We start from the raw sequence: 47347 nt of genomic DNA on the forward strand, positions 1-47347 counted from the left end.
CTCCGGGACCATTTCATCAAGTGAGATCATTTCCAGTTGATCGCGATTGGTTCCATTCGATTTCGACAGCATATTCATCACCCGTTTTGTAGTCTGTTCATTCGATTATATAAACAGGTACGGTTTGCCTCAATAAGCCATATGGCGGATTGAAGCGGAGGGCCCGAGACACCTGCGGGAAAAGCGTTAGCCGAAGACCCCGCAGAGCGAAGCTCGAGGAGGCTAAGGCAACGCCCGCGGTAAGCGAGGGCCCGCAGCGGAAATCCGGAGGATTTTATGGAAAAGAAAAAACTGCAGACAACGGAGTAATATACTCACTTTGTCTACAGTCTGAAGCAACCTTTACGGTTGCTTTTTTAATTAACAAGGGTTTTACGCTTGATATACTATTGAAATCAAGCCTTTTATGCTTTTCGGGTTGGTAAATACTAGGCTTAGATTCGGAATTCGTTGCAAATGAAACATTATATTATTATTGTGATCAGTAGTCAGAAGAAATGAAATAGATTGACGCTTATGCCCCCATAAGCTACCCTTTTTCTAAAACGTCGTTCAAACAAAAGGGGGAAACATCATGAATGCTAGCAAGGGGTTTCTTACACCGCCTTCCATCGTCTATCTGCAGGGGGCGTTTCAGCAGATCGGCAAGCAGGCGCTGAACTTAAAGGGGAGCAAGGCGCTGATCAGCAGCGATGCCATCATGGACAAGCTCGGGTATGTAGATGAGTGCCGGAAGCTGCTTCAAGATGACGGAATTGAAAGCGCTATCTATATTGGGGTGGCATCAGAACCGACCGATGAGTTTGTAGCCGAGGCGCTGTACATTTTCGGGGAGGAGCGCTGCGACCTGATTATCTCGCTGGGGGGCGGGAGCTGCATCGATACGGCGAAGGCGGTGTCGATCTTGGCGACGAACGGGGGCTATATCGGGGACTACATGGGCGGCCGGAAGCTGGCTGATCAGCGTCCGGTGTCACATATCGCCATTCCGACAACAGCCGGGACCGGAGCGGAAGCGACGGACGTCACCGTGATCACCAACTCCACGACACAGGTGAAGATGATGATCAAGCAGCCCGCGTTCATGCCGGACGCCGCGATTGTCGACCCAATGCTGACACTGTCCACGCCGGATAAAGTAACCGCCGCGACAGGTGTCGACGCGCTCAGCCACGCAGTCGAGGCATACATCTCCAGGAAGGCGCACCCGATGACGGACATGCTGGCTCTCTCCGCCATCCGGCTGATTGCGGCCAATCTCCAGCGGGCTTACGACAATGTATAAGATCTTGAAGCGAAAGAAGCGATGTCGCTGGCGGCACTGCAGGCGGGCATGGCCTTCTCGAACGCTTCCGTCTGCCTGGTCCACGGCATGTCCCGGCCGATCGGCGGTCCCGCACGGCTTCTCCAATGCGATGCTGCTGCCGGCAGTCCTGGAATACAGCAAAGATGCCTGCGTGGAACGGCTGGCGGATATCGGCCGGATCTTCTCTCCGGATGAAGAGATGACCGATGAAGAGGCCGCAGAACGGACCGTTCAAGCAGTGAAGGAACTCTGCCATTCCCTGAACATCCCGAACCTGAAGGAATGGGGCATCGATGAACAGGAATTCATGAACGCCAGAGAAAAAAAGGCCAAAGACGCCCTGGACAGCGGCAGCCCGGCGAACAACCCGAAGGTGCCGACGAGTGAGGAGATTATGGGGCTTTATCAAGTCTGTTATGACTATCTAACGCAGGGGAAAGTGGGCCAAAAGGTGTGGAAAATCGAGTAGCAACGGTGAATCATAATCAATTCACGCTGAATTCTTACGAGCAGGTCCGAAATCCAACCAACGATGGAGGAATCACTCCAAAACAACATGACCCCAACTTTTTCAGCGAACTATCTAGATAAGAGTAAAAAGTATTTGAAAGCCGATTGTTTTTATTGTTTACTACTATAAGTAATTAAATTTTCATCAAATTCAAAAAAGTCGTTGACAGGTATTTGGTTATCTGCGATAGTATTAATCAACTGAGGGATGCGCTTTCATTTTTGGGAAAATAAAATGAAAGCGCGTCTTGCATTTTATCATTAAAGGACATTAAAGGATTTTTCCTTTAAGAGGAGGGGGTGAGGAGTTGAATGTGAAGATTGGGTTTATTGGAAACGATATTTTGTTGCCAACTTTAAATAAAGTGGCAAAGTCTTTAAATGATGTGAAGCTTAGTTATTATTTCTACAACGATGATCAAGAAGCCATAGACAAAGTTAAAGAGGCAGAAAGCAGAGAAGATATTCTGTTATTTGGAGGACCAGTCCCTTATTTTAGAGTGAAAAATTCTTATCAGAGTTCTCTCCCGATGATCTACCTCTCTTATGATGGATCTGCATTTTACAAAGGATTGATGCAGGTTGCCTTTATGGGTGGATGTCATTTGGAACGAATAAGTATTGATGGTATTCAAGAGGCAGCTGTTAGGGATATTTATAAAGAATTAGGCTTATCAAGTCAGGCGATTCATTGTTATGGCAATCCAAGTGAGGAACAAAAAAAACTACGTGAGTTTCACGAAAAGCTTTATAACAAAGGCGTTTCCACTTGCGCAGTCACTTCCGTAAAATCCGTTCATGAGTACTTGGTAATGAATGATATCCCATCAGTCCTTATTTTAGCCACGGAATCTTCAATTAAGGTTGGCATACAGCATTCTGTGCTTGAAAGCCGCTCGCACTACTTTAAGAAATCTCAAATTGCTGTGGGGCATATTCGTTTTTTTGACGAGGTAGACCTATCCGGGTATAGGAGACAACAATTGCATTTGGAGAGGCATCAAAAATTGTTGGAGTATGCCAAGCTGCTAAGTGCGGACTTATTTGCACTTAGTGAAGGGGAATTTGTCTTTTACACCACGAGGGGGATGATCGAGAAAAGGAATATTGATTTTATTGAACGGCTGTATAGAGAGATGGACACTAGCCACGAAAACAGAGTCATCCATGTGGGGCTGGGGTTTGGTACATCTGCTCAGGTGGCAGGTGACCGTGCCAGAAAGTCGCTCGCCTATTCTGCGACTAAGAGAGGCAATCAGTGTTACCTGATACAAGATGAGGAACAAGTAGTCAATATACTTAGTAATCAACAAAAAGAATACCGGACAAGTGATCGGAATGTCTTTGAACTTGCAAAAAAATATGAGGTATCGGCAATGGTCATTCGCCGTGTACTCGAGGCAATGCAGGCGCTCGGGAAGAACCGCCTTACCGCTGAAGAATTGTCAAAGGAACTCAACCAGACCATCAGGAACAGTCGGAGAACTTTGAATGAATTTGTTGAGAAGGGTCTTGCAGTCCAAGCGGGAGAGGAGCATTTTGGGGGCAAAGGAAGGCCTAAGTTTGTGTATCAATTATTAATGAACGAAGTGGGGGAAGAGAATTATGAAGAAAATAAAGTTGGTCAATAACACGGTTAGAGGCACTGGACATCATGCTGATCTGCTGAATTTCTTACAAAAGGACAGCATTGAACCAATCACCCGATTTCATAAAAGCTACGAGGGTTATAACGAGACACCGCTCGTAAGGCTGGAAGAATTGTCCAAGGTTATAGGTGTGAAAGATATTTATGTAAAAGACGAGTCGAAACGTTTTGGGTTAAATGCATTTAAAGTGTTGGGAGGTCTTTATGCAATAGGCCGATATCTTAGTGAAAAAGCCGATATTCCTTTAGAAGAACTCACATTCGAAAGGTTGAATTCAAAAGAACTAAAGAAAAAAGTGGGAAATGTGGTATTTGCCTCAGCCACTGACGGGAATCACGGACGGGGGGTTGCCTGGGCGGCAAAAAAGCTGGGATTTCATGCTGTGATTTACATGCCAAAGGGCTCTTCCTTACGAAGATTAAAGCATATTACCGACACTGGGGCGGAGGGGTTCATCACAGAGTGGAATTATGATGATACCGTCCGATACGTGGCAGAGCAAGCTGAAAAGAATAACTGGGTGGTCGTGCAGGACACTGCATGGGAGGGATATGAAAAGATTCCAGAATGGATCATGCAAGGGTATTCCATGATCGGCGCGGAGTTAGAAGAGCAATTGAAGGAACAAAGACCGACACATCTTTTCCTCCAGGCTGGCGTTGGGTCGTTTGCAGCGGCAGTGTTAGGATATATGGCTCTACTGTATGGAGAGGAATTGCCTAAAACGTATATTGTGGAGCCGGATGTGGCCGATTGCTATTACCAGTCATTTAAGGCTAATAGCAGCCATGCAGTGAACGTCGGAGGGGCCATGCAGACAATCATGGCTGGACTTGCTTGCGGAGAACCGAATGAAACAGCTTGGAACATAATTTCGGAGTATGCTCATGGTGGTTTCTCGTGTGACGACTGGATTGCAGAATTGGGAATGCGGGTGTTGGGGAACCCGTTGGGCGAAGACGACCGGGTAATATCGGGGGAATCGGGAGCAGCTCCAGTGGGGCTCGTGTATGATCTCATGACTGCGGAGGATTCCATTGGAATCGCTAAAGAAATTGGGTTGGATGAAAAGTCTGTGATTCTTGTAATTAGTACGGAAGGCGATACAGATCCAAATCACTACCGAAAAGTGGTTTGGGGTCATATAACTAGCGAAGTGGGGGTTGGACAAATATGACGAACCAGCACAAGCAAGAGCTGCTTCTTAAGATGTGCCAAACTTTAATCCAGAATAAGAGCTATTCCGGAGAAGAAGGTGGTGTAGCAGAAGCAGTAAAAGAAATGTTTCAGTCTCTCGGATACGATGATGTAAAAACTGATGAATATGGAAATGTAATCGGCAGGATCATTGGTGAAAAGCCAGGGCCGGTTGTGCTATTTGACGGTCATATCGATACGGTGCCTGTTAATCAAGAAAACTGGACAGTTCCTCCTTTTGAAGGACTAGTGAAAGATGGAAAGTTATATGGCCGTGGAGCAACAGATATGAAAGGAGCCGTTGCTTGTGCAATCGCAGCAGGAGCATCATTTGCTGAAGCAAATGGGAGAGCATTTGCAGGGGAAATTGCCGTTTCATGCAGCGTGCATGAAGAATGTTTTGAGGGAGTGGCCACCAGAAAAGTCAGTGAAGCAATAAAGCCTGATGTTGTGATCATAGGAGAAGCATCTGGTCTCACCATAAAACATGGGCAGAGGGGCCGTGCGGAAATCGTAGTTGAGACATTTGGTAAGCCTGCTCATTCTTCGAATCCTGATGAGGGGATCAATGCGGTTAATCAGATGATGAAATTAACAGGGAAAATTAGTGAACTCCCAAAGCCCACCCATTCTGTTCTTGGAGAAGGAATCTTGGAGCTTACGGATATCAAATCAGCTCCGTATCCTGGAGCTTCGGTTGTTCCTCACTATTGCAAAGTCACATATGACCGAAGAACATTGGTGAATGAAACGAAAGAAAGCATTTTAGCCCCGATTCAGCAGATAATTGATGAATTTTCTGCAAAGGATCCGAACTTTAAAGCAAAAGTCTCATTTGCTACGGGGGAAGCGAAATGTTATACCGGGAATTTGATAAAGGCTGAGCGCTACTTCCCAGCTTGGTTGCTGGATCCTGAGGATCCCTTGATTCAAGCGTTGCGTGATAGCCTAAAATCAAAAGGGTTTTCAGAAAATCTCTCTCATTATGCTTTCTGTACCAATGGAAGCCATTTTGCCGGAGAGGCTGGTATTAAGACAATCGGATTTGGACCATCAATTGAGACTCTAGCTCATACAGACGACGAGTATATCGAACTAGAAGCGCTATATAGTGCCTTTGAGGGATATATTGCGATATTCGAAACCCTATGCTTGCAAGAAATTGCGACACTGAAAGGTGGACAACTTTATGTATGATCTCCTACTTAAGAACGCAAAAATTATTGATGGAACGGGCTCACCATGGTATTACGGGGACATTGCAATTGGAGGTGGACAGATAAAGAAAATTGGAAAGCTCGATGTAGCCGCAAATCGAACCATTGATGTGGGAAAGAAGGTAGTAAGTCCAGGATTTATTGATATGCATACTCACTCTGACTTGGTGATCTTGGATCGCCCTATGATTGAAGAGAAAATACGTCAGGGAATCACAACAGACCTGTTAGGGCAGGATGGCATTGCTGCAGCTCCGTTACCAGTTGAATACTTAACAGACTGGCAGAATAATCTGGCCGGTCTTGATGGAACACCACCAATCCAATGGAACTTCACTACAATAGCAGAGTATTTGGAGCAAATTGAATTAAAACAGCCAAGCTATAATCTCGCGACACTTGCACCGCATGGAAATATTCGAATGGAAGTCATGGGACTTGCTAACCGTCCTGCAACAGACGAAGAGATTTCCCAAATGCAAGAGGTTCTGCGCCGATCTTTGGATGAGGGAGCGGTTGGTCTTTCTACAGGCCTCATCTATCCTCCCTGCTGTTTCGCAGAAATGAAAGAATTGGAGGCGCTCTGTCAAGTAATTGCAGAATATGGTGCCCCTTTGGTTATTCATCAGCGTAGTGAAGGTGATGAAATTCTTGAGTCGATGGATGAACTTATTACAATGATGAAACGTTGCGGTGCTCATCTCCATTTCTCACACTTAAAGAACTGTGGAAAAGATAACTGGTACAAGACCCCGGATGTCCTGAGAAAAATTGATGAGGCTAGAAATGAGGGGTTGGAGGTAACGTTTGACCAATATCCTTATACAGCGGGAAGCACGATGCTAAGTGCTATTCTCCCTCCGTGGGCACATGATGGCGGATCGGAAGCCATGCTAGAACGCCTGCAAGACCGCGCCCTTAGAGACCGGATGGTAGCGGAGATGGAAACTGCAGGAAAGGGTTGGGACAGTATGTCTAAATGGGCAGGCTGGGATGGAATTGTCATTACTTCTGTAGCTTCTACTAACAGGCAGTCCTGTGTCGGCAAAACAATTAGAGAAATTGCTATGGAAGAGGGAAGGAAGGATTATGCGTATGTAGCGCTCGATCTAATTTTGAGTGAGCGAAACGCTGTTGGGATGATTGATTTTGTAATGAATGAAGAATCTGTAAAACAAATCTTGGCACACCCGGCTGGTACAATCGGCAGTGATGGTCTTCTCGGCGGTGAACCCCACCCGAGAGCCTATGGATCCTTCCCGCGTGTTCTAGGTAAGTATGTAAGAGAGGAGAACATCACCAGCCTGGAAGAGATGATTCGTCGGATGACCTCCCAACCTGCTCGGATCATCGGTCTTCAAGATCGGGGAATTGTCAGAGAGGGGTTAAGGGCGGACCTAGTTGTCTTTAATCCGGAGACGGTTTCTGATCGGGCAACATACGATAATCCTAAACAATTTAATGAAGGTATCTTGTTTGTTATTGTAGGAGGCCATGTTGTGATAGATGGGCCAAAAGCGATAGACCAAGGTTCAGGAGAGGTTATCCGACGAGCATACAATAAAGATAGAGAATCTATTCTGGAGCAAATCCAATAAGGACACCCAAAATGGAGGAGATCTGAGTGGGGACGAATATGGTGGTTATTTCCGTAGTTGTAGTCTACCTTGCGGTCATGGTCCTAATTGGTTATTTAGCATCCAGAAAGATACAAAACAACGAAGATTTCTTAGTAGCTGGCCGGAAAATGGGACCATGGTTGCTTGCTGGAAGTCTTGCTGCCACAGAAGTAGGTGGAGGCTCAACAATGGGTGTTGTGGAAAAAGCTTATGGAGATTGGGGCTTCTCAGCATTTTGGTATGTTAGTGCTATGGCAGTATCATTTATCGTTCTTGCCTTCATCGCTCCTATGCTTCGCAGAGCGATGGTTAAGACGGTACCGGAGTATTTTACGAAGCGCTATGGGAAGAAAAATGGATTGGTTACAGCGATTATCATGATGTTGCCGATGGTGGGTCTGACAGCAGTTCAGATTATCGCTTCGTCTACGATTCTTTCAGTAATGACGGGTTGGGATTATACCCTATCTGCTTTCATCGTCACTGCAGTCGTAGCTGTATACAGTGTAATGGGCGGGATGTACAGTGTAGTCTATACAGATGTTGTACAATGGCTGCTCATCTTGGTTGGTATGGCATTAATCATCCCATTTGCACTGGATGCAGGCGGTGGCTTTACAGCGTTGACTGCCGATGTCCCTGAAGCCAAATGGAGCATGACTGACGGTACTGGAATAGGGACAATTACTGCACTGGTGATTATGTATATCGCTTCATTTACTGTCGGCCAGGAAGCCGTCCAGCGCTACTATTCTGCAAAAGATGAGAAGGCGGCGCGAAACGCTTCAATTATTACCTCGATTGTTTATGCGATCTTTGCTTTTATTCCGGCATTCATTGGGATCCTTATGTACGGCATGGTGCAAAATGGTCTCATTGACGGTAGCGTTATGGCTGAACAGGGTGCTAACTACGCATTACCTTTAATGGCAGTGGAAGTCCTCCCATCTTTTGTCGTTGGAATGCTATTTGCAGCTTTAATATCGGCCACAATGTCTAGTGCATCTAGTAACTTGCTTGCGGCAGGGTCCATCTTTACCAATGACATCTACAGCCAATACTTCAATAAGAATGCTGATGATAAACAACTACTTAAAATGATCCGTTGGACAATGTTCATCGTGTGTGGACTAAGTCTGATCATAGCTGTAGCTAACTTCACAGATATCATTACACTGCTTGTCTTCTCGTTCACCTTACGAGCAGGGGGTGCGTTTATCCCTTATGTAGTGGGACATTTTTGGGAGCGTGCAACAGCTGCTGGTAGTATGGCCTCGTTGATATTAGGCAGTATTACTGTTGCTCTAGCCGAAAATGGTATTGTGGGCTTCGGCGGATTGGATCCTATTTTTCCGGCATTGGCGGTCAGCATCATTACATTCTTTGGGGTGTCACTGTTAACTAAAAATAAGCCATCAGAAATGATAGATGGTGAAGAGGCGGACATCCCAGAAGCGCGATTGTCAAAGACATTCGAATGAATTGAAAGCGGTTTCAGGTAGTTTGATATTGATCTGGGAACAAAAAAGCAGCTATCCCCGGCTGCTTTTTCTCATTCTCCAATAATTCCACGGTTTCCCGGAAGACGTGAGCTTTAGTTCAGGTTCTTGCAGATCACCAAGTACCGCATGCTTCTCGCACTGCGTAATCGTCCCGGGTGTCCGGCGATCATAAACTCACTGATCAGATATCCAGCCTAAGATGCCGGCTGTCGGTGAGAAAAATAGTGATCCTTACGAGCGGATATTGGCTCATCTGGACAAACATAATACAAAAACTCATATGTGGCGTTTCCGCTTTAACATGAAGACCGGAAAGACGACCGAGCAATGCATTGATGACGAAGTGACTGAGTTCCCAGTGGTCAATAACCACTATGTGGGCTATCAGTACCGCTACAGCTACAACACCCTTTTCGAGAAAGGAAACTGGCTGTTCATCGGTATCAAGAAATATGATTTACTGACCGGAAACGCAACCCGCTATGAATATGGAGAAGGACGGTATGGAGATGAACCGCAGATTGCCCTAAGACCAAACCCGAAGGCGGAAGATGATGGTTATGTGATTACGATGGTGCTCGACATGAAGAATAATCAGTCCGAAGTTCTGATTTTGGGCGCTGCGGAAATTGAGCGCGGACCCATTGCCCGAATCATTCTTCCTCATGTTGTACAAACCGGAACACATGCATGTTGGGTAGAGGGAGAGCGTCTTTACCGAGAAAATCCGGTTAGATGACAAAGGAGGGGATGACAATGAGCCAGCTTATGCTCGTGCCCGGACTAAATAATACCCGAGATATTTGGAGCTAAGTTGAAGCCGGGCTTCCGGAATGTTTGAGCATTCTCTCTGTTGATGTACCGGACGTTGATTCTTTGGGTATCATTGCTGACCGACTCCTTGAAAAGGTTGATCAACCGTCGTATCTATGCGGGTTTTCGTTCGGTGGGTATGTCGTACTGGAGATGTATCGGAAGGCGCCTGAACTTGTGAAAGGCCTTATACTGATGGGTTCCACTACCGAAGCAGACACGACGGCGCAATTCGAAGGACGGAAAAATTCCATCGGCCGCGCCCGAAGAGGAGAATACTTCGACATGGTTGAAGCAAACGCTTCACTTACCTTTTCACCCGCCGGGTTGGAAGACACACAGTTGATGGAGAAGAGAAAGAAAATTGTCCGGGATTATGGGCCGGAGCGATTTATCAGCCATGTTACGGCTGCCATGCACCGTCAGGATTATACGGAACTGCTCTCTCATGCAAATCTCCCTGTTCTTATTGTGGCAGGCGGAGAGGACCGGCTGTTTTCTCCGGAGCGGCTGAAGGAACTGGCCGGCCGAATCCCGGGTGCAGACTTCGAAATTATTGAAAAAACTGGACACATGATGCCAATGGAACAGCCGCAACAGATTGTCCAAGTTTTGGGGCAGTGGATTCAAAATCAAGAAGGAAAGAAGGGGTGAACCGTGGAAAAACTGGTGATTACACTAGCGCCAAACGGTGGTCTTCATATGAAAGGAAACAACCCGAATATCCCGCTGACAACCGATGAAATTGCCGAAGACGTCTCAAAGGCTTGCGAGGCAGGTGCTTCCATCCTGCATCTTCATGTCCGGGGAAATGATGGCACACCGACCGCAGAATTGGATGTTCTCAAAGAAGCCGTCCAAAAGATTCAAGAGAAGTGTGACATTCTGATCGGATTGACGACTGCCTCCAAGCTGAATGGCACCGAAGAAGAACGTCTTGGCATTTGTCGGCTATCTCCCCAGCTTGCCTCGCTTAATGTGGGTTCTCTAAATTTTGGAGAGGTGGCTTTCATTAACACGCCTGAATATTTAAGGAAAGCAGCGAAGACGATGCAGGAAGCGAAAATCAAGCCCGAGCTGGAAGTGTTTGATCTGGGGATGATGGAAAATGCCAAAAAACTGATTGCAGAAGGACTCATCTCCCCGCCCTATCACTTCCAATTCATCCTTGGTGCTCCAGGGGGAGCGCCTGCAACACCGAGAGCACTGCTCAGCTATATTGATCATCTTCCCGAGAACTCCACTTGGGGTGTAATCGCACTTCAAAACCAATTGCTTCTCCATACAATGGCCATCGGAATGGGCGGACATGTAAGGGTCGGCATGGAAGATTCCATTCATTACAAGCCGGGTGAATTGGCCGAATCCAACGCTCAGCTTGTCAGCCGCCTTGTACAAATTGCCAAAGAACTTGGACGCGAAGTTGCCACTCCTGATGAAACGGAAGAAATTTACCAGCTCCCGCGTCGCCGTATCAAATCCAATACAGCTATTAAAAGCTAAGCGTGAAAGGCAGGCTGCAATCGCCTGCTTTTTCGTCTGTTTTCCTCCTCATGTTAGGCGTAATGGGAAGTGTGGTAAAATGATGACGATTGATATAGTGGACTCGAATGGCGCCGCAAAGATCAGGAGGGAGTTCGTGAATTCACTCGCATATGCTATTTTAGGGATCTTATCCAGGATGAATGCATCAGGAAATGAAATTGGAAAAAACTTGAACTGCTTTGGGCGGCGAACCTTAGTCAAATCTATCCTTTGCTCTCCAAGTTGGAAAAAAAGGGATACGTTCAGCACGGAGTGATCGAACAGCAAGGTAAGCCAAACAAAAAGGAGTACTACATTACAGACAATGGCCGTTCCAAGTTAAAAGAGTGGATAGAAGACGAAAAACCTTCGGAGCCTATTTTCAGAGATGAATTCATCATCAAGATTTATTCATCATGGCTGTCAGGACCCGAAACTACGATTACACTTCTCAAGGAACGGCAACACTTCACTGAAGAACTGGAAAAACTCAAAAATGATCAGGATGCCGATTTTACTGACTACCAAAAAGGCTATTCAAGCAGATACTATTTGTTGTCAAGAAGGCTTGCCATTATTAACATTGAACTGGAATGGACAGACCGTCTGCTTAAGAGTCTGCTGGCGCAGATGACCGGATCTGCCAACAAATAAAATCATGATACCCTTGTTTGCCGCGAGTGTGATGTGGTGGACGAGGGTATTGCTTTGTCGGCTTTCAGAAAATGTCACTCTTGACGATCAGCTTGATAAGCAGGATTCGACATCAATCGAATCGAAGAAAAGGAAAGATAATTTTGTATGCAACGTGGAGGGGAGGGGGCATCGTGGCCATCGGTCTTGTGTATCATTCCATCGCGGTTATCACGATGATGATCATGATCGGCGCTCAATTGACGCGGACGTTCCATTTTAATGAAGACACAAGGAATGTGTTCATCAGCCTGATAGTAAATGTGGGAATGCCCTGCATTATCTTATCGAGTATTTTTCAGGTGGAGATTGACGGGAGCCTGCTGAAGAAAATTTTGTTTGTGTGTCCTTTCGGTATTTGTTAATGTGGCGGGAATTGGAATTGGCTACCTGTTTGCCGTGCTATTCCACAAGAAAGTCAACCGGACAAAAGAACTTGCGCTGTTGTCGGGTCTCGGCAATACCGGGTTTATCGGCATTCCGCTGTGCGCCGTCCTGCTCGGTCCGGAGGGCGCCCTGTATGCGGCGATGTTCGATGCGGGTGTGGATGTGACGCTCTGGACGCTCGGCGCCTTTATGCTCCAGAAGGACCGGCGGATCGGCCTCGGGATGCTCAGGACCATGATCAACACACCAATCATCGCCATCGTGGCAGGGCTGGGAATGGCCGCTGCCCGGTTCCGGCCGCCCGAAGTGCTGGTCGACCTGATTGACCGGCTGGCCGCCATCGCCGCTCCGCTCGCCATGTTCTACATCGGCATCCTCGTCATGACCCTCTTCAGAAAAAGGGCGGAAGGCAGTCTCGGACAGAAAAAGGCCACCCTCTGGTTGCCCGTCTCCGTCAAGCTGATCATTCTTCCGGTGTTTGCAGCGATGCTTGGCAAAGGGCTGGCGCTGGACGCGACCATGCTGCAGACGGTCATGATCCAATCGATGATGCCGACGCTGACGCTCGCTTCCATGCTCTTCGCCAAGTACTCGGCAGACGAGGAGATGGGCGCCATCACGACCGTCTGCTCGACACTCGTGGCTTTGCTGACAATTCCACTCATGATTTACGCACTGAATGCGTGGGTGGTTGGAGGATGACAGACTGCCTCGGGAGGAGCTGGGGGAGCGCATGGACAAAGGCTGCAGGTTATTATAGTAGGAATAAGAAATGCTGGGTTCTTGAAGCTGGCGAAGCTTCCGATGCTTTTGCCGCGCTTACTGTCAATCGGATAGGATTTCTGATAGTAGATAACAACTTGGATATAATACAAATCAAAAGAAAAGCAGCCACCCCGGCTGCTTTTCCTCATTCCTCAATAATTCAACTGTTTCCCGGAAGGCGTGATCTTCATTTCGGGTTCTCCTAGATCCCCAAGTTCCGCATGCTCCTCGTACTGCGTCACCGTCCGGGTATCCGGCGAGAAGATGGACAGAATCAGGGAGATCAGGAGTCCGCCGATCATGAAGCCGCCGAACAGGTACGGGGCGGCGCCGAACCGGTCGCCCATGGTGGCCCAGAGCATCGGGCCGAAGCCGACGATGGCGGCGGCGACCTGGTAGCCGAGCGAGAGTCCGGTGTAGCGGACGTTGGCCGGGAACAGTTCGGAGAAGAACGTTCCCTGTGTGGCGAAGATCGATGCCCATACGACGCCGAGCAGGAGGATCTGCATCGTGAAGAACCAGCCGGTGCCTGCAGGGACTGCCAGGAAGTACGGGATGGCAAGTGCAATCATGGCGACAAGGCCTGCGATGTAGATGGTTCTGCGGCCGATAAAGTCGGAGATGTAGCCGACGATCGGGATCGTGATGATCATCGTGGCGCAGCTGAGTGTCAGGGCAAGAAGGGCCTGGTCACGGGAATACCCGACGTAGGTTGTCGCGTAGACGAGGATGAATGACATCAGGAAGACATTGAAGAATCCGTCGCCGAGTTTCAGGCCGATCACACGGAACAGGTCCTTTTTGTTGTTGCGGAACAGGTCGGCCACCGGAATCTTTGCGATCTGTCCGGATTCTTTTTTCTTCTGGAATTCCGGTGTTTCTTCAATGGTGCTCCGGATCCAGATGGCGAGTACAATCAGGACGGCACTAAAGAGGAACGGAATCCGCCATCCCCAGGCCATGAATTGCGCTTCCGTGGTAAACGCACTAATGGCCGTGAAGCTGAATGTTCCGAGGACGAGACCGATCGGTACGCCCAGCTGCGGGATGGAGCCGAACAGGCCGCGGAGCCCTTTGCGCGCCGATTCTGTTGCGAGAAGAACGGCGCCGCCCCATTCTCCGCCGAGAGCGATGCCCTGGATAAGGCGCAGGAGGACAAGGAGGGCGGGTGCGAGCACACCGACCTGGGCATAGGTGGGGAGGAGTCCAATTAAGAAGGAGCTGCCGCCCATCCCGATCAGGGTCAGCATCAGTGAAGCTTTTCGCCCGATCCTGTCCCCGATGTGGCCGAAGATGATACTGCCGATCGGCCGCGCCGCATAGCCCGCCCCGAATGTCGCGAAGGCAATCAGGATGGAGATGGCCGGGTCATGGTTGGGGAAGAACAGGGTCGAGAACACGAGGGCGGTCGCGGTCCCGTACAAATAGAAGTCGTACCATTCAATGACAGAACCCGAGAGGCTGGCCAGCAGGACTTTTCCTTTTTTCATATGGATGCCTTCTTCCTATATATAGTGTAATTCTCAAGCGAGGACGGATTGGCGGATCAGGTGCTTCTGAATTTTTCCGACGGCCGTTCTCGGGAAGTCTTGAACCACATCGATGGTGTCCGGCACTTTGAAATTGGCGAGACGTTCCCGGCAGTAGTCCAGCAGTTCTTCGGAAGTGGCGCACGCGCCGTCGTGCAGGATGACAAACGCCTTGATGGCTTCGTCTTTGATCGGGTCCGGCACGCCGACGACGGCAGCTTCATAGACTGCTTCGTGATCGGTCAGAACACTTTCCACTTCGCCGGCCGCGACGTTCTCGCCGGAGCGCTTGATCATATCCTTCAGGCGGTCGACAAAGTAGAAGCGGCCGTCTTCCCCGAGCCGGGCGTTGTCGCCGGTCAACAACCAGCCGTTCTGGACGGTGGCGGCAGTGGCTTCGGGATTCTTGAAATAGCCTTTCATGATGGTCCGTCCAGGGACACCTTTCACTGCAATCTGTCCGGTTTGTCCAGCAGGAACCTCGTTGCCTTCCTCGTCGATCAGCTTCACTTCATATCCTAGAGTCGGACGCCCGATGCTCAGGTTGTTGGGCGTTCCGTGCGGCTGATTCATCAGCGGGATCCCGACGGTTTCGGTCATGCCGTACAGCTGATACAGGAGGGTGTTGAACTGATCCTCGAACTGGTCGAGCTCCTGCTGTCCGACCGACTGGGCAAACAAGATGAGGCGGAGCGGGTTGTCCCGGTCCGCCGGGTCGTACTCCTTGGAGAGAATCATGCGGATCGGAGCGGCGAAGAGGGAACCGACTGTCCCGCCGAGCGCCTTGGCCTGCTTGAAGTAGCGGGAAGCGCTGAACTTCTCGGTGAGCGCAATGCTTCCGCCCGCCATCAGTGCCGGCATGCAGGTGTAGTACTGCGCGTTGCCGTGGAACATGGGGAGCACAGTGAATGTCCGGTCGTCCGGCGTGAGCCCGATTGTCTTGGACATCAGCTCACCGGTGAAAATGTAATTCGCATTCGTCACCTGGACGCCTTTTGGCTTGGACGTCGTGCCGGAAGTGTAAAGCATGCCGACAACGTCTTCTGCGTGGACTTCGGGAAATTCTAAGCTGAGCTGTCTGCCTTCTTCAACAAGCTGATCGAAAGAATGGGTGCCTTCGTGGCCGTTGGAGCGTGTCAGTATGGTATGCCGGATATTCGGGATCTCGTCTTTGATGTTTGTGAACTTCTCCAGGTATTCTTCTTCGGTGATGAGCAAAACCGAATCCGAGTGGTTGATCAGATAGTTCATCTCGTCTGCGGTTGAGAGGATATTGGTCGGCACCATGACGGCCCCAAGCTTTGCCGCTGCAAACCAGATTGTCAGGAACTCCGTGTTGTTCGGCAGGTGGACGGTGAAATGGTCTCCCTTTTGGATACCGAGCTTGAGGAGCGAGCGGCTGAACGCGAGTACTTCCTCGTGAAACTCACTGTATGTCTTGCGCGTCTGGTTGCCCTTCGCGTCTTCGAATGCGATGAACTCTTTGTTCCCGTACTGCTCCGCCTTTTCCTTCAGAAGCGTGCTGAGCGTCCGGTTTCCGATGATATCCATGATGTGCCCTCCTTCATTAAAGCGCTTACAACTTTCATAGACCGCGGTCTTGGACTATAGTCTATAATATAAGCAATAGATGAATGATCTGTCAATAATATTTTGAATAATTACTATATAAGACTTGAAAGGAGAGCGACATGACCATCACAAACCGGCAAACCCAGGCAGAACAGACCAGGCAGCGCCTGTTCGACACCGCACTTGAACTGTTCAAGAAGAAAGGCTTCGACAACGTCAGCGTCGATGAAATCGTCAAGCAGAGCAACAGCTCCAAAGGCGCTTTCTACGGCCACTTCAAATCCAAATACGGCATCTTCATCGAGAAATTTAAAGAGATCGACTCCTTCTACGAAGAATTCGTCGGGACGATTCCGGAAGAGGCTACTTTTAAGGGAAAAATCCTCCTCCTGTTTGAAGGGCAAATGGACTACCTCGCAAACATCCTCGGCAAAGACCTGATGAGAACCGTCTACATCAGCGGTCTCAACGACACCGATGAAAACTTCTTCGCCAACTCCGAACGGAGCCTGTACCGCATTGTGAGGGGAATGATCAACGAAGCGATCGAGCGGGGAGAACTGCAGGGGGCCGTCGACATCCAGCAGCTCACCTGGCAGATCACCCGCTGCATGCGCGGGACGCTTTATGACTGGCATGCATTCGGGGAGGCGTTTGATCTTCAGAAGGAGAGCAGGATGTATATCGAGGTGTTTATGGATGGGGTGATGGGGAGATACGGGGTCAACGAGTGATTACCTAAGTCACCCGAGTGTTTACCGGGGCTCCGACTCCCATATAACTCCATACAAAAAGGACGAACCCGCCAAAGGTTCGTCCTTTTCCGTTTCATTTATTTTTCGATCAGAATGGTCCCCAGTCCATCCAGACACCGATGACCAGGAAGATGATCGCGAGAACAGACCAGATCAGCAACAGAGGTGCAACAAACTTGGCCCATTTCGTCCAAGGCACGCCGGCAACAGCGAGGCAGGCCATCAGTACGCCGGATGTCGGGGTGATGACATTGGTGAAGCCATCCCCCATCTTATAAGCCTGGACAGCGATTTGGCGAGGGACATCCATAATATCGGCAAGCGGTGTCATGATCGGCATGACGATGACGGCCTGTCCGCTGCCCGATGTGACGAGGAAGTTAAACAAGGCATTTGCAATGAACATGACGACGGCTCCGGTCGCGCTTGTAAACGGACTCATCATGGCAGCCATGCCTTCAACGATCGTATCGAGAATCTTTCCGTTCTCAAGGATGACGACGATAGAACGGGCCATCCCGATAATCAGTGCGCCATACACGAGCCCTTTCGCGCCGTTAAAGAATTCAGCGACCAGTCGGTTTGGCGTGATGCGGTCGATGAAAGCCGTTCCCACAGCAATTATCAGGAAGATGGCGGCCATTTCGTTCAAGCCCCACTGATGCCGGAAAACACCATAGACATAAATTCCGATCCCAATGACGAGCCAGAGCAGGACCAGTTTGTGGACGCCGGTCATTTCGACGTTCGTATCAGCCTGCCCATTTTCAACTTTTGGGAAGGGGTTATCGCTCAAGACACCCTTGGAAGGATCTTTTTGGATTTTTTTCGCGTACCAGAATATGTAAAGAATCGTAGCTAATACGACGGTGGCAAAGATGACAACCCTGTAGCCGACTCCTGAGAAGATTGGGAGTTCGGCAATCTGCTGGGCAGTCCCGACTGTCAGCGGATCAAGGAATGCGGTGGCGAATCCGGAATAGGCGCCGAGATAGATAATGGATACCCCGACAATTGCGTCAAATTTCATGGAGCGGGCAAGGATGATGCCGATTGGGATAAAGGCGATGACTGCATTGACGACGATGCCCAGTGCTCCGAAAACTGAGAAAAGCACCATGACTCCCGCAATCAGAATGAGTTCCTTATTTTTCGTTTTCTCGATGGTTTTCAGGATCAGTGCATCAATTGCTCCGGTTGCTTCAATGACTGCGAACGATCCGCCGATGATCAAAACCAAGAAAATCAGTGGCGCAGCCGCAATCATCCCTTCTTGTATCGCAAGAAAGACATCCATGAGGTTGGCGGGTTCCGAATGGATTTGTGAGTAACTGCCCGGAACGACAACTGTGTTGTCTTTCGTTTCTACTCTTTCGTATTCTCCTGCAGGGACCACCCAAGTCATGATGGCTGCCAGCGCCAGGATGACGAATAGGATGATATAAGCATCCGGTAATGCTGCAAATCTCTTTTTCACGAAATCACTCCCTTTTGTGTCCAATGTTCTGAAATTTTGTTGACTAATGAAAATAATAAACCTTATAATTTATTTTGACAATAATAAATTATTAAATTCATAGGAGGCCTAAGATGCCTTATCGTGAAAGAACGGAGCAACACTATGATTCATTAACACTCGGTTTGAAAAAAGTTGGGGAGGCCCTGCTTGCAAACCCGATTCTTTTTGCCACACGGTCTGCCAAACAGATTGCAGAAGTATTGGGTGTAAGTGAGACGATGATTGTCCGCTTTTCTAAGGCCATCGGCTTTGATGGATTTGGAGAATTACAGAAAGATATTCAGCAGACTCTATTGGCCGGGCCTGTTGTGACAGATGAAAATCCGGGAGATCACGAAAACCCATTTGGCCAAGTCATGAGCAGTGATGTGCGGAATATCCAAAAAGCGGCCGCGGAAATGGATGCAGCCGTTGCGGGCCGATTTGTCGATATCCTTGCTGAATCCGAAACCGTCCAGGTAGTCGGGTATTACCAGTCGTTCCCGTTCGCTCACTGGTTTGCTTTCTTATTGAACACCTTGACCGGGACAGCTTCCTTGTACCGACCCGAGACTGATATCGGGATCATTAAGCAAGGCAGCGACCATTGTGTCGTGATTTTCTCGTACTACCGCTATGCCATGGGCACGATCCGGCTGGCGGAAGAGGCAAGGAATAACGGGAACCTGGTGCTGGTGATTACAGATTCTTCTCATTCACCGGTTGTTCGGTACGCTGACCACACGCTGGTGCTACCGGGAGCGGAAAGATCGGTTTTGGAAAAAGGGCCTGTCACGTTTTCGGTGATGAACACCTTGCTGCTCCACATTGCCAAAACGCTCGGGAAATTGGATTTCATCAATCCTGCAAACCAATATTATGTGAAATAAGAGAGGGGACCTTCGTGATGAAAGATCTAAAAGATAAAGTGTTGCACACGTTTCAACATTTTCATGCGCATCCTGAACTGAGCTGGGAGGAGACGGAAACGACCAAGACAGTTGCCGGATTGCTGGCGGAAACCGGATGCCGGGTCCGGACATTCGAAGATTGCACAGGCGTGATCGGGGATATCGGGAATTTCTCGGATGGGAATCCGATCATTGCCTTGCGGGCAGACATGGACGCCCTGTATCAGGAAGTTCAAGGCGAGATGAGGGCCAACCACTCCTGCGGCCATGATGCTCATATGACGATGGTTCTCGGAACCTTATGGAATCTCTGCAAGCAACCCGGACTTCTCGAGAAAATCGGTGTCCGCTTTATTTTTCAACCGGCTGAAGAAGTGGGGACCGGTGCCTTGAAATTGGTGGAACAGGGGGTCGTAGATGACGTGGACTACTACTACGGAATCCATCTCCGCCCTCACCAGGAAACCCCTGACGGCAAAGCCGCTCCGGCGATCGTGCACGGGGCAACCGGGGCCATCGCCTTTGAAATCAGAGGAGATGACGCGCACGGGGCACGGCCGCATCTGACACATAATGCAGTGGAGATTGGCACCTATCTGGTCAATGCTTTCCACACCATTCATCTGGACCCGAATGTCCCGCATACTGCAAAAGTCACCAGGTTTCTGGCGGGAGGCCGGAACATCAACATTATCCCGGGCAATGCCTCTATCGCACTGGATATTCGTGCGCAGACGAACGACGCCATGGAGCAGCTCCGCACCCGGATACTGGAAATGATCCAATCCGCACGGGACCTGTTCCATGTCGAGATCAAGATTACAGATGACTTCGGCATTGCAGCGGCGGAAGTGCATCCGGAAGCAGAGGAAGTGGCCCGGCAGGCCATTGTCCGCACCATCGGAGAAAACAACCTGACCGAACCGATCGTCACACCGGGAGGAGACGACTTTCACTTTTACACAATCAACCGTCCGCATTTGAAAGCCACGATGGTTGGGCTGGGTTGCGGGCTGGCGCCGGGCCTTCATCACCCGGACATGACGTTCAACCCGGAGGCCATGATGAATGGGATTGAAATCCTGAGCGAGATTGTAGCAATTCATGCGGAGCGGGCGAAATAGTCTTAAAAAGCAGCCGGAGGAGCGTTTTCTTCGGCTGCTTTCATAGTTTTCAGACAAGAATTATCCGAAACTATTCATCCCACCCCCAATAACCATTATGATAGATGCAATAAGACCTGAACCGATTGACCTATAAAGGAGCCTTCCCATGTTCTCCAATGTCTCCATGCAAACGAAAATACTCGGACTGGTCACCGGTCTGATCCTTCTCGTCTCCCTTCTTCTGACCGTTTTTTACGCCGTCATGGAATACCAGCGGATCGAACAGGAGACGGGGGAGAAGGGGCTGAGGATGGCACAGGTGGTGGCGAAGATGCCGTCGGTGCGCAATGCGTTCGACGACGCGAATCCTGAGGTGATCCTGCAGCCGATCGCGACGGAGGTGCGGATTTTGTCCGGGGCGGAGTATGTCGTCATCGGGAACACGGAAAGCATCCGGTATGCGCATCCGGATCCGGACAAGATCGGGAAGAAGATGGTCGGGGGAGACAATGACCGGGCGCTGGTTGGCGGAGAGTCGTACATCTCGGAGGCGGTCGGCAGCCTTGGCCCGGCTGTCCGGGGAAAGGCGCCGATCCTGGATTACGATGACCGTATCGTCGGGGTCGTTTCCGTGGGCTACATGGTCGAAGATACTCGCTCCATCATCCGCGAGCGGCTCGGCAAGATCATCGCGCTTGCCCTGCTCATCATCGTCATCGGTATGATCGGCGGCATCCGCCTGGCCGACAGCATCCGGAAGGACACGATGGGGCTGGAGCCGGCGGAAATTGCATCCCTTTACACCGAGCGGACGGCCATTTTGTCTTCCGTTCACGAGGGGATCATCGCGGTGGACAAAGCGGGAGAAATCACGATGCTGAATGACTCCGCGCGGCGGTTGCTCGGGCTTTCGGAAAAGCAGGATATTCACCGGCTGGATGAGGTCAATCCGAACCCGGACGCCCGGCGATTCCTCCGGCCGGACGCCCGCCTGGCGAATGAGGAAGCGGTCATCAACGACCGTCATGTGATCGTGAATGCGTTGCCGGTCGAGCGGGACGGCCAGCCAGCGGGCGCCGTCTTTAGTTTCCGGGACAAGACCGAGCTGAAAGAACTTGTCGATACGCTGTCTGAGGTGCGGGAGTACTCGGAATACCTGAGGGCCCAGACCCATGAATACACGAACAAGCTTTATGTCCTCTCGGGGCTCATGCAGCTCGGGAAGTACAACGAAGCGATCGAGCTGATCTCGGACGAGCTCGACACGGCCCGCAGCCAGAACCGGATTTTGTTCACGCAAATCCAGGACCCGACCGTGCAGGCGATCCTCATGGGCAAAATCGGGAAGGCGTCAGAAAACAAGATCCGGTTCACCATCGATGACAACAGCGGCCTCGGCCCGCTCCCCGGACACATCGGCATCGCCCAGATTGTCACCATCCTCGGAAACCTCCTCGACAACGCCATGGAAGAAGTGCGGGATGCAGACCGCAAGGAAGTCACGTTTTTTGCGACGGACATCGGCCGGGAGATTCTCTTTGAAGTCGCGGACAGCGGAGGCGGCCTGCCGGAAAAGAATCCGGACCGGTTATACGAGCAGGGGTTCTCCACAAAAGCAGCCGACGGAAGAGGCTACGGCCTTTCGCTTGTGCGTGGGGCGGTGGACGAACTCGGCGGCTATATCGAAGCGCATAACAGCCAGGAAGGCGGAGCGGTGTTTACCGTGTTTATACCAAAACAGACAGGAGGGGTTGGATGATTCGCGTGCTGATTGTGGAAGATGATTTCAGGATTGCCGGCATCCATGAAGGGTTCCTCAAGGAGATTCCGGAGGTGGTGGTGGTCGGGAACGTGTTGTCGGGCAGCGACGCAGTGAAGGCCGTGCAGGCAGAGAAAGTCGACCTGGTGCTGCTTGACGTTTACCTGCCTGACATCACGGGTGTCGAACTGATTCCGAAGCTGCGGATGATCCGCCCGGAACTCGACTTCATCATCATCTCGGCCGCGGTCGAGCACGATGTCGTCAGCCGGCTCCTCAACCAGGGCGTCACCGACTACATCATCAAGCCGGTGAAAAAGGAGCGGTTTATCGAGGCGGTTGCGCGTTTTAAGATGAAGACCAAGCGAATCGGCGACGCCGGGGACTTTGACCAGGCGTTGCTTGACCGGATGCTCGGTGTGCCGGCGGAGGCGGTTCGGACGTCGCAGGCCCAGACTCCGAAAGGCATCGATCCCCTCACGCTGGACAAGGTCCGGAATACCTTGAAGCCGCTTGAAGCCGGCATCACCGCGGAAGAAATGGGCGAACAGATCGGCGCTTCCCGCACGACCGCCCGCCGCTATCTCGAATACCTCATCTCCGAAAATGAAGCCATCGCCGACCTGGAATACGGTGCGGTAGGAAGGCCGGAACGGAAATACTTCATGAACAGGAACAACTGAACGTCGCCCGGGAGCGGCGTTTTTTTGATGAGTGATCACCGCGTGCGAATGGTTACACCCCTTTCCGTGAACACAATGAACAAAACGCCCAATAATTTGCAAACGTTTACAGTGCGTAATTGGGCTACTAAACTGAAAACTGAGTTATTGAAGAAGTTCGTATAAACGAAGGGGGAACCACCATTGAAGAAATTACTACTGCCCGCCGCACTGGGCTTGTCCATGATGCTGGCCGCATGCGGCAGTGATGACGGCGCATCAGGGAACGCCGAATCCGGCGGCGGTGAGTTCAAGCCGACCGAATCGATCGAAATCGTCGCGCCTGCAGGCGCGGGCGGCGGCTGGGACACGACCGCCCGTATGGCGGCGAAAGTCCTTCAGGAAGAAGAGATCATCGACGGCAAAATCGGCGTCACGAACAAAGAAGGCGGCGGCGGTGCCGTAGGCTGGTCGTACATCGCCAACTATGAAGGTAATCCGCACAAATTGTTTGTGACATCGCCTCCGATGATCTTCATCCCGCTAAACGGCCAGTCCGAATATGACCATGAAGACTTCACGCCGATTGCGAATGTCATCGCCGACTATGCGGCTTTCGCGGTGCGCGAAGACGCAAAGTGGCAGGACCTGAACGAACTGTTTGAAGACATGAAAAAAGATCCGGCAAGCATCACGGTTGTCGGCACGTCGTCCCCTGGCTCGATGGACCACATGCAGTTCGTCCAGATCGCCAAAGCCGCAGGCGTTGACATAACGAAGATCAAGTATGTGTCCGCACAGGATGCGGGCGGAATGACACAGCTCCTGAACGGCAGCGTGGATGTCTACTCCACGGGTGTTGCCGAAACGGTCGAGCAGGTCAAGGCAGGCAAGGTCCGCGTCCTCGGCGTGACTTCCGAAGAGCGCCTGGAAGGCGAAGTCCTCGAAGACTTCCCGACTGCCAAAGAACAGGGCATCGATGAGACATTCATCAACTGGAGAGGCTTCTTCGGCCCTGCAGACTTGGAACCTGCTGCCGTCGAGTACTACGAAGAGAAGTTCAAGGAACTCAGTGATTCCGAAGCATTCGCGGAAATCCGCGAACAATTCGGCTGGAACGAAATGTACCTCGACAGCGAAGAGTATAAAGCATTCCTCGACGAGCAGCGTGAAGACATCCAGGTGCTTCTTGACGAGCTTGGCCTTGCGAAGTAAGCAGGCCGTCCGACGAACCATTCCGGAATGGCCGGCTCCGCCTGTCTTCCAATAAGATTTCTGAACCCCCGGCTTCTGCAAAGAGGCGGGGGGTTCCCGCCATCTTGGGCGCGAAAAATGACGAACCATCAATACAGCAACACAGGAGATGTTCCCATGCTTAAAACGTTGAATCAGAAAGTCAGCCTGATCCTTATCGCGATCGCTGCGCTGTATCTGTTCGGTGCGTTCCGCATCCCGAGCTATCCGTATGCCATCGTCGATGCCGACGTCCTGCCGAAAACGCTCGGCGTGCTGCTGATTGTCCTGTCCATTTTCCTGTTCTTCGCAAAAGATTCCGAAACGGAAGAACAGAAAAAGCGGCGCGACATCCCGAAAAGAGAAATCGGCATGCTCCTCGGCGTCGCCGGATTGATCCTGGCATACATCCTGCTTCTTGAAGTGATCGGCTTTGTCCTTACGACAGCGCTGTTCATTTTCTTCTGTTCGTTTTTCCTCGGGTACCGGAACCACGTCGCGAACGGCATCACGGCGGTCGTGTTCCCGCTCGTCCTTTACTTTATGTTCACGGAACTGCTAAGCATCACGCTGCCTAGCGGGATCCTGCCGTTCTGATTAGGAGGTTACTATGGGTTCTTTAGATGGAATCATCACAGGCTTTCAGACTGCGTTCAGTCTTGAAGCCATCCTGTTCGTGATCATCGGTGTCTTTGTAGGAACGATTATCGGGATGCTTCCGGGGCTTGGCCCGATCAGCGCCATCGCTGTCATGATCCCGATGACATTCGGAATGGATCCGGCGACGGCGCTCATCATGATGGCGGGCGTTTACTATGGCGCCATCTTCGGAGGTTCCACCTCGTCGATTCTCCTGAATGCGCCGGGCGTTTCGGGTGCGGTTGCAACGTCATTCGACGGCTATCCGATGGCCCAGCAAGGCAAGGCCGGGAAAGCGCTCGCCATCGCGGCGATTGCTTCATTCACCGGCGGTACGGTGTCGGTAGTCCTGCTGATGCTTCTGGCCCCGGCACTGTCGAGCGTGGCGGTCTCGTTCGGACCGGCCGCTTACTTTGCCCTGATGCTCCTCGGCCTTACCGCCATTGCCAGCCTGTCCGAAGGCTCGACGATCAAAGCGCTGATTTCGGCTGTTGCCGGCTTCATGGTTGTCACGATCGGCATCGATGCCCAGACAGGCACGCAACGTTTTACATTCGGCAACATGAACCTGCTTGAGGGCCTCGACTTCCTCGTCATTGCGCTCGGTCTGTTTGCGATTGCGGAAGTGTGCTCGCTCGTTTTGAACCGGAAAGACAAGTCGGTCAAGGACACGCACAACATCGGCAGCCTAAAGCTCGATAAACAGGATCTGAAAGATATGAGCGGACCGATGACGCGCCACTCGTTCCTCGGATTTATCCTCGGGGTCCTTCCGGGAGCAGGGGCGACGATCGCATCGTTTATCTCGTACATCTTTGAAAAGCGGCTCTCGAAAAACCCGGATGAGTTCGGTAAAGGCTCCGTCAAGGGCTTGGCCGCTCCGGAAACGGCAAACAACGCCGCGACGAGCGGTGCCTTTGTCCCGCTCCTGAGCCTCGGGATCCCGGGTTCCGGAACGACCGCCGTCATGCTCGGCGCGTTCCTCGTCCTTGGCGTCCAGCCGGGCCCGATGCTCATGACCGACCGGCCGGAAATCTTCTGGGGCGTCATCGCATCGATGTACATCGGGAACATCTTCCTATTGATCATCAACCTGCCGCTCATCCCGTACTTTGCGAAGATCCTCAAGATCCCGCGCCCGCTGCTGATTTCACTTGTCATTGTCTTCAGTATGATCGGGGTGTATGCGATCAGCTTCAACACGTTCGACCTGTACATGCTGTTGCTGTTCGGGGTCATCGGGTTCCTGATGAGGCTCTTCTCGTTTCCGGCACCGCCGTTCATCCTGGCATTTATCCTCGGCGGCATGCTCGAGCAGTCGCTGCGCCAGGCGATGACCATCTCGAACGGCAGCCTGTCGATTTTCTTGGATGACAAGATCGCACTCGGCCTGCTGATCCTCGCTTTGCTGTCATTTGTCTTCCCGCTCCTCAAGCAGCTTCGCAAAAACAAAGAGAAAGCAGCGGAAGCGTGACCGCATGATTGAACAGAAGGGCGGCATTGCTGCTCACCATCGGGCTGATGATCCTGCTTGGCGGGATTAATCAGCCCGTTTTTTGTGCGGATTTGGCGGGGGACAGCAGATGACACCATGCTGACACTGATGTTTCTGTTTGGGCTGGCGGAAATCGTCGAGGAAGTCCTGGAGGTCAATAGGTCATTACGGAAATCCTGATTAAACTGAGCAAAGGTGGACCGGCCGCGATCATCGCGGAACTCCCAGTTTGTTCATGATTGGCGTGCTCCATCAAAATGCCACCATGTAATCACAAATTAAAGAAAAGGAGCTATCTGGCCACTTTTCTTTTATCTATGTATTATTTCACTTTGTCCTTATTAACTGCTGAAGGGAAATAATCTTCGTAATCATTTGATTCCTTTTCTCGGGTAATCAAGAAAGGTACCAATGGTCGAAGACCGCCTAGAGAAGTAGACTCTTTAGGCGGTTTTTGTATTTGAAGTATGGAGAGTTACCCCGGAAGGCGAATGGTTACCTGCATTGATGATTACAGTATTTGGAAATGATATAGTTGAAGGAGTACTTCACACGTCTTCTCGGGAGGGAGCCGGATGTGCAAAATTACCAACGGCACAGCAGTTAAATTCAATTCAACGACATTCTCTGATGTTGCTTGTAAAGAAAGTGATGTCGAAGAGTTGTTGCGCAAGAATATCTACATGATATGCGATGAAGAGGAGTCCATGCTGATTGTCGGCAAGCAAGTCCGGAACGCTCAGCGCGGCATCAGTGATCTCACGGCGAATTGCCTGTTTTTCGAATGGATGAAAATCTGTTCTTTTTCAATCAAATTCAAAAGTTAACGCAACAGAGAGCAAATCATTACACATTTGACTACAGTGGATTAACTTTGGCAAGGGACGAATGAGTAAAAGCGTAAAGGGGCAAGCGTGATCAATACAACATACCAACGGATTGATGATAAAACCAGGGACCTATGTCGCCACCGCCGACGAGGGCGACGGATATGTTGCCATCATGTCCGGACCGGTTGGCAACAGTGATATTGTCGACAATGAAATCTTCTCCGGCCGGTTCCAGTTTACCGTCCAAGATGGCCAATACCTGAAACTATCGGATGCAACAATTGAACAATAGTAAAAGAATAAAAAGTGGATTCCAGCGTTTTCGACGCTGGAATCTGCTTTTTTATATGCTCGGAAATATCATCAGTACTCCAAAAATGAGCAAATGATAACTTTTATTCAATAGTAATTATGAAGCAGCAGCAAACCATTATTACTTCGCAAGACAGCAGATATTCCGTTATAAGACAGAATAACAAGAGTGAATCAATAAGAAATTACTCCGGCACGAAAAACTATATCAAAGTAAGTAACTAAAATATTAATAATATTCTGTATTGCCATTCAACTTTCCCTCTGCAATAATCGCCTTAACTTATTAATCTAAGATAACCGTTACCGTATAACGATAAATGGTCATGGTTATTCAAATGGAGGGGAAGGCATGAAGGAACTACAGCTACCGCTGGTGCGGCTGACTCCTGAGCAAGAAGCGTTCCGGCATGAGGTCAGGAGTTTTCTGGACGAGGAGCGGAAGAAGGGGACGTTTGCGACGCATGCGGATTCATGGCTGAGCGGGTACAGCGCTGAATTTTCCAAAATGCTTGGGAAGCGCGGGTGGATCGGAATGACCTGGCCAAAAGAATATGGGGGCAGTGAGCGCTCGGCGATTGACCGGTATATCCTCACTGAAGAATTGCTTGCGGCTGGTGCACCTGTTGCGTCCCACTGGTTTGCAGACAGACAGTCAGGGCCACTACTTCTCAATCTTGGGACTGAGGAACAGAAGGATTTCTTCCTTCCGAAGATCACCAAAGGAGAGTGCTTCTTCTCAATCGGTTTGTCTGAACCGAACTCTGGGTCTGACCTGGCTTCACTGAAAACTAGAGCCGAAAAGGTGGAGGGCGGATGGGTCGTCAACGGGATGAAGACATGGACGTCCGGTGCGCACCATTCCCACTACATGATCACGCTCTGCAGGACTTCGCCGCAGGACGAGAAGCGCCGGCATGACGGGATGAGTCAGCTGATTATCGACCTGTCCGCGGAAGGGGTCAGCATCCGTCCGATCCAGTTCCTTACAGGTGAGCATCACTTTAACGAAGTGTTTCTTGAAAACGTTTTCGTCCCGGATAACCGGGTCATCGGCGAGGTCGGTAATGGCTGGAAGCAGGGCATGCTGGAGCTTGCCTATGAGCGGAGCGGCCCGGAACGGATCCTCAGCACATTCCCGCTCCTGCAGGAGGCACAGCGCCTCCTGACCGAGCAACAAGATCAAAAGGGCCTGGCCGAAGTGGCCAAGCTAAATGCAAGACTCTGGTCGCTCCGGAACATGTCGATCGGGGTTGCCCAAATGCTGGAGGGAGGCAAGGACGTCGCACTGGCGGCTTCGCTTGTGAAGGACCTGGGCACCTTGTTCGAACAATCTGTTGCGGAAGCGGTTCGTCTGCTGTTGCCGATGCGGCCGTCCGTCACGGCGGAGCGTCTGCTTGACCGGCTGATGGCGGAATCAGTCTTGCACGGACCGGGCTTCACCATCCGCGGAGGTACAACGGAGATTCTGAGGGGAATTGTTGCGAAGGGAGTGGCATCAGCATGAGTGAAATGCTGGAATTCATTGCAGACTCGGCAAAAAAGATCTTTAGAGACCAGGTGACGAAAGAACTCAACGAGTCGGTGGAGTCCGGAGCGTTTCCGGAAGAACTATGGCAGGTGCTTGCAGAGTCCGGAATGCTATCAATCGGGGTACCGGAAGCACTGGGAGGCGTAGGTGGAGACGTGGAGGATGCGCTGGCTGTCCTTCATCTGGCAGGCAAGCATGCCGTGCCGGCTCCACTGCTTGAAACGTTAGGGGCTGTATGGACACTGGCAGAATTCGGGGAAGAGGCAGAACCTCTACCGATGTCCTTTGTAATCGGCGACTTCCTGATCGAAGAAGGGACTCCGCTTAAGCTTGAGCACGTGCCATGGGGAAGAGTGGCTTCCAAGGTGATCGTGGCTGGGACGATCAACGGGAAGCCAGGGATCGGACAATTCTCCACTGATGGAATACAAGTCGTGGAAAACCAAAACCTCGCGGGCGAGCCGCTCGATCAATTGGTGATTAATGACCCGGATATCGAACTTCTCAGCGAGGGTGAACAGGCAAAGCAGGCGACGGCACGATTGCTTGAAATCGGGGCAGCCGGACGATCTGCCATGATGGCAGGGGCTATTGAACATGTTCTCAACCTTTGTGTCTTCTACGCAAAGGAACGGCAGCAATTTGGCAGGCCGCTTACACGGTTCCAGGCCATCCAGCATCATATCGCGGCAATTGCAGGCGAAGCAGCAGCTGTGCTCGGTGCACTTAGCGGCAGTAATGATGCTTTAAGCAGAGGTACCGGCAGCGATGAGATAGCAATGGCCAAGATCCGCATTTCTGAGGCTGCCGGCACGGTCTCCTCGAGGGCACACCAGCTGCATGCGGCAATCGGAATGACGTATGAACATGAACTTCACCTGTCCACACGCCGTCTCTGGACGTGGCGTGAAGAATACGGAAACGAGACTTACTGGGCCAACGTGCTGGCTGAACGTTACCTGACGAAGGAAGAGTCACTGTGGGAATCCATTACTAAAACAAAGCGAGGGAATGTCCATGCCGGATCTGTTGTTTGACCACCAAAATGGAATTGCAAGCATCACACTTAACCGACCTAAGGCCCTGAACGCGTTCAGCGGAGAAATGCTCGACCTTTGGATCGAAGCACTGGAGGAAGTGAGGGACTCGGACGAAATCCGTGTTCTCATCGTCCAGGGTGCAGGCAAGGGGTTCTGTTCCGGGGGCGACATCAAGGAAATGATCGCCGGACAGGGATTCTACAAATCCGATAAAGATCAGATATCTTCCGGACTTAAGCGCAAGAATTCCCTCTGGAAGAAAGTGCAGCGGATTCCGCTTCTGCTTGAAGAGATCGACAAACCGGTGATCGCCAAGATTCATGGCCCGGCTTTCGGCGCGGGTCTGGACATGGCGCTGATGTGTGATATCCGGATTGCGGGTGAGTCGGCGACACTTTCCGAGAGCTATGTGAAAGTGGGACTGGTTCCCGGCGACGGTGGAGCTTATTTCCTTCCTAAACTGGCAGGACTGGACATGGCCCTTCATATGCTCTGGACGGGCGAGGCCATCACCGCACAGGAAGCAAAAGAGCGTGGAATTGTCTCCTTTGTTGTGAGTGACGAAGAACTGAACAGCTACACCCAAGCCTATGCCGAGCGCCTGGCAGCAGGACCACAGCAGGCCATCCAGCTAATCAAGCGTGCCGTCTATGCAAATCGTGATATGTCGCTCCGTTCGTCCCTTGATTTCATCTCCTCGAAGATGGGGCTGATCATGGAAGAGGCCGATTTCAAGGAAGGTGTACAGGCAGTAATTGAAAAGCGGAAACCAGTATTCAATGCGAAAGACGAGGAGGTCAGAGCATGAAGATGAGAAAGTGGTTGGGGCTGGTTATTGCCGCCTGCCTGATCTTATTTGTAAGCGCTTGCAATTCATTTGGTGCTGAAGGAGAAAGCAGTTCATCAAAAGTGACGTTCACAACTGGCACCACGACCGGCGTCTATTATCCGCTGGGCGCTCTGCTGGCGACGCATTGGACAAATGATGCAGAGATTCAGGTCACTTCCCAAGGTTCCAATGGATCCGTGGAAAACCTCAAGCTGATGCAAAAGGATCAGGCGGACATGGCGTTTTCGACAGTGAACATTATCTGGGAGGCATATAACGGTAAAAACAGCTTTGAAGGAGATGCCTACGACGATATCCGGATTATGGCGAACCTCTATCCGAACGTGAGCCATATTATCGCCCTTGATGATTCAGGAATCGAATCCGTCGAGGACATCTCTGGCAAATCTTTTGTGTTGGGAGCGGCAGGATCCGCCACTGAACTGGAGTCCAAGCTGATTCTTGAATCCCACGGTGTAGATATCGGAAAGGTCAATGAGAACTACGTCGGGTTCACCGAAGCCGTAGACCTAATGCGCAACAAGCAGGCGCAGGCCGTAAATATCTATACGGGCGTTCCGGCCTCCGCTGCGACCGAACTGATTTCTACCGTCGATTCGAAAGTACTGAATATGACGGATGAGGGCATTGCCAATATGACTTCCGATGACTATCCGTGGAACTTCGAGTATGTGATCGAGAAAGGAACCTACGATGGGCAGGAAGATGAGATCCGGACGGTTGGACAGTTCAGTTCCATCGCCGTAGATGCCAACCTCGATGAAGAAACTGTGTACGAAATGACGAAATCCCTTTGGGAGAACCTCGACAAGCTCGCTGAAGGTCACTCGGTCGTGAAACAGTTCAAGCCGGAAGATGCCGTACAAGGAACAGCTGATGTACCGCTCCATCCAGGTGCTGAACGGTACTACAAAGAAATTGGAGTCCTTAAATAGGAGAGGTGACATCCATGAACAATGAGCAAACTGCAGTCGTCGATCTGGAGGATGGCGGAGGACAGAGAAACTTCCTGGGGATGTGGGCAAAGGTCTTACTGGTTCTTGCGGTCATCTGGACATTCTTCCAATTGTACATGAGCAGTTATGGTGTCATGGATGCCATCAAGTTCAGGGCTTGGCATCTGCTGTTCCTGCTCCTGTTCAGTTTCCTTCTCTATCCGGCGAGAAAAGGCATGAAAAGAAAAAAGCCTGCTGTTACGGACCTGGTGCTGATTGGGCTTGCCATTTCAGTATTTGCTTATTTCCTTATTACTTATGACACTTTCATCCGTGACCGTTTCGGAGTAAACACAACGCTGGATTATGTCGCTGGAGGCATCGCGATGCTGCTTCTATTTGAGGCAGCCAGAAGAGTGGTGGGCAATGGGCTGACAATCATTGCAGGGATTTTCCTGTTGTATAACTTCTTCGGCGGTTTTATTCCGGGTATATTCGGACACACCGGATTTACAGTCGAACGGGTGATCAACGTGATGTTCTGGGGCGGCCAGGGCATCTTCGGAACTGCACTCGGTGTCTCGGCCACTTACATCTTCGTCTTTGTCATGTTCGGGGCTTTCCTGAAAAACAGCGGATTCTCCGACTTCATCAATGATTTAGCCTTAACCATTGCGGGACGGTCCTCGGGTGGACCGGCAAAGGTTGCAGTTTTTGCAAGCGGACTGATGGGAATGATGAGCGGCTCTGCGGTCGGTAACGTGGTGACTACCGGTACCGTCACGATTCCGCTCATGAAAAAGACCGGCTACTCAAAGAGCTTTGCCGGAGCAGTTGAGGCGGTCGCCTCTACCGGCGGCCTTCTGGCTCCGCCAATCATGGGAGCTGCGGGCTTCATCATGGCTGAATTCCTCGGCGTTCCGTATACGACCGTCATGCTGGCTGCCATCATCCCGGCAATATTGTATTACGCGTTTCTGTTCATGTCTGTCCACTTCGAAGCTAAAAGGCTTGGCCTGTCTGGGATTGCAAAAGAGAATATCCCAAATGCGGTGAAAGTGTTGAAGGAAGGCGGACACCTGCTGATTCCGCTGGTTGTGTTGCTGGCGACTCTCATGACTGGAGTTACCCCTTTGTTCGCTGCCATATGGGCACTTGTTTCCACTGTGCTGGCAAGCTGGCTCAGAAAATCTACCCGGATGAATCTCAGGCTCATCCTCCAGTCGATCGAAGAAGGGGCCAGAGGGGCGGTGAATGTCGGGATTGCCTGTGCGATTGTAGGGATTGTCATTGGTACCATTACACTGACGAGTGTCGGACTGACACTAGGCAATAACGTGATTGCGATTGCAGGAGGGAGCGTCTTGTTCGCTGCCCTTCTGACGATGGTCATCAGCGTGTTCCTCGGCATGGGGGTACCAGCCACTGCGGCTTATATTATCGTCGCAATGATTTCTGTGCCAATTCTGGTCAATATGGGGGTGCCCGCTCTGGCTGCCCACATGTTCGCTTTTTACTATGCGGCTCTTTCTGGAATCACTCCGCCTGTTGCGCTGGCCTCTTATGCGGCTGCCGGGATTGCGGGGGAAGATCCAACCAAAGTATCTGTGGCATCGCTTCGCTTGGCTGCGGTAGCGTTTATCTTGCCGTTTTTCTTCCTATTCAATCCGGTGCTGTTGTTTGATGGACATTCCTACGGGGCTTCCATGATGGCTGGTGCCATGGCATTAATCGGCGGAATCGCTTTGGCATCAGCCGTTTCCGGCCGGGTCGTTGCAAAGATGGGATGGTTTTCAAGGGTGCTTGTGGGAGCTGGCGGCCTGATGATGATCGATGCGGGAACATTAACAGACCTGATCGGCATCGCTTTGATCACTGTAGGTATGTTCGGTCAGCTGAAAGTGCTTAAAGAACAAAAAGTCATAAGTCCGATCAAAGTCAACAATGGGGAGGGTGTATGATGCAACCGTTGGATGATATACGAGTATTGGATGTATCCCGTGTGTATGCGGCTCCGGCAGGTGCGATGACTCTTGGAGACCTGGGAGCGGATGTGATTCGCGTTGAACCGCCGGGCGGATCAGACAGCATGAGAGACTGGGGGCCTTTCGTCGAAGGGGAAAGCACCTATTATATGAGTGCAAACCGCAACAAGCGGTCTGTGACGATTAATCTGAAAGACCCCGAGGGGAAAAGGCTGTTTCTGGACTTGGTGAAGACAGCAGACGTGGTGATCGAGAACTTCAAAACCGGAACGATGGAAAATCTTGGAGTCGGTTATGAGACGCTGAAAGAGGAAAATCCGGGAATTATCCTTTGCTCGGTGACCGGCTTTGGCCATACCGGACCTCTCAGCCGGAATCCGGGATTTGACCCGGTTATCCAGGCGATGAGCGGTCTGATTGATGTAACCGGTCACCCGGACAAGGAAGGAACGAAAGTTGGGATTCCGATTGCAGATATCATCACCTCTTCCTATGTGGTGATCGGGGTGCTTGCAGCGCTCCGGCAGCGTGAGCGGACCGGCGAAGGCCAGGCCATCGACCTATCGCTTTTGGATGTCCAAATGGCCAGCATGGCGAACGTCGGCAGTGCCTATCTGAACACCGGGATGGTATCAAAGCGGCTCGGTAACCAGCACAATAACGTGACGCCTTATCAGGTGTTCCAGACCGCAGACGATCCAATCATGATCTGTGCGGGAAATGACGGGCTGTTTGCAAAACTGGCCGATCTTCTTGGCCATCCGGAATGGGCGACTGATCCACAATACCGGACGAATGCGGATCGGAAAAAGAACGAAAAAGAAATTGTGAGTAACATACAGGAGCTGTTGTACGGGAAGAAATCAGATGAATGGCTGACCCTCCTGCAAAAAGCAGGTGTGCCTGCCGGAAGGGTGAACACCATTTCCCAGGCGCTGGAGCAGGAGCAGGTGGTGGCGCGTGGCGGGGTAGAGTCCGTAAAACATCCAAAAGCAGGAGAAATCAAGCTCTTGGCAAGCCCCCTAAGATTCAGTAATCTGGGGATAGAAACCCGGCTGCCGCCGCCTGGGCTCGGAGAGCATAACGAGGAAGTGTTCGGCGAATTGTACCAATGCGCGACAGATGAGTACAAGGCGGTGGGACAGGGGAAAGGGTAAGAAAAGCAGGTTGATTGGAGAGCGTGCAATATGGAAAATTTAAAAGATCAAGAGAAAATGAATGCCCATTATTCGATGTCTTCCGTACATCGGGTTATCCAGGTATTGCGTGCTTTTAAAGGTGGTGATAAGCAACTGTCACTGACCGATATCCATAAACGGACAGGGATCGGCATTTCCAGCTTGCAGCGGATGCTTTGGACGCTTGTGTATGAAGGTTTCCTAGTGAAAGAAGAAGATACCAAGATGTATTCGTTGGGGCTGGAACTCTTCTTCCTCGGCCGGCTTGTCGAGCAGAGCGATGCGTTCCTATCCATAGCAATCCCCATAATGGAAAGGCTAAATGAAGAGACGAGTGAAAATGTATCGATCAGTATCATTGAAAATGGTGAGCGAAAGTGTCTTCATAATCTGCCAAGCCGTCACGAACTTTCGGCTCTTACGTTCATCGGACACACCTCTCCACTCTACGCAGGGGCTTCTGCAAAAGCCCTGCTCGCTTTTCAGAGTGATGATTACGTCAGGGACTACCTGGATAGAATCCAGTTTGTCCCCATCACGGACATCACGGTGAATTCCAAGGAACAGCTTCAACAAGATCTCACCCAGATACGGAAGAAAGGATATGCCATCACCTACGGGGAACGGGTGAAGGGCGCCATGTCCATCTGCGCTCCCATCATGATGGATGACGTCGCCTTCGCTGTTTTTACACTCACAATTCCCCGGGCACGTGAAGAAGATTACGATATTGATGAGCTAATAAAGAAAGTTATCGGCGCCGCAAGGGAAATTGAGGCACGTATGAAGAAATAAGTAAGGGCTTGGAGGGTATTCTTCCAGGCCTTTTCTTGAATCCTTATTAACATTAATGGTTGTGATAGGCAATTATCAGATTTGTCCAGAAGGGGTGCTGGATATGATATCGCAACAGATCAGTTACCGTAACTCGACTGTTTCGCACTCTACTACGGTGCGTTTTTTGTTTGCTCTCTACATATTTAATAGGGTTTCAAAAATGATTAAAAAGAAATAGTGCAATCGCCCCGATTTCAGGAAAGCGCTTTCCGATTCAAGTACTTCTGTATGATAGGCATGTTTTGGCATCTCCGATAAACTTGTTAGAAAGTACTGATAATTTAACGGGAGAGAAGGGGAGAGCATGCTGAAAGTAACGAAGAAAGCCGGGGTGGCGGCAGTGCTGGCGGGAACGATGGCTCTCGGTACCGTCTTTGCAGTGCCAGTCGAGGCAGGCGGGGGAGCGGAGAACAAGCAGTGGGACCGGCCGGGGCCGATGTCGCCTGTTTTGCATCCGGGTTCCGTGAAGGGGGCCGGTATGGTACAGGCTCCGCTGGATTCGATTGATGGGGCAATCGAGAAGAGCATCGCGGACCGGACTTTCCCGGGAGCCGTAGTTTTGGTGGCGAGGAACGGCCATGTCGTGAAGCATGAGGCTTATGGGCATTCGGCGCTTTACACGGATGACCGGTTCACGGAGATGGACGAGCCTGTCGCGATGACGGAGGAGACGATTTTCGACCTGGCCTCCATCAGCAAGATCTTCACGACGACCGCTGCAATGAAGCTGTATGAGCAGGGTCTTTTCTCGCTGGATGATCCGGTTGCCGATTACATCCCGGAGTTTGCCGACAACGGTAAGGAGGATGTGACGATCCGCCAGTTGATGACGCATACGTCCGGATTCACGGCTTGGGTGCCTCTGTATAGCCAAGGCAAAAGCCGGGAGGACCGCCTGGATATCGCACACCGTTATCCGCTCGCCAATCCTCCTGGGACCAAGTACACGTACAGCGACCTGAACATGATCACGCTCGGTTCCCTGGTGGAGCGGCTCTACGGAAAGCGCCTGGACACGTTTATCAAGGATGAGATCACCGGGCCGCTCGGCATGAAGGATACGATGTACAATCCGCCGGCTTCCCTTAAGAACCGGATTGCCGCTACCGAATACCAGCCGGCGCTCGGCCGAGGCATCGTGTGGGGCAGTGTCCATGATGAAAATGCCTGGTCGCTGGACGGTGTGGCGGGGCATGCGGGCGTGTTCTCGACGGCGCCAGATCTCGCCAAGTTCGCGCATATGTTCCTGAACGATGGCCGGTACGGCGGCAAGCGGATCCTGAAGCCGGAAACGGTCCGCCTGCTTGAGGAAAACCAGATTCCGGGGTTCCCGGGCAATGACCACGGGCTCGGATGGGAGCTGAACCAAGGCTGGTACATGGACGCACTGGCTGATTCGGGGACTGCAGGACATACCGGCTACACCGGTACGAGCATCGCCGTCAGCAAGAAAAACCAGACGATCGCCATCCTGCTGACGAACCGGGTCCATCCTTCCAGGAACACGATTTCCCTGAACACAATCCGGCGGACAGTCGCTCGCCATGTGGCGGATGCTATTCCGGCGCCGCTTCCGAAGCATGATGAAATGTGGTTTTCCGGCTACGGGGACCAGTTGGAGCGGACGCTGGAATTCAAACTGAGTGGTGATGCCTCCGAGCTTTCATTTGATTCCTGGCACCGCCTGGAGGACGGATCGGACTTTGGCCGTGTGGAAGTCTCCGCCGACGGGGAGAGATGGACGGAACTTGCGGCACTGACCGGCAACGGAGGGGATCTGGAGCGGGTGACGGCCGAACTGCCTGAAGGCACCGGGTTTGTCCGCTTCCGCTATGACACCGACGCGTCCGTGAACGGCCGGGGCTGGTATGTCGGCAACGTGGAGGCAGACGGGGAAATTGTAGAGCCTGTCGGTGCTTCCGCCGGCTGGGCACTGAGGGATTATTAAAGGGGGAATGAAGAATGCCGAGTTTACGGAAAGCGCTGCTGCCGTTTTTGATCGCGGTGCTGATTGCGACGCCCGTTATGACGGGCATGGGCACTGTGAGTGCCGCGGAAGCATCGGACATCAACGATCTGGTGATTCTCCAGAACGTGCCGGAGATCGACCATGAAGCTGAAAATGGGGAGCTGCAATTGGATGCACTCCATGTATATCAGGACGGACATTTCAAGAAGTCGGGCGAACAGTCTTGGAGCTCTTCCAATCAGAATGTCGCAACAGTGGATGCGGCAGGGAAGGTGACGGCCACCGGTAAACCCGGAAAAGCGTTTATCCAAGTAACCGACGGAAAGTCTTCCGACCGGATCGCCATCCAGGCGAAGCCGGACCCGGAAGCAAAAGAAGGCAAGGGGAAACCGCCTGTAAAAATCTCGGTCGTGAAGGAAACGGGTGAGCGGTACAACCTCGTGGACAACGCCATCCGCCAGATGACGATGGAGGAAAAGGTCGGGCAGATGCTCATGCCGGACTTCCGCAACTGGAATGGGAAAAACGTGACCGAAATGCTTCCGGAAATCGATCGTCTCGTAAAAGACTACCACCTCGGCGGCGTGATTTTATTCCGTGAAAACGTCGTGACAACCGAACAGACGACCCGTCTTGCCGACGCCTACCAGGCGGCCTCCGAAAAGTACGGGATGTTCCTGACGATTGACCAGGAAGGCGGCATCGTGACACGTCTCCAATCGGGAACCGACATGCCGGGCAATATGGCGCTCGGGGCGACCCGTTCAAAGGAACTGGCCTATGACGCCGGACGGGTGATCGGCGAAGAGTTGGCGTCTCTCGGCATCAACTTCAACCTGGCGCCGGCGCTCGACGTCAACAATAACCCGGACAACCCGGTGATCGGCGTCCGTTCCTTTGGCGAGGACCCCAAACTTGTCGCGAATCTCGGCACCTCATATATACAGGGCCTCCAGGATACGGGAACCGCCGCGACGGCGAAGCATTTCCCGGGCCACGGAGACACGGCAGTTGATTCCCACCTCGGCCTGCCGGAAGTGCCTTATGACAAGGAGCGCTTGATGGAAGTCGAGCTTTATCCCTTCCAGCAGGCGATGGATCACGGGATCGATGCCATCCTGACGGCGCACGTCACTTTCCCGAAGATTGATGATACCACCGTCATTTCCAAAAAAGACGGCACGGAAATCCATCTTCCGGCTACGCTTTCCCACAAAGTGCTGACGGGGCTCATGAGAGAAGAAATGGGTTATGATGGCCTGATCTTCACGGATGCCCTAAACATGAAGGCGATCGCCGACCACTTCGGCCCGGTCGACACGGTCATCAAGGCGATTCAGGCAGGCACAGATATCGTGCTGATGCCGGTCGGGCTGGAGCCTGTCGCGGAAGGTGTTTATGATGCGGTCCGCTCCGGCGAAATCTCCGAAGAGCGCATCGAAGCATCCGTCCGCCGGATCCTGACACTTAAGCTGGAGCGCGGCATCCTCAAAGAAGAAAATCCGCGGCCGGTGGAAGAAAAGATCGCCAACGCCCTGAAAGTGGTCGGATCGGATGAGCACAAAGCCGTGGAACGCGCGGCGGCCGAACAATCCGTGACGCTCTTGAAAAACGAAGAGGTCCTTCCACTTGTACCAAATGCGGATGACCGGATCATCGTCGTCGGCAACACGTATATCGAAGACCTGTACAATGCGGTAAAAGAAAAGCATGCCAATACAGTGCTGATCAAAGCAAGCGCGCCGTTGACTGAAGAGCAGCTGGCCCAAGTGGGGGAGGCAAAGGCGGTCATCGCGGGCACCGTCACATCCACCGTCGCCCAGCGCTCCGTGACCAGCCCGCAGATGCGGTTGGTCAACCAGCTGATCACGGAAACCGAAACACCGGTGATCGGTGTCGGCATCCGAAATCCGTATGACATCATGGCGTATCCGGATGCGGATGCCTATCTTGCACAGTACAGCTTCCGGACTGCGAGCTTCAAAGCGACCGCATCGATCCTTTTCGGCGAAGTCGCGCCGGCCGGAACGCTGCCGGTTACGATCCCGGGTGCTGATGGCAGTGTCCTCTACGGATACGGCCACGGACTGACATACTGAGGAGGGAGAACTCATTGAAAAAACGGCTGATCGTCCTGCTGACGGCCTTGCTTGTTTTGTCCACACTGACGGTCGCCTTCGCCGACCATGACAAAGGCAACGGCAAATCGCAGGACCACAACAAGCATCGCAAAGGGCATGAAATTTCTCTCGGGGTGGACGTGCTGCTGGACGAACAAAAGCACTTAATTGAAGGCAAGCGCGTCGGACTCATCACGAACCCGACCGGCGTCGACAAGGACCTGAACAGCATCGTCGACCTGCTGCACAATGACCCGGACGTCGAGCTGACGGCACTTTATGGGCCTGAACACGGTGTCCGGGGCGACGCGCAGGCGGGCCAATACGTCGAGTACTACATCGACGACGTCACCGGCCTTCCGGTCTACAGCCTTTACGGCAAGACACGCAAGCCAACACCGGAAATGCTCGAGAACGTAGATGTGCTTGTGTTTGACATCCAGGACGTCGGAACGCGCTTTTACACGTACATCTACACGATGGCGCTCGCGATGGAAGCGGCAGAGGAACAGGGCATCCCGTTTATCGTGCTCGACCGCCCGAGCCCGCTCGGCGGGGAAAAAGTCGAGGGGCCGGTGCTTGATCCGCAATTTGCTTCCTTTGTTGGACAGTATGCCATCCCGCTCCGCCACGGCATGACTGTCGGCGAATTGGCGAAACTGTTTAATGCCGAATTCGGCATCGGCGCGGACCTGACTGTCGTGGAAATGAAGAAATGGAAGCGCAAATCCTACTTTGACGAAACAGGACTTCCGTTCGTCCTGCCGTCCCCGAACATGCCGACATTGGATACGGCGATCGCCTATCCGGGCACCGCGCTCATTGAAGGGACGAATGTCTCCGAAGGCAGGGGCACGACCAAACCGTTTGAACTCATCGGCGCCCCGTTCATCAACAGCACCGAACTCGCGGCCGAACTGAACGCACTGGCACTCCCGGGCGTCACGTTCCGCGCGGCTTCGTTCACACCGATGTTCTCCAAGCACTCCGGCAAGCTGTCCCACGGCATTCAGGTCCACATCACGGACCGTGACGACTACAAGCCGGTCGAAACCGGACTCCACATCGTCAAAACGATCCACGACCTGTATCCGGAAGACGTTACGCTCACCAACTTCTTCGACAACCTGATCGGAAACGGCTGGATCCGCGAAGGCATCGAAAACGGCATGACCGTTGAAGAAATGAAAGCGGAGTGGGAAGAGGAGCTGGAGGCGTTCAAGAAGGTGCGGAAGAATTACCTCCTGTATTGAAGAGAGCTGTAAAAAGCGACAAAGAAAAAGGGATTGGCGCGCCGGCGCCAATCCCTTTTTTTGATTCCGATTCCTATGAACTCATCCCCATCAGCGAAGAAATCCGGCCGGCTGCCGCAATGACGCTTTCCGTGAACTGTTCCAACTGTTCGTCGGTGGTCTGGGATTCCAGCGTCTCGATGCTGACGGCGGCGATGAGACGGCTTTCGAAGTCGAAGATGGGGGCGCAGACGGCGATGGTGCCTTCGGTTTTTTCCCCTCTGCTGATGGCGGCACCGGAACGGCGGATGGCCTGAAGCTGCTGCTTCAGCAGGTTGCGTTCAACTGGATCAGGTATTACGCGCTCAAGGAGCGGTCCGGTGTCAGCCGGCGGGCTGAAAGCAAGGAAGATTTTGTTGGCGGCGCCGATCGGCATCGGGATGCGTTCGCCGATGCTGTCAATGATGCGGACATTCCGGGGGCTGTCGATCCGGTCTACGATGATCGAAGAGCCGTCCCTCGGGGCGTTCAGGTAAACGGTTTCCCGGACTTCCTGCGCCAGGGCTTCAAGGATGGGCCTCGACACCGCTCGGATATCCAGTTTTTCGTATTTTTTCAGGCCGAGTTCCATCCATTTGTCGCCCAGTTCGTAGTGTTTCGTCTGCGGATGCTGAGTGACGAGGCCGTGTGTCTCAAGAGATTGGAGGAGACGATACACGGTACTGATGGGCAGGCCGGTCTTGTCGGCCAGTTCAGCCACGAGCCACTGGTCTTTTTCCGGTCCGGATATGGTCCCGATCAGCTGCATCGCGCGGTCAATCGACTGAATCATTGAACTTCTCCCCCTGTCTGTCCCCATTGTATCAAAAATCCATGACGAATCGGGCCGAATCGTCGGACCGTTCAGAAGAAAAAGAGATTGACAATACTAAAGTGCAGAAATAGAATGTAAGCAAACGGTTTCACAATGCAGAATGTATTCCACAATGCGGAATAATAAAAGGGGATTTATTGAAAGCGATTTCGTATTGCGCGCGGACATAGAAAGGGTTGAGGGAAAATGGATCGTTTTACGGCTTGGATTGCGGAGATTTCGAACTTCATTTGGGGGATTCCGCTCATGATCATCTTGATCGGGGGCGGACTGTTTCTGACGGTGCGCCTCGGGTTTTTCCAGTTCAGGTACTTGCCGCATATTATCGGGCAGACGTTCGGCAAGATGTTCTCGAAAAGTGAGGGGCAGGGGACACTGACGCCTTTCCAGGCGACGACGAGTGCGCTCGCTTCCACGATGGGTGCAGCCAATATCGTCGGTGTGCCGGTCGCGATTGCGCTCGGAGGGCCGGGAGCGATTTTCTGGATGTGGCTCGTGGCGCTGATCGGGATGGGGACGAAGTTCTCGGAAGTCGTGCTCGGGATGCATTACCGGGAGAAAAACCAGAAAGGCGAGTATGTCGGCGGCCCGATGTATTACATCAAAAAGGGGCTCGGCTGGAAAAAGGTCGCTGCGTTTATCGCGCTCGCACTCATGATCGAGATTGTGGCGAGCACGATGGTCCAGTCCAACTCGATTGCCCAGACGATGAGCGGATCGTTCGGCCTGCCGCCGTTTGCGACGGGGCTGATTGTTGCTTTCATCGTCATTTTGGTCACGTACGGCGGGATCAAAACGATCGGAAAAGTGACGGAAAAGCTGATTCCGTTCATGGTCGTGGTCTACCTTGTCTCGGCGCTGGCCGTCCTGTTCGTGAACTTCAAGGAAGTGCCGCAGGCGTTCGCCATGATTTTTGAATATGCATTCCGTCCGCTCTCGGCTGCAGGCGGGTTTGCCGGAGCCGGCGTAGCCGCTGCGATCCGTTGGGGGCTGGCCCGGGGGCTGTACTCGAACGAGGCGGGGATGGGGACGGCGCCGATCGCGCATTCCGCCGCCATTACGAGCCATCCTGTCAAGCAGGGGTTCTGGGGTGTGTTTGAGGTGATTGTCGATACACTGGTCGTCTGCACGATCACCGCATTGGTCATCCTGACGTCCGGTGTATGGAAAACGATCGGCCCGGATGAGGCGTCGACGATGGTGACGGAAGCGTTCACCCCGATTTACGGGTCGTCCATTGCGGGGATGATTGTTTCCGCGACATTGTTCCTGTTTGTCATCACAACAGTCGTTGTCATCATCTTTTACGGGGAGAAGCAGGCTGAATTCCTGTTCGGCACTTCTTTCTCCAAATGGATGCGCTTCGTTTACATTGTGGCCATCATGGTCGGAGCGGTCGGCGGGCTGCAGTTTATCTGGCAGTTCCTGGACCTGCTGCTGGCACTGGTTGTCATTCCGAACGTGATTGCCGTCCTGTTCCTGAGCGGAAAGGTCAAAGAGCTTACAGCGGATTATTTTGCCAATCACTATCCCGTTGAGAAACAGGCCAAGAAAAAAGGAGGAAACGCCCATGTACGAACAGCTTCGGAAGATGGAAATCGCTGAGCAGGCAGAGTGGATCACACGCCATCTGGTCGGCCTGAACAGCATCAATGGTACGGTCGGTGAGGTCAGGATCGTCAGGGAAATCCATCAGATCCTCAGTACCTTCCCTTATTTCCGTGAACATCCCGATCATCTGTATCTCCAGAAGATTGAAGGGGATCCGCTCGGACGCCAAAATGTGTTCGCCTTCGTGGAAGGGACGGGACATTCGGATTCAACGGTTCTCTACCACGCCCATATCGATACGGTGGCTGTCGAGGACTTTGGCCCGTTAAAGGAGCATGCGTTTTCACCTGATGCGCTCGAGGCGTTTTTCACGGAATACGAAGCCGACCCGGAAGTCCGGGAAGAAGCGCAGTCCGGCGACTGGATGTTCGGCCGCGGTTCGGTTGACATGAAAAGCGGAGCGGCCGTTCACATCGCCAACATCCTGTACTTTTCTGAGCATCGGGAGGAACTTGACGGAAACGTCCTTCTGCTTTGCAACGGAGACGAGGAAAGTGAACACCGCGGCATTGTCGGCGCGCTGTCGGAACTGAACCGCCTGAAGCATGAACGCAACCTCGACTTTGTCTCGGCGATCAACACCGACTTTATCACGCCGCTATACGACGGGGACCCGCACCGGTACATCTATACGGGCGCGGCCGGAAAGATTCTGCCTTGCTTCCATATTTACGGACGGGAGGTGCATGTCGGGGACACGCTTTCCGGCATCGATCCGAACTTTATCGCGGCGAAGCTGACCGAGCGGATCCACAACCGGTACCGCCTCGCGGAGAATATCCCGAATGAACTCGTTTTGCCGCCGACGTGCCTCCAGCAGCGGGATACAAAAGAACTGTACACCGTCCAGACTGCCATCAGCAGCCATCTGTACTTCAACTACTTTATCTATGAAGAAACACCGGCCCGGATTTTGGAGAAGCTGATGGATGAAGCCTCAGCGGCATGCCGGGAAGCCGAGACGTATATGAAGGAACAGTTCGACGAGTACTTGGGCGTGACCGGACTGCCGGCGCGCAACCTCTCCTGGTCGGTCGATGTCACCACATACGAGGACTATGTGGACTACCTCGGGAAATGCGGGGTGGATGTCCGCGCCGTGATCGCCAAAGCGCTTGAAGATGCGGAAGGAGAAGCGGGAGACCTGCGGGACCTCAGCTTTTCCATCGTCAGCGCGCTCCAGGCGGCCGACCCGGAAAAGAAAGCCCGTGTGATTCTGTTCTTTGCGCCGCCGTTCTTGCCTCACAACTACCTGAAAGCCGACCAGGAACGCGATATGCAGATCCAGGCATCGGTCGAAGGCGTGCTCCGGGAAATGGGCGAAACCACCGGCGAACAGTTCGCTCTTAGAAAGTTCTTCCCATATCTCGCGGACGGCAGCTTCCTGTCGCTCCACGAAACCGAAGATGAGCTGGCGCCGCTGGTCGGAAACTTGCCGGAATGGGGCAATCTGTACACCATCCCGTTCGGCTCCATCCAAAAGCTCGACATCCCGTCCATCAACATGGGCGTGTACGGCAAAGACGGCCACAAATGGACGGAACGCGTCTACAAGCCTTACTCTTTCGGCATCCTGCCGGAACTCATCCGGAAAACGACGGTCAGCCTGCTGAAGCAGGGAGCGGAAAAGCGGATGCTGGAGATGGCCTGAAAAATCAAATAGACAGGGAAAGGGATTGGAGCACCGGCTCCGATCCCTTTTTCTGATGTCTTCATTTATCATGTACGGAACCTGACTGCAGGGCGATTCGGTGTGTAAGGTAGCCGAGCCCCCCAGCATCCTGCAGCCCGCCTCAAGCCCGCCTGCAAGCCTTGTCGCGTAAACGTGCCCGAGCGTCACAAATAAATGATGATCGAATGCTCTTCGGCCATCCGTAAGCGCGACAGCCGGCGAGGGGAAGTACGTTCGGAAGAGAATATGAAAAACCCTTGAACCTTCCAATGGAAGCGTTCAAGGGTTCATAGGAGAAGCGGTTATTAAAGTGCAGAGTAGTGGCGCTTGTACTCACGCTTGAACTTGCCCCAGTAGCTGTCGTTCACGCTGCTGACTGTGATGCCCTGCGAGGAGCTGGCGTGGATGAACTTGCCGTTGCCCAGGTAGAAGCCCATGTGAGAAACGTTGTTCGCTCCGCCGTAAGTGCCGCGGAAGAAGACGAAATCGCCAGGCTGTGGGCTGCTGATCTTGAAGGAACGGTCATAGTAGCCTGCAGCCGACGTACGGGAGTGGCTGACGCCCGCTTGCTTGAGAACATAGTAGATGAAACCGCTGCAGTCGAATCCGGCTGTTGTTGTGCCGCCCCACTTGTAAGGAATGCCCTTCAGGCCTTGTGCAATGGAGACAAAGTTGGAAAGGGACGCCGATGCGTTAGCTTCATTTTTTGGAGCCGATGCATGTTCGACCTTTGAAGAAGACGACGAGCCGGATACTTTATTGTTGGTTTTAACAGGAGTTCCGCTTACCTTCAGCTTTTGCCCCGCATAAATGATGGTCGAACGCAGGCCGTTCAGATCCATCAGCTTACGGTAAGACATTCCGTGCTTATTGGCGATCTTCGAGAGCGTGTCTCCGCTTTTCACCACATAAGTGGACGAATTGGCCGATGGCTTTGCAGTTGATGTGTTTTTGTTCGTTGTCGTGTTCTTCGAAGGAGCGGAAGAAGGTGCGCTTGCTTTTCCGCTGACTTTCAGAACCTGTCCGACTAGAATCAGGTCACTGCGCAGACCGTTGAGAGATTTGATCTTGGAAACGCTTGTGCCGTGGACAGCCGCAATCTTGCCCAGCGTATCGCCGCGCTTGACGGTGTAGCTGGAGGCCGAAGATTGGCTGGCCGGCTTGGAAGCCGCCTGGCTGGAAGATGGCTTTTGGGCTGTTGTCGAACCTGTCAGCTCAAGCACCTGGCCAGGGAAGATGACATCGCTGCTGAGATTGTTGTAGTTTTTGAGGGATGCAACGCTGACGTTGTTTTGAAGAGAAATTTTCCAGAGGGTGTCCCCGGACTTAACTTGATAAGTATCGGAAGAGGCTTCAGCATCTCCAGTGGCGATAAACGTGGCAAGCGCTGCAGTTGTTAAAGCCGAAAATACGATTTTTTTCAACGTTATTTCCCCCTGAGTTAGAATAGTTTTATATGTCACAGACTTTTACGCTAAATTTAATGGTGTTTAGGAAATTCTATCTAGTTTAATAATCTATTGCTCATTTTAGCAGAGTCATAGGGGTTAATAGATTACAGTTAGATTACAAATTGCTTCATGTTTGTAATAATTGCTACGGAATTTTACAGCCAAATTAATAAATAGGCGCATTCAAATGAAAAAGCTCGATAATTGAACGCCGTCCAACCCTTAGAAACGAACTTACAATCTGTTCATTCCGGACATGAAAAAGCTCCCTTCAATTGGAGCGGAGAATCAGGATTCTCTGTCCAAAATGAAGGGAGATCAGTTCAGGAAAAAGGGAGGAGTTATTTAAGCAGGCTGGCCATCTTCTTCTGGGAAGCCGGTCCGAAGTATCCGTCCGCCGTGAGTCCGTGCTTTTTCTGGAAGGCGATCGCCGCGGAGCGGGAGCCTTGCCCAAAGATGCCGTCAACGTCCAGTTTGAACCCGGCTTTGTTCATGTCACGCTGCCAGTTCCTGACGGCTGTGCCGGTTGACCCGAGCGATAGCGTTTTGCCGTAGATCATGCCGTTTGACGGGGAAGGG

The 47347-nt window shown here is 52.0% G+C and carries 39 protein-coding genes and 1 pseudogene; 34 read left to right on the forward strand and 6 right to left on the reverse strand.

Annotation, left to right across the window (positions count from 1 at the left end; translation table 11 throughout):
* The first annotated feature begins 574 nt into the window (after positions 1 to 574).
* The 12 genes and pseudogenes from BLT01_RS12490 to BLT01_RS12545 all read left to right on the forward strand — a co-directional run bounded on the left by BLT01_RS12490 (position 575) and on the right by BLT01_RS12545 (position 13119).
* A pseudogene (locus BLT01_RS12490) lies at positions 575 to 1775 on the forward strand (iron-containing alcohol dehydrogenase).
* Positions 1776 to 2124: 349 nt separating this feature from the next.
* Positions 2125 to 3447: a helix-turn-helix domain-containing protein gene (locus tag BLT01_RS12495; RefSeq protein ID WP_092098265.1), complete on the forward strand. Its 1323-nt coding sequence runs from the start codon at positions 2125 to 2127 to the stop codon at positions 3445 to 3447.
* Positions 3422 to 4642 (forward strand): diaminopropionate ammonia-lyase, encoded by a 1221-nt coding sequence (dpaL, locus tag BLT01_RS12500; RefSeq protein ID WP_218123200.1) that lies wholly within the window; start codon positions 3422 to 3424, stop codon positions 4640 to 4642. Before BLT01_RS12495 ends, dpaL begins: the two co-directional genes overlap by 26 nt.
* Positions 4639 to 5859 (forward strand): YgeY family selenium metabolism-linked hydrolase, encoded by a 1221-nt coding sequence (locus tag BLT01_RS12505; protein WP_092098270.1) that lies wholly within the window; start codon positions 4639 to 4641, stop codon positions 5857 to 5859. Before dpaL ends, BLT01_RS12505 begins: the two co-directional genes overlap by 4 nt.
* A complete protein-coding gene (locus BLT01_RS12510) occupies positions 5852 to 7477 on the forward strand; it encodes an N-acyl-D-amino-acid deacylase family protein (protein ID WP_092098272.1) in 1626 nt (541 codons plus the stop codon). The genes BLT01_RS12505 and BLT01_RS12510 overlap by 8 nt, the downstream gene beginning before the upstream one ends.
* 26 nt (positions 7478 to 7503) lie before the next feature.
* Positions 7504 to 8979, forward strand: a complete 1476-nt coding sequence (locus BLT01_RS12515; RefSeq protein ID WP_092098275.1) for a sodium:solute symporter family protein — start codon at positions 7504 to 7506, stop codon at positions 8977 to 8979.
* 220 nt (positions 8980 to 9199) lie between these two features.
* Positions 9200 to 9739, forward strand: a complete 540-nt coding sequence (locus tag BLT01_RS12520; RefSeq protein ID WP_092098277.1) for a carotenoid oxygenase family protein — start codon at positions 9200 to 9202, stop codon at positions 9737 to 9739.
* Between the two features lie 98 nt (positions 9740 to 9837).
* Complete coding sequence (locus BLT01_RS12525; RefSeq protein WP_092098280.1) at positions 9838 to 10467, forward strand: alpha/beta fold hydrolase; 630 nt, start codon at positions 9838 to 9840, stop codon at positions 10465 to 10467.
* Between the two features lie 3 nt (positions 10468 to 10470).
* Positions 10471 to 11316 carry a BKACE family enzyme gene (locus BLT01_RS12530; RefSeq protein WP_092098282.1) on the forward strand — a complete coding sequence of 282 codons (846 nt, stop codon included), beginning with the start codon at positions 10471 to 10473 and terminating at the stop codon, positions 11314 to 11316.
* Positions 11317 to 11532: 216 nt separating this feature from the next.
* Entirely contained in the window at positions 11533 to 11991 is a 459-nt protein-coding gene (locus BLT01_RS15330; protein WP_281241523.1) for a PadR family transcriptional regulator, read from the forward strand.
* A 173-nt stretch (positions 11992 to 12164) separates the two neighbouring features.
* Entirely contained in the window at positions 12165 to 12395 is a 231-nt protein-coding gene (locus BLT01_RS12540; RefSeq protein ID WP_125903827.1) for a hypothetical protein, read from the forward strand.
* A gap of 1 nt (position 12396) precedes the next feature.
* On the forward strand, positions 12397 to 13119 hold the full coding sequence (locus BLT01_RS12545; RefSeq protein WP_176765147.1) for an AEC family transporter: 723 nt from the start codon (positions 12397 to 12399) through the stop codon (positions 13117 to 13119).
* A 215-nt stretch (positions 13120 to 13334) separates the two neighbouring features.
* Here BLT01_RS12545 and BLT01_RS12550 read toward each other — a convergent pair whose 3' ends face one another.
* Both BLT01_RS12550 and BLT01_RS12555 read right to left on the reverse strand, forming a co-directional pair.
* Positions 13335 to 14672, reverse strand: coding sequence for an MFS transporter (locus tag BLT01_RS12550; protein ID WP_092098291.1), 1338 nt, complete (start codon positions 14670 to 14672; stop codon positions 13335 to 13337).
* Between the two features lie 33 nt (positions 14673 to 14705).
* On the reverse strand, positions 14706 to 16262 hold the full coding sequence (locus BLT01_RS12555; RefSeq protein WP_092098293.1) for an AMP-binding protein: 1557 nt from the start codon (positions 16260 to 16262) through the stop codon (positions 14706 to 14708).
* Positions 16263 to 16402: 140 nt separating this feature from the next.
* On the opposite strand from BLT01_RS12555, the gene BLT01_RS12560 reads away from it, so the two are divergent.
* Positions 16403 to 17017, forward strand: a complete 615-nt coding sequence (locus BLT01_RS12560) for a TetR/AcrR family transcriptional regulator (protein WP_092098295.1) — start codon at positions 16403 to 16405, stop codon at positions 17015 to 17017.
* Between the two features lie 109 nt (positions 17018 to 17126).
* On the opposite strand, the gene BLT01_RS12565 is transcribed toward BLT01_RS12560, so the two are convergent.
* Positions 17127 to 18515, reverse strand: a complete 1389-nt coding sequence (locus BLT01_RS12565) for a YfcC family protein (RefSeq protein ID WP_092098297.1) — start codon at positions 18513 to 18515, stop codon at positions 17127 to 17129.
* A gap of 113 nt (positions 18516 to 18628) precedes the next feature.
* Here BLT01_RS12565 and BLT01_RS12570 point away from each other — a divergent pair, with 113 nt between their 5' ends.
* From BLT01_RS12570 to BLT01_RS12660, 19 genes are all read left to right on the forward strand, one after another.
* Positions 18629 to 19426, forward strand: coding sequence for a MurR/RpiR family transcriptional regulator (locus BLT01_RS12570; RefSeq protein WP_092098299.1), 798 nt, complete (start codon positions 18629 to 18631; stop codon positions 19424 to 19426).
* Positions 19427 to 19443: 17 nt separating this feature from the next.
* Entirely contained in the window at positions 19444 to 20571 is a 1128-nt protein-coding gene (locus BLT01_RS12575; protein ID WP_092098301.1) for a M20 peptidase aminoacylase family protein, read from the forward strand.
* 148 nt (positions 20572 to 20719) lie between these two features.
* Positions 20720 to 22312: an ATP-binding protein gene (locus BLT01_RS12580; RefSeq protein ID WP_092098303.1), complete on the forward strand. Its 1593-nt coding sequence runs from the start codon at positions 20720 to 20722 to the stop codon at positions 22310 to 22312.
* Positions 22309 to 22995: a response regulator gene (locus BLT01_RS12585; protein ID WP_092098305.1), complete on the forward strand. Its 687-nt coding sequence runs from the start codon at positions 22309 to 22311 to the stop codon at positions 22993 to 22995. The genes BLT01_RS12580 and BLT01_RS12585 overlap by 4 nt, the downstream gene beginning before the upstream one ends.
* A 183-nt stretch (positions 22996 to 23178) precedes the next feature.
* The gene (locus BLT01_RS12590) at positions 23179 to 24189 is read left to right on the forward strand and encodes a tripartite tricarboxylate transporter substrate binding protein (RefSeq protein ID WP_092098307.1); all 1011 of its coding nucleotides are present in this window, start codon (positions 23179 to 23181) and stop codon (positions 24187 to 24189) included.
* 156 nt (positions 24190 to 24345) lie between these two features.
* The gene (locus BLT01_RS12595; RefSeq protein WP_092098309.1) at positions 24346 to 24804 is read left to right on the forward strand and encodes a tripartite tricarboxylate transporter TctB family protein; all 459 of its coding nucleotides are present in this window, start codon (positions 24346 to 24348) and stop codon (positions 24802 to 24804) included.
* Between the two features lie 13 nt (positions 24805 to 24817).
* Positions 24818 to 26320, forward strand: a complete 1503-nt coding sequence (locus tag BLT01_RS12600) for a tripartite tricarboxylate transporter permease (RefSeq protein WP_092098311.1) — start codon at positions 24818 to 24820, stop codon at positions 26318 to 26320.
* Between the two features lie 596 nt (positions 26321 to 26916).
* Positions 26917 to 27168, forward strand: coding sequence for a hypothetical protein (locus BLT01_RS12605; RefSeq protein WP_245696932.1), 252 nt, complete (start codon positions 26917 to 26919; stop codon positions 27166 to 27168).
* Between the two features lie 112 nt (positions 27169 to 27280).
* A complete protein-coding gene (locus tag BLT01_RS12610) occupies positions 27281 to 27463 on the forward strand; it encodes a hypothetical protein (protein WP_143020595.1) in 183 nt (60 codons plus the stop codon).
* A 372-nt stretch (positions 27464 to 27835) separates the two neighbouring features.
* Positions 27836 to 28990, forward strand: coding sequence for an acyl-CoA dehydrogenase family protein (locus tag BLT01_RS12615; RefSeq protein ID WP_092098315.1), 1155 nt, complete (start codon positions 27836 to 27838; stop codon positions 28988 to 28990).
* Positions 28987 to 30051, forward strand: a complete 1065-nt coding sequence (locus BLT01_RS12620; RefSeq protein ID WP_092098317.1) for an acyl-CoA dehydrogenase family protein — start codon at positions 28987 to 28989, stop codon at positions 30049 to 30051. The genes BLT01_RS12615 and BLT01_RS12620 overlap by 4 nt, the downstream gene beginning before the upstream one ends.
* Positions 30032 to 30862 (forward strand): enoyl-CoA hydratase/isomerase family protein, encoded by an 831-nt coding sequence (locus tag BLT01_RS12625; protein WP_092098319.1) that lies wholly within the window; start codon positions 30032 to 30034, stop codon positions 30860 to 30862. Before BLT01_RS12620 ends, BLT01_RS12625 begins: the two co-directional genes overlap by 20 nt.
* Positions 30859 to 31839, forward strand: coding sequence for a TAXI family TRAP transporter solute-binding subunit (locus BLT01_RS12630; RefSeq protein ID WP_092098321.1), 981 nt, complete (start codon positions 30859 to 30861; stop codon positions 31837 to 31839). The genes BLT01_RS12625 and BLT01_RS12630 overlap by 4 nt, the downstream gene beginning before the upstream one ends.
* A gap of 14 nt (positions 31840 to 31853) precedes the next feature.
* Entirely contained in the window at positions 31854 to 33800 is a 1947-nt protein-coding gene (locus BLT01_RS12635) for a TRAP transporter permease (protein WP_092098323.1), read from the forward strand.
* Positions 33800 to 34981, forward strand: coding sequence for a CaiB/BaiF CoA transferase family protein (locus BLT01_RS12640; protein WP_092098325.1), 1182 nt, complete (start codon positions 33800 to 33802; stop codon positions 34979 to 34981). Before BLT01_RS12635 ends, BLT01_RS12640 begins: the two co-directional genes overlap by 1 nt.
* A gap of 30 nt (positions 34982 to 35011) precedes the next feature.
* Positions 35012 to 35797: an IclR family transcriptional regulator gene (locus BLT01_RS12645; protein WP_092098327.1), complete on the forward strand. Its 786-nt coding sequence runs from the start codon at positions 35012 to 35014 to the stop codon at positions 35795 to 35797.
* Positions 35798 to 36143: 346 nt separating this feature from the next.
* A complete protein-coding gene (locus tag BLT01_RS12650; RefSeq protein ID WP_092098329.1) occupies positions 36144 to 37787 on the forward strand; it encodes a serine hydrolase in 1644 nt (547 codons plus the stop codon).
* A gap of 14 nt (positions 37788 to 37801) precedes the next feature.
* Positions 37802 to 39907 (forward strand): glycoside hydrolase family 3 protein, encoded by a 2106-nt coding sequence (locus tag BLT01_RS12655; RefSeq protein WP_092098331.1) that lies wholly within the window; start codon positions 37802 to 37804, stop codon positions 39905 to 39907.
* 14 nt (positions 39908 to 39921) lie between these two features.
* Positions 39922 to 41181, forward strand: coding sequence for an exo-beta-N-acetylmuramidase NamZ family protein (locus BLT01_RS12660; RefSeq protein ID WP_092098333.1), 1260 nt, complete (start codon positions 39922 to 39924; stop codon positions 41179 to 41181).
* A gap of 73 nt (positions 41182 to 41254) precedes the next feature.
* Here BLT01_RS12660 and BLT01_RS12665 read toward each other — a convergent pair whose 3' ends face one another.
* On the reverse strand, positions 41255 to 41992 hold the full coding sequence (locus tag BLT01_RS12665; protein ID WP_176765150.1) for an IclR family transcriptional regulator: 738 nt from the start codon (positions 41990 to 41992) through the stop codon (positions 41255 to 41257).
* Between the two features lie 228 nt (positions 41993 to 42220).
* Here BLT01_RS12665 and BLT01_RS12670 point away from each other — a divergent pair, with 228 nt between their 5' ends.
* Entirely contained in the window at positions 42221 to 43639 is a 1419-nt protein-coding gene (locus tag BLT01_RS12670; RefSeq protein ID WP_092098337.1) for an alanine/glycine:cation symporter family protein, read from the forward strand.
* Positions 43605 to 45296 carry a M20/M25/M40 family metallo-hydrolase gene (locus tag BLT01_RS12675; RefSeq protein ID WP_092098339.1) on the forward strand — a complete coding sequence of 564 codons (1692 nt, stop codon included), beginning with the start codon at positions 43605 to 43607 and terminating at the stop codon, positions 45294 to 45296. The genes BLT01_RS12670 and BLT01_RS12675 overlap by 35 nt, the downstream gene beginning before the upstream one ends.
* A gap of 326 nt (positions 45297 to 45622) precedes the next feature.
* On the opposite strand, the gene BLT01_RS12680 is transcribed toward BLT01_RS12675, so the two are convergent.
* Entirely contained in the window at positions 45623 to 46741 is a 1119-nt protein-coding gene (locus BLT01_RS12680; protein WP_176765151.1) for a C40 family peptidase, read from the reverse strand.
* A 368-nt stretch (positions 46742 to 47109) separates the two neighbouring features.
* Positions 47110 to 47347 (reverse strand): peptidoglycan-binding domain-containing protein (locus BLT01_RS12685; RefSeq protein ID WP_143020596.1); only part of this gene is annotated, 238 nt, incomplete at its 5' end.

This window comes from Bhargavaea beijingensis (assembly GCF_900101985.1).
Taxonomy (GTDB): Bacteria; Bacillota; Bacilli; order Bacillales_A; family Planococcaceae; genus Bhargavaea; species Bhargavaea beijingensis.

Excerpts from the sequence above, each read along its gene's own strand:
- BLT01_RS12585 (WP_092098305.1), top strand. The coding sequence starts at position 22,309 with ATGATTCGCGTGCTGATTGTGGAAGATGATTTCAGGATTGCCGGCATC.
- BLT01_RS12510 (WP_092098272.1), top strand. The coding sequence starts at position 5,852 with ATGTATGATCTCCTACTTAAGAACGCAAAAATTATTGATGGAACGGGC.
- BLT01_RS12560 (WP_092098295.1), top strand. The coding sequence starts at position 16,403 with ATGACCATCACAAACCGGCAAACCCAGGCAGAACAGACCAGGCAGCGC.
- BLT01_RS12555 (WP_092098293.1), bottom strand. The coding sequence starts at position 16,262 with ATGGATATCATCGGAAACCGGACGCTCAGCACGCTTCTGAAGGAAAAG.
- BLT01_RS12605 (WP_245696932.1), top strand. The coding sequence starts at position 26,917 with ATGTGCAAAATTACCAACGGCACAGCAGTTAAATTCAATTCAACGACA.
- BLT01_RS12630 (WP_092098321.1), top strand. The coding sequence starts at position 30,859 with ATGAAGATGAGAAAGTGGTTGGGGCTGGTTATTGCCGCCTGCCTGATC.
- BLT01_RS12650 (WP_092098329.1), top strand. The coding sequence starts at position 36,144 with ATGCTGAAAGTAACGAAGAAAGCCGGGGTGGCGGCAGTGCTGGCGGGA.
- BLT01_RS12635 (WP_092098323.1), top strand. The coding sequence starts at position 31,854 with ATGAACAATGAGCAAACTGCAGTCGTCGATCTGGAGGATGGCGGAGGA.
- BLT01_RS12580 (WP_092098303.1), top strand. The coding sequence starts at position 20,720 with ATGTTCTCCAATGTCTCCATGCAAACGAAAATACTCGGACTGGTCACC.
- BLT01_RS12645 (WP_092098327.1), top strand. The coding sequence starts at position 35,012 with ATGGAAAATTTAAAAGATCAAGAGAAAATGAATGCCCATTATTCGATG.
- BLT01_RS12620 (WP_092098317.1), top strand. The coding sequence starts at position 28,987 with ATGAGTGAAATGCTGGAATTCATTGCAGACTCGGCAAAAAAGATCTTT.
- BLT01_RS12640 (WP_092098325.1), top strand. The coding sequence starts at position 33,800 with ATGCAACCGTTGGATGATATACGAGTATTGGATGTATCCCGTGTGTAT.
- BLT01_RS12655 (WP_092098331.1), top strand. The coding sequence starts at position 37,802 with ATGCCGAGTTTACGGAAAGCGCTGCTGCCGTTTTTGATCGCGGTGCTG.
- BLT01_RS12570 (WP_092098299.1), top strand. The coding sequence starts at position 18,629 with ATGCCTTATCGTGAAAGAACGGAGCAACACTATGATTCATTAACACTC.
- BLT01_RS12665 (WP_176765150.1), bottom strand. The coding sequence starts at position 41,992 with ATGATTCAGTCGATTGACCGCGCGATGCAGCTGATCGGGACCATATCC.
- BLT01_RS12595 (WP_092098309.1), top strand. The coding sequence starts at position 24,346 with ATGCTTAAAACGTTGAATCAGAAAGTCAGCCTGATCCTTATCGCGATC.
- BLT01_RS12550 (WP_092098291.1), bottom strand. The coding sequence starts at position 14,672 with ATGAAAAAAGGAAAAGTCCTGCTGGCCAGCCTCTCGGGTTCTGTCATT.
- BLT01_RS12600 (WP_092098311.1), top strand. The coding sequence starts at position 24,818 with ATGGGTTCTTTAGATGGAATCATCACAGGCTTTCAGACTGCGTTCAGT.
- BLT01_RS12520 (WP_092098277.1), top strand. The coding sequence starts at position 9,200 with ATGCCGGCTGTCGGTGAGAAAAATAGTGATCCTTACGAGCGGATATTG.
- BLT01_RS12670 (WP_092098337.1), top strand. The coding sequence starts at position 42,221 with ATGGATCGTTTTACGGCTTGGATTGCGGAGATTTCGAACTTCATTTGG.
- BLT01_RS12675 (WP_092098339.1), top strand. The coding sequence starts at position 43,605 with ATGTACGAACAGCTTCGGAAGATGGAAATCGCTGAGCAGGCAGAGTGG.
- BLT01_RS12575 (WP_092098301.1), top strand. The coding sequence starts at position 19,444 with ATGAAAGATCTAAAAGATAAAGTGTTGCACACGTTTCAACATTTTCAT.
- BLT01_RS12505 (WP_092098270.1), top strand. The coding sequence starts at position 4,639 with ATGACGAACCAGCACAAGCAAGAGCTGCTTCTTAAGATGTGCCAAACT.
- BLT01_RS12625 (WP_092098319.1), top strand. The coding sequence starts at position 30,032 with ATGCCGGATCTGTTGTTTGACCACCAAAATGGAATTGCAAGCATCACA.
- BLT01_RS12615 (WP_092098315.1), top strand. The coding sequence starts at position 27,836 with ATGAAGGAACTACAGCTACCGCTGGTGCGGCTGACTCCTGAGCAAGAA.
- dpaL (WP_218123200.1), top strand. The coding sequence starts at position 3,422 with ATGAAGAAAATAAAGTTGGTCAATAACACGGTTAGAGGCACTGGACAT.